A 57,671-nucleotide genomic window follows, 5' to 3' on the forward strand; every position below is an offset into this window, starting at 1 on the left:
GTCTTGGTCAGTCCGCAGGCTCTGGCAAGCGTGATGATGCTTGCCTTCTCATAGTTCATCCTGACAAATACCCCGAATGCCCTGTCAATGATTTCTTCCCGGTTTGTTATCATACACCTTTGTTTTTAATAGGACACGAAGATACGGATTTTATTTCAATCATTTGCAACACAGTGATTTTTAGTGCAAGGTGCAAGCATATATCTATATATATGGCTTGCACCTTGCACTAACCCCAGAATATTTATTATCAACTACTTGTTCATTTCAAAATAAACTTGTATCTTTGCACCTGAAAGTTACGCAGGCAGACAACGGTCAAAGTCGGACAAAAAAGCGATTGAAAATCGTTACTGTTTCGTTACCTTAATGAAGTATTGAATAAGAAGTAGCTAAAATACAGGCGGTTAGAGTTATAGGTTCAAAACCCTGTCTTTCCGCCGGAAGCGGGCTGCAACGATGTTGCGGCCCGCTTTTTTGTTGTTGTCGCCCGGTGATGAAACAGGACTGACCGTTGAACAATAGGTTGTTCCTTCAGTTACGTGTTACTTGCGCAGCCGATGGCTCCCCAATGTGTATTCCTGTTCCGGAATCACGCCGAAGCCGGAGACTGAACGAGTTTCGGGGAGGAAATGAGGACTCTGGTATGCGATTTGCTTCGCATGGCGGAAAACCCTTATCGCATGAACAACATCACCTCTCTGATCGAACATTCGAAGCAGGCCATCCGTTTTTGGTGGCTGCTGCTCGTCGTCGGCATCGCGCTCTTCGCCGCCGGGCTTCTCGTCTTCGCCTTCCCCGCACGGAGCTATCTGGGCATGTCCCTGCTCTTCGGCTGGCTGATGCTCCTCTCGGGCCTCCTCGAGGTCATCCTCTCCTCCACGAACCGACACTTCATCACCGGACGCGGATGGATGCTTGCCGGGGGTATCATCGAGCTGCTTCTCGGCCTTATCCTCATCTTCAACGTCGCCCTCTCGGCCGCCACGCTGCCGGTTTTCCTCGGATTCTGGCTCCTGCTGCGGGCCTTTGGCGCCATCGGCCTCGGCGGCGACATGCGGGCGCTGGGCGTCCCGGGGGCCGGATGGACCCTTGTCAGCGGCATCCTGCTGCTGATATGCTCATTGTGGATTCTCTTCCGTCCGCTCGAGTTCGGGTCGACGGCCGTGGTTGTCTGGGTCGGCGTCTCGCTCTTGTTCGCAGGCATCGCCGCCGTCTCGCTCTCCCTCCAGCTGCGGCAGGCCCACCGTTGTTTCGCACACGATGCCTGTTGACGCTTCGCCGGCGTTCCGGCGGGGCGCCCCGAATATGGAGATACGCAGGCGGGAGACTTTTGTCTCCCGCTTTTTTGTCGTCTTTGTTCAGCCCCCCCCCTCATTCCGCACGGCCCGTCGCCCGAAACAGGCGGGGCCTCCTTGTTGAAAAGGAGGCCCCGCCTGCATCTTGTCTGCCGGCAGCATCGTCAGTAGTTGTCCTGGAAATCCTGCTGGTCGAGACCGTACTTGCGGATGAGGTAGGAGAGTTCCGGATCGAGGTTGCCCCGGAACTTCAGGTTGCTGCGCAGTTCGCAGGCCCGGAGGAAGTGCTGTACGGCCTCCTCCTCGTCGCCCAGACGCGCCGAGATGATCGACAGCAGGTATTGCTCCTCGGCCGTCCAGTCGACATTGGGCTGGGCCATCAGCACGCGGTAGGCGGCCTTGTTGTAGCCGAGCGACATGTAGGCGATGGCCGTGTTGCGGTCGTCGTAATCGCGCAGCGTGTTCAGGGCCTCCTCGTAGCGGCGCTTCTTCAGCAGCTCGAGGGCGTCCATGTAGCGCTGGTCGACTTCGGTCGTGTAGACCGTATCCTGCTTCTGGCCGCGGCGGTGCAGGTTGAAGCGGAAGTCCACGGCACGCATCTGCGGGTAGATGTTCTTGCGCATGTGGGCGTAGGCCTTCGGGTACTTCAGGCGGATGCGGTATTCGCGGGCGTCGGGGGCCGTTTCGCGGTCGGCAATCATCGCCAGCACCGCCTCCTTGTCCGCAATCACCGTGTCGGCGCGTACCAGCCGGGCCAGTTCGTCCCAGTCCTCGGCCAGCCACTCCGTGCGCAGCAGGTTCGGCAGGTCGGGGAGCTTCTCCTCCTCGTCGCCTTCGACGACGACCTCCTTGCCCTCCTCATCCAGCGTGACGTAGGCCTTGACCGACTCGTTGCGCAGCGAGTCGTAGAGCGGGCGGAACTCCTCGACCAGCACGCTGCGCAGCGCTTCGGCGCGCTCGCGGGCCAGGCGGTCGTTGATCCGCCACGTGCCTTCGGGCGAGGAGGTTGCGCGCAGCGAGATGCTGTCGATGATGTAGATCGGGTCGAGCATCAGGTCGCGCGTCAGGTTGCGCACGGCACGCACCTGCGAACGGTTCTCGGCCGTGGTGTCGAGTTTCGCACGTCCCGACGGGAAGGTGAAGTAGAAGCGGGCGTTGGCCTCGGCGTCGCGCAGCACGATGCGGTGCATGTAGCGCGTGCGTTCGTCGAGGAACGAAATCATCGACTTCACGCTGAAACTCAACGTGTCCGAATGGCGCATCTCGTAGCGGTCGCCGCGGCGATTCTCGACGCCTCCCGAGAGGTAGACGAGCAGTTTGTCCGTGTTCTCGTTGGCCTCGACCTGCTGCGAGTAGTAGAAGTCGATGCGGTGGTCCGGTCGGAAGATGACCGTGTCGAGCCGGGCGTTGGGGAAGATCGGGTGGTGCACGATGCGTTTGTAGACGGCGCTGCCCTTGCCGCCCTCCTGCTGTGCCAGCCCGCGCACCTCCGCCGTGGCGAAGACATCCTCGGCGGCGTTCGGAGCAACGTAGTACCGCGACTCCGTCAGGTTGCGGTTGATGACGCTCGTGTCCGTCTCGTGGAGCATGTCATAGACCTTCGGGCGCCGGCGGTTGGTCCAGTCGACGCGCTGCGACGCCAGGGTGCGGACCTGGAGGTTGTCGGCGCGCTTCACCTCCGCGGCGACGCGCTGCGGCGTTTCGGAGAGCGATTGCAGGTAGTTTTCGCGGGCGCGTCCTCCGTCGACGGGATACTCTCCGTCGACGCGCGTGTAGATGTCGCCGCCCGGCAGCACGTCGACCGTGTCGAAGCGGAAGCGCGGCGTCAGGTAGTCGGTCAGGTGGTCGAACTTGTCGTTCGGGTCCGGAATGTAGGTCACGCGCCGTGCGACGCGGTTGTCCGTCGACCGCACGTAGCGGCGCAGATTCCGAATCAGCCCTTCGTGGGCCTTGTCGTAGCGGTCGTACTCGCGGCCCTGCATGCGGCCGTACCGGTCACCCCGGTAGACCAGCGGGTCGAGCGGATGCGCCTCGCCGTGCTGCCCCTCGCGGATCCAGGGGTTGAGCACCAGCTGCCAGTCGCGGGCCAGCAGCGTATCGGGCACCGAGACGATGAATTCGACGTTGATCTTGCCGTTGCGCTCCACGAGGTTGCGGCTGCTGCGCGCGAGAATCTCCACGGCGTCGATGTCCAGCGCCCACATCTGTTCGTTGGTCGTTGTGTCGACGATGACGTTTTCCGTGGGGATGAAGACGCGCGTCGTGCCGTCGATGTTCGTATAGTGAATCTCCCTGGTCGGTTCGGTCTGGTGCCGCTGGGCGTTCTTTGCCGCTTCGATGTCCTGCGAGGCGTGCCGGGGCAGGTTGAGGGGCGTCTTGGGGTCGCTCTCCGCCAGCTTGTGCAGGTTGCCGCAGCCCCCCAGCAGGGCAATGGCGGCCAGGAGCGCGCACCCTCCGATGATATGGTATCGCAGTCTCATGGTTCCGGCTTGTTATTCGTTGACCGAGGCTGCGGGTTTCGTCTCCGCGACATCCACCGCACCGTTGACGTCGACCGTGAAGACACGGCTCCGGCGCCCCGGGTTGGTCAGAATCTGCCGCAGCACGAGCGTGGCGTTGTCCATCCAGCTCTCATAGGGAATGCGCATCTCGTAGCGGACCGACTCCGGCTCCGTCTTGCTGTCGACGTTGATGACGATGTAGGGCTGGCGCTCGACCAGGTGGCGTCCGTTGAGCACCAGCCGGCGCTCCATCATGTGCTGCTGGTAGCGGCCGTTGACGAGGATGTGCGGAAAGAGCTTCATCGACCGGCGGTCCGGCGTGCTCAGCTCGGGAATGATCGTCCAGCTCTGCGAGCGCGTAACGGCGTTGGCCGATACCTGGATGTCCAGTACCAGATGGAGCGTGTTGCCCTCCTTGCTCAACACCTTGCGCGTCACGGCAAGGTCCCCGACGAACTGGGCGCGGAGCGTTGTGGCCCCCATAAGGAATACGAGGATAAGGAGATATTTTTTCATGATGCGTTATTTCTTGGAGTTGAACAGATAGACGAACGAGAAGCCGATTTCGGTGGGAACGGGCAGGTAGCGCACCGCATTCGTGTAGCTCTTTTTCCGCAGGGCGGGGTTGGTCGGCTCCCAGTGGTACTTGATGCGGGCCAGACCCGCGCCGCCCGAGATTTCGAGGTTCCAGTGCGGGCTGAGGTAGAACTGGTAGCCGATGCTCACGCCGCCGGCCATGAACGAGCCCGTGAAGTAGTTGGTTTTGAAGCGCGTCAGGAAGCGGTCGCCGATGATCGGGATGCGGAATCCGCCCACCTCGAAGCCGCCGCCCATGAGGTGCACGCCGAAGAACAGGCGCGTGTATTTCTCGGTTACCCAGTAGCGGTATTCGGGACGGACGAACCAGTGCTGGATTTTGTTGTCCGCGCCGATTGTCCAGGGGTTGAGGTTGAAGGTGGCGCCGATTGTCGAGTGTTTGCTCACGGCGACCTCGGCTCCGGCGTTGATCGTGGTGGTCATCCAGTAGAACAGGTTGGACTTCACAGCAACCTGTTGTGCCGATGCGGCCGTCCAGCAACATACGGCCGCGAGAAATGACAGAAAAACTCTCTTGTTCATATTCGAATCATGTCTGTTGTATGTCCCAATGTACGCGAAAATACGAAAAAGATTGCTCCTTCCCGTTTTTTTAGGCGATTTTCGACGCAAAATTCGTCAGAATTTGCCGAATGTCCGGTATCATATATGTTACTCATGTGTATTCCAAAAAAAATTACAAAATTGAAACATAGTTGATTACGCATGTGTCCGCGACGGTCCGGCCGGCATAATCCATTGAAAGGGAGTTGGGTACAAATGTGTAGTGACCGAAACGCTCCCGGCCTTTGTTTTTTCGGGAATCATCCGCCCCGGGGCGGCAATGCGGGGGAGGGCGGGGCGCCGGGGATGTGCCCGTGGGGGCTGTCCGGCTGCGGGCGCATGCGCCGCAGCGGAACCCGCAAAAAAACGAAGGGGGCCTTGCGACCCCCTTCCCCATCAAAAATTAACCCTTAAAAATTATCCCCTTTTCGGAAGATTTCCGTGAGATAGTGGTGGAGATAGAACAGATCCGCATCCCCTTGTACCACTTCTCTCAACATCAGCTCTTCGTCCTCGGAGATGCCGTTGTTTGAAAACTCCGTTTTGTCAATTTCCTCCATAGGCAGTGTTCCGATTGGTTGTTCGCATATAAAACGGACACGGCCGGGGAATATTGTGCCGGAATCAGCAAAGCACCATATTTTTTTCCTTGATCATCTTGCGCAGGTTGATCAGTGCGTAGCGCATGCGGCCCAGGGCCGTATTGATGCTCACGTCGGTCTGCTCGGCGATATCCTTGAAACTCAATCCCGAGAAGTAGCGCATCATGACGACTTCGCGCTGTTCCGCCGGGAGCTGTTCGACCAGGGCGCGGATGTCGCGTTCGACCTGGTCACCGACCATCGCGTCCTCCACGGTGCGTTCGGCGAAGCGCAGCGTTCCCAGCACGTCGTATCCCGCATCCGTCTCCGTGACGGTCTTGTTCTGCCGCTGTGCACGGAAGAAGTCGATCACCTGGTTGTGGGCGATGCGCAGAATCCACGAGAGAAATTTGCCGTTGTCGGTATAGCGTCCTTCGTCGATGACGCGGACAACCTTGATGAAAGTCTCCTGGAAGATATCGTCGGCGATGTCGCGGTCCTTGACCATCATGTGGATGTAGTCGCGGACGCGGCGGCTGTGACGTTCGATGAGTTTCGATATGGCACTCCGGTCGCCTGAAAGGTAGTGATTAAGCAACGTCTGGTCGCTCAATACCTGTGCGTTCATACTCTTTTTCTCCTTTTGGTTAAGAGTAGAATTCTGTTCCGATAGGCAATCCGTTTAGAGTTTATCGTTCTGTTTCCGTGTGTGTTGACCCCTTGCCAGTTTTCCTGTTTCCGGGTTTTCAGGTTGGCAAGATAGCTTTTTTTCTCCGAAAATCCAAATTTTTCCCCTGTTCTTCGTCTGCCGTCGGGTTCTGCCGTGCGTTTTGCAAATACCGTGCCGCGAAATCCGACCGTCCCGGCTGTTTGTCTTCCCGCCCCGTCCCGGCCGGCGCTATTTGAGCGGTTCGACGTGGATGGCGATCATCGTGCCTTGGCCGAAGCGGTCGCGCAGCCGGCGCTCGATGTCGACGGTCAGGGCGTGCGAGTGGGCGACGCTCATCGAGCCGTCGACCCGCACGTGCACCTCGATGGCGATCGACGCCCCGATGCGGCGCGTGCGCAGGTTGTGCGGCGCGCGGATTTCGGGATTGGCCGTGACGATCGCGAGAATCTCCCGTTCCGTATCTTCGGGCAGCGATTTTTCGAGCAGTTCGCCCAGCCCCGTGCGGATCAGGTCCAGTGCGATCTTGAAGATGAACAGCGCGACGACCAGCGCCGCGATCGGGTCGGCGATGCGCCACTTCTCGCCGAGGAAATAGGCGCAGCCGATGCCGACGAGGGTGCCCAGCGACGAGAGGGCGTCGCTGCGGTGGTGCCAGGCGTTGGCCACGACGCTCGGGCTGTCGATTCGTCGGCCGACACGCACCGTGTAGCGGTAGAGCACCTCCTTGGCGATGATCGAGACGACGGCCGCCACCAGGGCGACGGCTCCCGGACGGGGCAGCGTGCCGCCCCCGGCCACCGTGCGGATCGAGCCGATGCTCGAGGCGAGAATCCCGGCGCCGACGACCGTCAGCGCGAGGCTGATGATGATCGTGGCGAGCGTCTCGTATTTGCCGTGGCCGTAGTCGTGTCCGTCGTCCTGGGGCTTGGCCGAGATGCGGGCGAAGGCGATGACGACGACGTCGGTCGCCAGGTCGGAGAACGAGTGTACGGCGTCGGCCACCATGGCGCCGCTTCGCCCCACCATGCCGGCGACGAGCTTGGCCGCCGAGAGGAGGAGGTTGACGATGAATCCGACGAAGGTGACGCGGTAGATCTCTTTTTTGCGGGTTTGTGTATCGACTGCCATCTCTGTACGCTGTGAATGTGGTTGTGGTGCGATGTGCGGTCCTGCGGGGCATCCTCCGGACGGCGGGGCTCCGGCGCCGCTCCGGTGTGCCGCGGGTCGCAGGCCTCCGATGAAAAGAGTTCCCGAACGGGGGTCCGGGAACTCTGCGTTTGTCCGCGCGGCGGCGGGGATCAGTAGCTGCGGGCGAAGAGCACGCGGCGGTGCGACGGCTTGCCCGAGTAGATGCAGGTGCCCTCCTCGTCGACGACGTCGAGCGGAATGCAGCGGATCGTCGCCTTCGTGGCCTCCTTGATGGCCACCTCGGTCTCGACCGTGCCGTCCCAGTGTGCCGAGATGAAGCCGCCCTTCTCGTCCAGCACGCGCTGGAACTCCTCCCATGTGTCGACCTTCGTGATCATCGAGTCGCGGTAGGCGAGCGCCTTGCGGTAGATGTTCTCCTGAATCTCGCCCATGAGCTTCTCCACGAGCTCCGCGAGGCCCTCCTGCGGGACGGTCTCCTTCTCGAGCGTGTCGCGGCGCACCAGCTCGACCGTGCCGTTCTCCATGTCGCGGCCGCCCATGGCCAGACGCACCGGCACACCCTTGAGTTCGTACTCCGAGAACTTGAAGCCCGGACGGACGTTGTCGCGGTCGTCGATCTTCACGCTGATGCCGCGCTTGCGCAGCTCGGCAGCGATGGCGTCGAAGCGCCCGCAGATGGCCGCCAGCTGCTCGGCGGTCTTGTAGATGGGGACCATGACGACCTGAATCGGCGCCAGCTTCGGCGGCAGGACCAGTCCGTTGTTGTCCGAGTGGGCCATGATGAGGGCGCCCATCAGACGTGTCGAGACACCCCACGACGTGGCCCATACATACTCCAGCTTGCCCTCCTTGTTGACGTACTGCACGTCGAAGGCCTTGGCGAAGTTCTGCCCGAGGAAGTGCGACGTACCGCTCTGCAGGGCCTTGCCGTCCTGCATCAGCGCCTCGATCGTGAGCGTGTCCTCGGCGCCGGCGAAGCGCTCGTTCGGGGACTTGTGTCCGACGATGACCGGCAGCGACATCCACTCGCGGGCGAAGCGCTCGTAGACGTTGATCATCTTCGTAGCCTCCTCGACGGCCTCCTCACGCGTGGCGTGGGCCGTGTGTCCCTCCTGCCAGAGGAATTCGGCCGTGCGCAGGAACAGGCGCGTGCGCATCTCCCAGCGCACGACGTTGGCCCACTGGTTGCAGAGGATCGGCAGGTCGCGGTAGGACTGGATCCAGTTCTTGTAGGTGTTCCAGATGATCGTCTCCGACGTCGGGCGCACGATGAGCTCCTCCTCGAGCTTGGCGTCGGGGTCCACGACAACGCCCTTGCCTTCGGGGTCGTTCTTCAGGCGGTAGTGCGTCACCACGGCGCACTCCTTGGCAAAGCCCTCGACGTGGTGCGCCTCCTTCGAGAAGAACGATTTGGGGATGAACAGCGGGAAGTAGGCGTTCTGGTGCCCGGTCTCCTTGAACATCTTGTCCAGCGCGTCGTGCATCTTCTCCCAGATGGCGTAGCCGTAGGGTTTGATGACCATACATCCGCGGACGGCCGAATTCTCGGCCAGGCCCGCCTTCACCACGAGGTCGTTGTACCACTGCGAGTAGTTCTCGTCCGACTTCGTCAGGTCCTTGAGTTCCTTTGCCATAGTCAAATATTTTTTGTTTTGTTTTTTCGCTTCGTTTTCAGACGGCAAATATACGAAGTTTCCTTGTAACCGGAAACATTGTGCGCGGGAAAATATGCGGATCGGCCGCCGGGCGTGACGTGTCGGCGGCATGTTCGTGTGGCCGGAGCCGTTTGTGCGGGCTGCGGGGCTGTTCGGGCCGCGGCGGATCAGCCGATGAGTTTCAGCAGGCGGTTTGCGGGCGCGTCGGGAAAGAGGGTGCAGAAGTGGTCGCGCAGCCGGAAGAACGACTCTTCGGGCGTGCGGTCGGCGGTCAGCGGCCCGTAGAGCGTCTCGGGCGCCGTGTAGCGGGCCACGCCCCAGCCGTAGGGATTGTCGTGGCGGTCGAGGTTGTACTCGAAGTCAGCGATGACGAGCCGCATCTCCATCTGCAGGCGCGTCAGCACCGGGTCGAGCGAGATTTTTTCATCCTCCGGGACCTCGGCGGCGAGGTCCCGGGCCGTGCGCCGTCCGCGCCCCTTGGCGAATCCGAGCATGCGGCGCAGCTCCTGGATGGTGGCCGATCCTTCGACCTGAATGGTCTGCATGACCACGTCGTCGAGCGCCGCCGTATCCTCGTCCGGCGCCAGCGGCCGCGAGCGCCGGTAGTTGGCCCAGTCCGCGAGCCACTCGCGGCTGACGAAGCCCGCCTTGCGGTTGAAGAACTTGCCGTAGGCGCAGTGTCCCTCGCGGATGACGGGGCCTTTCCACTCCCAGGCCCCCTCCTCGTCGGTGAACCAGTATTCGGGGGCGATCATCTCCTCGATCGAGAAGCCGGGGATGCCGCACCGGAAGAAGGGCAGGAAGCCCAGCTCCAGACAGCGCTGCTCCACATCGGCTGCACTTTCCAGACGTTGTTTCATGTTCATGGCAGCTTGTATCATTTCATTGACGGTTCATCGGGCCGCTCCGTCCCCTTCGGGAGGCGGCGGCCCGCATCATAACGCAATTAACCCGATTCTCCGTATGCCTTACATGCACGCGATTTCCCTATATGGTTTTCGGGAATTTCATCCCCGTTTTGTTCCGGCTGGCCGGTTTGCACGGGAAGGTTACTTCAGCTCCTTGCCGCAGGAGAAGGCCTTGCCGGCCGTGTCGCCCAGCTCGACATATTCGAGACGGATCGGGTCGTAGGTGATCGGGCGCAGCTTGCGCGGGTCGATCCGGCCGTCGGTGAGGATGCTCTCGTCGGCAGAGACGTTGACGATGCGGCCGACCAGATGGCAGCTCCCGGGGTCGTAGGAGAGCAGTTCGCACTCGAGCGCCATCGGCAGTTCGTCGATCAGCGGGGCGTTGACGTGTGCCGAGCGCGTGGCGTGGAATCCGGCCCGGGCGAACTTGTCGGGGACCCTGTTGCCCGAAACGATGCCCGCATAGTCGCAGGCCGTGACCTGCCCGACGGTGGCCATGCTGACGGTGAAGGCCCGCGTCGAGAGGATGTTTTTCGTGGTTTTGTGTTCCGCGGCAAGGCAGATGCCGATTGTCTCGTCGGTGAACATCCCGCCCCACGCGGCATTCATGACATTGGGCACGCCCGCTTCGTCGTAGGCCGCCACGATCAGCACCGGCATCGGGTAGAGCCAGCTTTTCGCTCCGAAATCCTTTCTCATGTGGATACTAATAAATAAAGTGCGTGAATTTTTACGAAAATTACAAGAAATCGGGAACTCTTCAAAATTCCCGTCCCGATTTTTGTCTGCGCGGCTGGGCGGCGTGCGGCGGCTGTCCCTCCCTTCGGGTGCCGGTGCGGCTCTCGGTGTCGGCGATGCCTCCCGTGCGGCGGTTTGCGGTGTGACCGGTCCGGCGGGGACCTGGATAATGAAAAGGGAGCCCCGGCGGAGGCTCCCGAAGTGCGGATAAAGGGACTCGAACCCCCACGCCGTAAGGCATCAGATCCTAAGTCTGACGTGGCTACCAATTACACCATATCCGCGTTGACTGTCACAAAGGTAGACAAAAAAAACGAAATCGCAACCGCACTTTGGCTGCAGTACGGCTTTTTTCGCTATTTTTGCACATAATATCGTGCGATCATGCCCCGTCAGATAACCCTTGTGCTCACTCCCCGTCAGGCTGCCGAAGCCGAAACCTACACCTCGCTGGCTGCGCGGCAGGCCGGTGTGGCACGTGCCGACGTGGCGCTGGTCCGGGTGGTCAAACGTTCGATCGACGCCCGGCAGCGACAGGTCAGGGTGAACCTCACGCTCGAGCTCTACATCGACCGCGAGCCGCAGCCCGCACCCGTGCATTTCGACTATCCCGAGGTCGGCGGCCGCACCGAGGTCATCATCGTCGGTTCGGGACCCGCGGGACTGTTTGCCGCGCTGCGGCTCATCGAACTGGGGTTGAAGCCCGTCATCCTCGAGCGGGGGCGCGACGTCTCGGCCCGCAAGCGCGACATCGCGCAGATCAACCGCAACGGCGCGGTCGACCCCGATTCCAACTACGCCTTCGGCGAGGGCGGCGCCGGGACCTTCTCCGACGGCAAGCTCTTCACGCGCAGCAAGAAGCGCGGCGACTACAACAAGGCGCTGCAGACGCTCGTCTTCCACGGCGCATCGCCCGAAATCCTCTACGAGGCACATCCCCACATCGGCACCGACAAGCTGCCGCGCATCATGCAGCGCATCCGGCAGACGATCCTCGACGCCGGGGGCGAGTTCCTCTTCGAACGGCGCGTGACCGACCTGCTGCTGCACGACGGCCGCATCCGGGGCGTCTGCTGCGGCGACGAACGGATCGAGGGGGCCGCCGTGGTGCTGGCGACGGGCCACTCGGCGCGCGACATCTACGAACTGCTGCACCGCCGCGGCGTGCGTCTCGAGGCAAAGCCCTTTGCCATGGGCGTGCGCATCGAGCATCCGCAGGCGCTCATCGACTCGATCCAGTACCACTGCCCCGAGCGGGGCGAATACCTCCCCGCAGCCTCCTATTCGCTCGTGAGCCAGGAGGGCGGCCGCGGTGTCTACTCCTTCTGCATGTGTCCGGGAGGCTTCATCGTCCCGGCCATGACCGACGCCGCGCAGTCGGTCGTCAACGGCATGTCGCCCAGCGGCCGCACCTCGCCTTTCGCCAACTCGGGGCTCGTCACGGAGGTGCGCCTGGCGGACTTCGCCCACCTCGAACCCCAATGGGGCGTGCTGGCGGGGCTGAAGTTCCAGCAGGAGTTCGAGGAGCTGGCCCGCCGCATGGGCGGCGAGCACCAGATCGCCCCGGCGCAGCGTGTCACGGACTTCGTGGCCGGGCGCGCCTCGACGTCGCTGCCCCGCACGTCGTACATCCCCGGCATCACCCCCTCGCGGCTCGACAGCTGGATGCCCCGCTTCATCGCGCAGGGGCTCCGCGCCGGGCTCGGAACCTTCGGGCGCCGCATGCGGGGCTTCGTGACGCCCGAGGCCGTCGTCGTGGGGGTCGAGTCGCGCACGTCGACCCCCGTGCGCATCCCGCGCGATCCGCTGTCGCTCATGCACCCCGAAGTCGTGGGGCTCTTCCCGGCGGGCGAGGGGGCCGGTTATGCCGGCGGCATCATCTCCGCGGCACTCGACGGCGAACGCATCGCCGGGGCGGTGCGCAACCATGTATTGAAATGAACGATCTACCGATGGATACACCCCACATGCAGCCGCCGCAGCCGGCGGTCTCGATCATCATCCCGGTCTACAACCTCGAGCAGTACCTCGACGCCACGCTGGAGTCGGTCGAGCGGCAGACCTTCGCCGACTTCGAGGCGATTGTCGTGGACGACGGCTCGAAGGACGGCACCCGTGCCGTCGCCTGCCGCCATGCCGAACGCGACCCGCGCATCATCGTCGTACACAAGGAGAACGGCGGCGTGGCCCGCGCCCGCGAGACGGCGCTCGGGCGGGCCCGCGGACGCTACATCACCTTCCTCGACGGCGACGACCTCTTCGAGCCGGAGATGCTGCAGCGCCTTGTCGAGGCGATCGAACGCTCGGCGTGCGACATCGTCTGCTGCGACTACAAGCGCATCAGCTCCTCCTACGAGGCCCCCGTCCGCTCGGGCCGCACGGGCGAGATGTCCGGCATGGAGTTCCTCGAGGCGCTGCTCTGCAACGAGGTGTGGGGCGGCCTCTGGGGCAAGCTCTACCGGCGTGCGCTCTTCGGGGAGGGGATTCGTCACTATCCGTTGCGGCTGTGGCAGGATGCCGCGGTGAACATCCAGATTTTCTGCCACAACCCGCGCGTGTGCTTCATCGACTACGTGGGCTACGGCTACGTGCAGCGCGCCGGGTCGTCGAACCACAGCCGCCTCGACTTCGACTACTGCCGCCTCTACTGCGAGACGCTCGCGGCCGAGCTGCGGCGCCATGACGCCGAGCTGGCGGGCCGTGCCGACTACTTCGCCACGCTCAACACGCTGCGCGTCTACCTGACCTACCTCTGCAAGAGCCGCAGCCCGTGGGTCGGTGACAGCGCGCTGGCCTGCGACCTGCGGCGCGACGTCGCCCGTTTCCGGCAGGAGGTGCGCCGCCACTACTCCGCCGTGCGGCTCGCACTGCTCACGCTCGACCGCCGGCGTGCGCTGCGGCCGCTCGTCGTGCTGATCGTCACGCTCCTGCGCTGGCGCAAGAGCCTCGAACGTCGTTTGTCCCGATAAAAAACAGCCGAAGCGATGAAAAAGTACCTGATGTTCGTCTCGCTGCCCTATGCCTATCCGATCATGCGGCCCCTGCAGCGCGAAATCCGCCGCCGCGGCGACGACGTGGCGTGGTTCATCGAGGAGGGGTGCCCCGACCAGCTCGCGGAGGGCGAGCGGCGCCTTGCCACGATCGCCGAGGTCCTGGAGTACAACCCGATAGCGGTCTTCGCCCCCGGAAACCACATCCCCGACTTCTTTCCCGGGGTGAAGGTGCAGCTCTTCCACGGCTATCCCATCAACAAACGCAACGACCGCCGCGACGACCACTTCACCGTGCGGGGCTGGTTCGACATCTACTGCACGCAGGGCCCTTCGAGCACCGGGCCGTTCCGCGAGCAGGAGCGCCGTTACGGCTACTTCCGCGTCTACGAGACAGGCTGGACGAAGGCCGACGACTACTTTTCGCCCGCGATGCAGTCGCCGCCGCACAACGCGCGGCCCGTCGTGCTCTACTCGACGACCTTCACGCGCTCGCTCACCTCGACGCCCTACCTGGCCGACGAGATCGAACGGCTGGTCTCGGAGCGCGACTGGGAGTGGATTTTCATGTTCCATCCGAAACTCGACGACCGTGCGGTGCTCGACCGCTATGCCCGGATCGCGGCGGAGCACGACAACGCCACCTTCCTCGGCACGACCTTCGACTTCGGGGCATTGCGGCGCGCTGACGTGCTGCTGTGCGACAGTTCGTCGATCATTCTGGAGTTCATGTTTCTGGACCGTCCTGTCGTGACGTTCCGCAATTCCCACCCGGGGCCTTACCTGATTGACGTCCAGCGGCCCGAGGAGGTCGGGCCGGCCCTCGAACGGGCGCTGTCGCGGCCCGAGGAGCTCATGCGGGCGATCCGCGCCCACACGATGGAGCACGAGCCGCACCGCGACGGCCGCTGCTCGGCCCGCGTGCTCGATGCCGTCGACGACTTCCTCGCCCGCGGGCGCGCCGGGCTGAAGCGGCGGCCGCTGAACCTGGTCCGGCGGATCAAGCTGCGCCGCCGGATGGGCTATCCCCTCCTGAAAGGGCTTTTCTGATACTTATTAATATATTATATATAGGCCGCCCGGTTTATATATAGGTCGCCCGGTCGCCGCACCGTCTTCCTCCTTTCGGCGCCCCCGGCATGCGGTCCGGTATCCGGGCGGCCGGGAGCCGTATGGCCTCCCGGAGGAGTGCTTGCGGCATCGTGAGGATGCGCCGGAAGGACAGGGCGGAGGTGTGGCCGTAAGTTATTGTAAATCAAGTGGTGTGCGAGCGTCTTATAGTGGTATATTAAAAAAATATCAAAATTTTTGCAAAATTTTTAATAAAAATTTGCGCGGTTCGATTATTCCGCTTACCTTTGCAGTGAAGTTTTAAGGTTCATTTAGGTTAGTAGTTTTAGGTTGGTGAGGAAACTGTGGATGACGGACGATCAGTCCCGATTCCGGGTTTCCTTTTTTTGTGCCCTTTTCGCGGCATTTTCGCCGGCAGCGGTGCGGGGCGGTTCCCTCGGAGACCTCTCCCTGCCGGTTCCCGGTCCGATGCTTTCCCGTTTGCCGTCGTCCCGTTCCCCTGTCCGCTGTTTTCCCCGTTTGCCGCCATTCCGTTTCTGGCCCTTTTGTCGGCCGTTTGCAGGAAGAACCCGCGAATGGCCCGCTTCCGTTATGGCCTGCCCTTTTTTGAGCGGCCCGTCCGCCGCGGCTGTCGGATGTCTGTCATGCCGGCTGCGCCGCTTGTTCGTTGCCGCGTTGCAATGCAGCTCACCTTGTCGCGAATCCGGGAACCGCAGGCGGCCCTTTCCCTCCTCCCCGTCTCCATTTTGCGCATTGTCTGCTACCGCAGACCCGCCCCGCAGTGCCGTTCAGCAGGGGTGTGAGGCTTCCAATGTTACCAAATTGTTAAATATATTTAATATATTCATAAAATATTTGCATAATTCAAATTTGGCCCGTATCTTTGCAGTGAAGTTTTAAGGTTCATTTAGGTTAGTAGTTTTAGGTTGGTTGAGGAAATCGGCAGGTTGCAGCGGAGTTTGCCGCTGCTAAGACTCGGGACGGTGCTCGTCCGCTGAGTCGAATACCTCCGATTGAACCTCTTTTCGAAGGGGGTGGTTCCCCGTCGAAAGAAAAGGTCCAAGTCGTGATGACTCGGACCTTTTTTTGTCTCCGCCCGTGGCGGTTCGGCGGCCGGGACTATCGGCGCAGCTCCTGCAGCTCCTCGTTCGAAAAGTGCACCTCGATGCTTCCCGCGGCGTAACAGCCGATCTCGTAGGGGTTGTACAGGAAGGTGATGCCGTCGGGTGTAACGAGGAAATTCTCCGTGACGGCGATGTAGTCCGGAAAGAGCCCGGCCGCGGAGAGCCCGGCATCGTCCGTCACCTGGTAGCGTTCGAGGAGCTTCGTCCGGATGCGTGCGTCGAGCGCCTGCAGCTGCTCCGTCGTGAAGAGGTCCGCCGTGCAGAGTTCGTAGCCGTCGCGCAGCGAATAGTTGTGGTATTCCGTGTCGTAGGAGCCGTGTGCGCCGCCCAGGTAGCTCGACCGCACGATGACGTAGGTAACGAGCGTGTCGACCACGGCGCCCCGGGATTCGACCGATATCTCGCACGCGCGGGCGGCGGGAAGGTCGGGCAGGCAGTTCGCCGCGATCTCGTGCAGGGCGCTGTCGGCCGCCTCGGCGGGCGTACCGGAGAACGCCTCCAGTTCGAAGAAATAGCCGATGTTGGCCCGTTCGACGGTCTGCAGGGCTTCGGCTTTGGCGGCGTTGCGGATCGAGGCGAAGCGGTATTCCACGCGGCATGCGGCCGTGCCGTGCTGCAGGAGCGTGTCGATGCACGTCTCTCCGAAGTCGGGTTGTACGGGGCGTTTCGAGCAGCCGGCGGTTGCGGCGGCAAGGGTTGCGAGCAGGATGATGCGGATGCCTGTTTTCATGGTGACAGCGTGTTTTGTCCGTCGTAAAGATAGGCAAAAAGCCCCTGCAGCGACAAAAAATGAAAAAAAAATTGCAGTTTTTGTCAGAAAATTTTGGAGTTTTGAAAGAAGGCGCTATCTTTGCACCACGAAAAAACCAAAACGGTGGATTCATCTAAGGGTTAGGATACATGCCTCTCACGCATGACATAGGGGTTCGAATCCCCTATCCACTACAAGAAAACGACTGCTTCGGCAGTCGTTTTTTTGTTTTCTCTCTCTGTGCGGGCCTGCCTCCCTTTCGCAGCATGCCGCACATCCGGTCCGAAAGATATTGCCCGGAGTGTTCGCAACCCCTTTTTCTGCGTTTTCTGCCGGTTTTTCCAAAAAGGTTCGTGATGAAAAATCGGGAGTTGGTGATTGTCCTGTCCCGGATTCGTTGAATTAATTTGCCGCCCTTGCTTCCGGGCGCTATTTTTGCACGGTAAACGGTAACATGAATGTTTCAATAATAGGTTTACTATGAGAAAAATATTGACTATGGCGGCAATGCTTGCCGCTGCGACCGGTATTTTTGCCGGCTGTAACAAGAGTGACGACGGGGCCGGGAAGCCCGGCGTCCCGACGATCGAGCTCGCCGGTGCGAGCATCGACCAGCCCCAGGAGATGGTGCAGGACATGACCGTGCAGGTCAACGTGACGGCTCCGGGCAAGATCGAGGAGCTGACGATCTCGATCGACTCGCCCTTCCTGACGGACGAGATGCTGGCGATGGTGGGTCTCTCCAGAAGTTTCAGCCTGGCCAATCCGGCATCGGCCGATGTCGCCGAGGGCCTTGCCTCGCTGGGACTGCCCGTAGGGGACGCAGTGCTCGGTCAGACGGCGCTGTCGATCGACATTTCGCGTTTCGTGCCCCTTATCATGGTCTATGACCAGACATCGGACCACAAGTTCGGCGTGACGGTGACCGACCGTGCCGGGCAGAGCGTGACCAAGACGCTGACGCTTCACCTGACCGAAAGCGCCAAGGCTGCGCCCGTGATTACGCTCGTCGACGGCGATATCGACGCCGTACAGGAGATCGAGGAGACGATGTCCGTGGTGGTGTCGGTCGTGGCGCAGGCCAAGATCGCCGGTTTCACGGTGCAGATCGACTCGCCGGCACTGTCGCCCGTGATTCTCGGCGCCATCGGCCTTTCGGAGACGCTCGATCTGGTGAATCCCGGTTCGACGGCCGAGACGCTTCAGAGCCTCGGCTTCCCCGTCGGGGACCAGGTGCAGGGCCAGGGCTCGGTATCGTTCGACATCTCGGCCCTTGTGCCCATGATCGCGATGATCTATAACGAGGATTCGGACCACAAGTTCGTGCTCACGGTGACCGACACCAAGGAGCAGACCACGTCCAAGACCCTTACCTTCCATCTGACGGCCAAGCCGACGCTCGCCTATAACGACGACGCCGACCTGTGGGCCAATACGGCGACGGTGACGGCCGAGCACCTGCCCGACGGCGCGACGGTGCAGTACCGCGTGAAGGATGCCGCCGAGTGGCAGAATGCGGAGCACGTCGAGGGTGACGTCTATCGTCTTGCCCCCGTCTGGAACGCCTCGACGAACGAGGCCGGGCTGAATACCTACACCATTGCGGAGGGTACGGGCGTCTTCGCTGCCTCGGACTACGAGGTGCGCGTGGCCAAGGACGGAGCTGCGCTCGTTGCTGCGGAGTTCAAGACCGCCGATGGCGACGCGGTTCCCAACGGCGACATGTCGGGCTGGTCGAAGAAGCAGATGACCACCGACAATGTGACCTTCTACCCGATCACCTATCCCAATGCCGAGGGTGACAACTTCTGGGACAGCGGCAACAACATGTTCCTCGAGCAGTACGAAGAGTCGGGTGAGCCCAAGATCTACACGCCGCTCTGCTACGAGGAGGAGGGCGCTGCCGTGCTCATGCCCCGTCTGGTGCTGGGTGCGATCTTTGCCCCGGGCAACATGTATACGGGACAGTTCGTTTACGAAGGCTTCAGCGGCACGGCCTGCTTCGGCCAGCCCTACGAGTGGACGGCGCGTCCGCGGGCGCTGAAGGTGCGCTGCAAGGCGACCGTCGGCACGATCGACAAGGTCGGTTCCTTCGATCCCGACGGTGCGTCGTACAAGGATCAGCAGGACCGTTCGTACATCTTCGTGGCGGTGGTCGACTGGACGGCACAGCATGGCGTCAGCTCGGGTATGACGGCCCCGACGGGCATGTGGAATCCTGCCGAGACCTCGTCCGTCGACGAGGGTGCGATCCTCGGCTACGGCCAGCAGGTCATCAGCGAGAGCACGGGCGACTGGGTCGAGTACGTCATCCCGGTGTTGTGGTATGACAAGGAGGCGGCCAACCCCTCGTCGTCAACCTGCTCGCTCGTCATCTCGTGCGCCACGAGCATGCGCGGCGACTACCTGACGGGCAGCTCGCAGAACGAGATGCGTGTCGACGACTTCGAGTGGGTCTATTAAAATTACGGAAGGGCATCCCGAAGCCGGGCCGGTGGTCCCGGTGCCGGGATTGCCCGTTCCGGTCACAAAGCGACGGCCGCTCCTTTCGGGGCGGCCGTCGTCGTGTTTGTCAACCGTGTCGGGCAGGGTTACTTGTCGAATTTGCCCTTGAACCTGTCCAGCTGGCGTTTCAGGGCGTCGATGGCTTCGTCGACCGACTCCTCGAAGGCCTTGGACTGGTGGCAGGCCACCAGGTCCTCGCCCGGCATGTGGAGGGTGATCGTGGCTATCTTGTTTCCTTTTTCGTGGTCTTTATCGAGTTTGAGGATGACCTCGGCGCCCGTGGAACGCTCGGCAAAGCGGTCCAGTTTCGCCATCTTGGCCTCTACGAATTCGACCAGCCGCTTGTCGGCGTCGAATTTCACGGATTGAATCTGTACGTTCATAGCTTTACGTTTTATAAAGTTATCTACTTCCCTCCCTTTTCGCGGGGATGGGCTTTCCGGTATGTCTCCCGGAGGCGGGCGATGCTGTTGTGCGTATAGACCTGTGTGGCCTTGAGCGAGGAGTGTCCCATGAGCTCCTGAATCTCGCGCATGTCGGCGCCTCCGTTCATCAGGTGTGTGGCAAAGGTGTGTCGCAGCACGTGGGGGCTCTTTTTGCCCTGTACCCCGGCGTCGCGCAACTCCCGCCGCACCGTGCGGTAGACGCTGCTTCGGGATACGCGTGTGCCTTTCAACGTTAAAAATAGTGCTTTTTCCGAAGAATTGCAAATATTTTGCCTTTCAATTAGGCGGAGGTAATGCAAAATCTTTTCGCGCACGAACTCCAGTACGGGGACCTGCCGCTGCTTGCCGCCCTTGCCGCGGATGCGCAGCGACGTGTGGTCGGCCGAGAAGTCGTCGCGGTCGATGCCCACAAGCTCCGCAAGGCGCAGCCCGCAGGTGTAGAAGAGCAGGATGATGAGCGTGTCGCGCTCGGTGACGAACTCCTCGGATTCGGTCCCGCATTCGCGGACGATGCCGCCCATGCGGCTCTCGGAGACGAATGCCGGAAGGCGCTGCGGGCTCTTGAGTGAACGGATTGGCCGCATGATGTCGTGCTCGACGGCCCCCGTGCGGAGCAGCCAGCGGAAGAACGAGCGCAGCGACGACACTTCGCGGTTCATCGACGCGGCACCGATGGCGGCCGTGTCGGTGCGGTAGAGAATCCAGTCGCGCACCTGTTCGGTGGTAATCTCCTTCACGTCGGCCCGGTCGGGGTCCTCGTAGCCCAGCCAGCGGAGGAATCCCGCGATGTCGCGCCGGTAGTTGCGCACCGTCAGCGGCGAATAGCGCCGTTCGGCTTCGAGGTAGCGTATGAAATCCGTCAGCATACCGCAAAGATAACCGAAAAAACGGTACCTTTGTACGAAAAACGGCGCTGCGGGGCACTGCGGCGTCCGAAAAACGGAAACCGACCATGAAAGAGATCTGGAAACCCGGCACGGTGCTCTATCCGCTGCCGGCCGTGCTGGTGAGCTGCGGCGCAACGCCCGGGGAGTACAACCTGCTGACCGTGGCGTGGACCGGTACGGTCTGCACCGATCCGCCGATGTGCTACGTTTCGATCCGGCCCGAGCGCCACTCCTATGAGATCATCCGCCGCACGGGCGAATTTGTCATCAACCTGACGACCGAGCGGCTGGCGCGCGCCACCGACTGGTGCGGCGTCCGCTCGGGACGCGACCACGACAAGTTCCGCGAGGCGGGCCTGACGCCCCTGCCTGCGGCGAAGGTCGCCGCGCCGCTGGTTGACGAGGCCCCGGTCAATATCGAATGCCGCGTGCGGCAGGTCCTGCCGCTGGGGTCGCACGACATGTTCCTGGCCGAGGTGGTCAACGTGCAGGTCGATGCTGCCTACATCGATCCCGCGACGGGAAAGTTCTGTCTGGAGCGGGCCTGCCCGATCGTCTATTCGCACGGCGAGTATTATGCGCTGGGCCGGGCGCTGGGCCATTTCGGCTGGTCCGTGCGGCGCCGGCCCGAAACCCGCCGGACGGACGGGGCAAAGGCCTCCTCCGCACCGCGGAAAGACTCTGCGGCCCGACCCCTTGCCGTGCGGCCGCGCAGCCGGAGTACCGGCGGGAAAAAATAGGGCGCATGTGCCGCCGGCCCTTGTCCGGGCGGCGGTTCTGAAGCGGTGCAGGATTGCGGCGACGGTTCCGGTATGGTGGATGCGGCGGGCGGTTCCGAAGCGGTGCGGCAGATTCGGGCGGCGGCTCCGGGCGATGGTTGCGGGCCGCCGTGTGCGGCGGCGGGTACCGGCGGCGGGGTCAGAACTTGCCGAGAATGACCTGCTGCCGGTATTCCGACGGGGTTACGCCCTTGAGCTGCTTGAAGGTGCGCGAGATGTTCTTGATGTCGGAGAATCCCAGCTCCGAAGCCGCCTCCGAGACGCTCATCCCCTCGCTCAACAGCTGGGTCATCTTTTCGATGCGGACCTGGATGATGTAGTCGTAGATCGACGTGCCCATGCTCTTCTTGAAGCGCGACTCCAGCAGGCGGCGCGAGAGCGGCACGAGGGTGACCAGCTCGTCGACCGCGATCTTCTGGCTGATGTTTTCGTGGATGTATTTGAGTACCTCGGCGATGTGGGGGTCGTTGTTGGCGTAGATGTCCGTCGACTGGCGCGTCACGATGTGCGTGGGGTAGACCATGATGTCTTCGCGTTCGGCCTTCGGGTCGTGGAGGATGCGGTCGATCAGCCGGGCCACGTCGTAGCCGCCCTGCTCGATGTTCTGGTTGAGCGACGAGAGGTTCGGTGCCGAGAGCCGGCAGATCGTCTCGTCGTTGTCGACGCCCAGCACGGCGATGTCGTCCGGAATGCGGAATCCCGCGCCCTCGGCCTGGTGGCACGCCTCGGTGATGTGGTAGGCCTGGTTGTCGTCGCACGCCATGATCGCCACGGGCTTGGGCAGCGACTGCAGCCACGTGGTCAGCTGCATCGGGTCGTAGTGCCACAGGTCGGTCTGCGAGGTGTTGCGCAGCGCCGAGAAGGTGAATTCGGCATTGTCGGCGCGGCGGATCGTGTCGCGGAACCCCTGGTAGCGTTCGTCCGACCAGACGATCCCGCGCGTGCCGTAGAAGGCGAAGTGGCGGAATCCCTTTTTGAGGAAGTATTCCGCCCCCATCTCCCCGGCGCGGTAGTGGGGGCCCGTGATGTTGGGGATCGTCGTGAAGCGGGTCTTGAAATCCTGGGCGATGGCGATGATGCCGTTGCGGGCGAAGAGCTCGACACGGTCCGTCGAGTAGAACTGTCCGATGACGGCGTCGGCGCGCATCCGCCGCGCCCATTCGACGACGGCCTCGATGCCGAACTTGTCGCGGATCGACAGGGGCAGCCGGCAGAGGCTCCACGCCTGTCCGGTGTCGTGCGCGTAGCGGGCGATGCCCAGCAGCAGCCCCCGGGCGTAGGCTTCGGAAAAGTCCGTCAGGAAGATGATACGTGCCATGCCGATACGCTTTTTTCGGTATAAAGATAGCTTTTTTTGCCAAAACATCGCCGGGCGGAGTCTCTTTTTTTCTCCCGTGCGGGGCGGCGGGAGATGTAATCTGTGCGCAAAGTGAGGATGCAAAAGCGCAAATCACCGCCATTTGGCGGCGCTTCTTTCGTATATTTGTATACCTGAAACTTTAACCTGAACGAACATGATGCGAACCTTGACACTGGCCCTGGCGGTGTTCGCGTGCGCGGCCTGCACGCAACCCTCCGAACCGATCGGCTATGTCGATCCCTTCATCGGAACCGGATTCCACGGTCATACCTATCCCGGCGCCACGACGCCCTTCGGCATGGTGCAGCTCAGCCCCGACACGCGCTCGGGCGACTGGGACGCCTGCGCCGGCTACCACTACGACGATACGACGATCGACGGCTTCTCCCATACGCACCTGAGCGGTACGGGCTGCGCCGATCTGGCCGACATCCTTTTCTATCCCACGCTGCGCACGGAGGTGGTGCGCGACGGGGAGTTCATCCATGAACCCTATGCCTTTACGCACCGCCGTGAGCGGGCTTCGTGCGGCTACTACGCCGTCGAACTCTCCGACGACGGGCTGGAGGTCGAGCTGACGGCGACGCCCCGCACGGGCGTGCACCGCTACACGTTCCGCGGCGAGGGGCCGCGGCGCGTGGTCATCGACCTGATGCACACGATCACCGAGGAGCGGATCGACCTGCGCGAACTGCGGCAGACGGCTGCCGACGAGATCGAGGGCATGCGCCGCACGCAGGGCTGGGTGGCCGACCAGTACGTCTACTTCTCGGCCCGCTTCTCGGAGCCCTTCACCGATGTCGAGCTGCTCGGCGACCGGCAGGCCGTCCTCACCTTCGCCCCGGAGGTCGGAACGCTCACCGTGGCGGTGGGCCTTTCGGCCGTCAGCGCGGAGAATGCCCGTGAGAACCGCCTGGCGGAGGTTCCCGAACTCGATTTCGACGCCGTGCACGCACGCGCCGAGGCGCTGTGGCGTGACGCCCTCTCGGACATCGTCGTCGAGGGCGGCACGCGCGACGAGCGCACGGTCTTCTATACGGCGCAGTACCATGCGAAACTCACGCCCAACCTGATGAGCGACGTCAACGGCGACTACCGCCGCAGCGACGGCACCATCGGCCGTCTGCCCGCCGGCCGGGCCTACTATTCGACCCTCTCGCTGTGGGACACCTTCCGGGCGTGGAACCCCCTGCAGACGCTTGTCGACACGACGCTCGTGAGCGACATGGTCCGCTCGATGCTCGACATGTACGATGCGACGGGCGAGCTGCCGATCTGGCCCCTTTCGTCGGGCGAGACGCGCACGATGATCGGATACCACGCCGCGGCGGTCATCGCCGACGCCTGGATGAAGGGAATCCGGGACTTCGATGCGGAGCGGGCGCTCGACGCCATGGTGCGCTCGTCGAACTGCAACCGCAAGGGCTCGGAGTACTACGTCACCGAGGGGTACATCCCCTCGAACATTCTCCGCGAATCGGTCTCCTGCGCCCTCGAATACGCCTATGACGACTGGACCATCGCCCGCATGGCCGAGGCGCTGGGCCGCGAGGACCTGGCTGCGGAGTACTACGGCCGGGCGCTCAACTACGTCAACGTCTTCGACGGCTCGACCCGCTTCTTCCGCGGGCGGCAGCGCGACGGCAGCTGGTCGGAGCCCTTCGAGGAGTTCGTCGCCGGGCGCGACTACACCGAGGCCACGCCGTGGCAGTACCGCTTCTTCGCGCCGCACGACGTGAACGGCCTCGAACAGCTCTTCGGCGGCCGCGAGGCCTTCGTCCGGGAGCTCGACCGCCTCTTCACGCTCGAATCGCCGCACGAGGATGTCGGTCTGGTCGACATCACGGGCCTCATGGGCCAGTATGCCCACGGAAACGAGCCGAGCCACCACATGGCCTACCTCTACAGCTACGTCGGCATGCCGTGGAAGACGCAGGCTCTGACGCGCCGCCTGCTCGACGAGATGTACGCTCCGACGCCCGAGGGCATCATCGGCAACGAGGACTGCGGGCAGATGTCGGCCTGGTACATCTTCTCGTCGCTGGGCTTCTATCCCGTCTGCCCCGGCTCGAACCAGTTTGTCCTGACGGCGCCGCTCTTCGAGCGGGCCACCGTGCGCCTGGCCAACGGGCGGACGCTCACCGTCACGGCCGACACGCCGCGCCGCAACCGCTATGTCGGTGCGGTGACGCTCAACGGCGAGCCGGTCGATGCGAACTTCATTACCTATGAACAGCTCATGGCGGGCGGCGAGCTGCACTTTAAGATGCTGCCCGAGGCGGACCTCACGCGCGGCACCTCGGCCGAGGCGCAGCCCTACTCGCTCACGCGCGGCGAGGCGGTCTCGATCCCCTACACGACGCAGTCCGTAAGCCTCTTCACCGAGCCGGTCGACGTCGCGCTGGCGACGACGACGCCCGGGGCCGAAATCCGCTACACGCTCGACGGCTCGGAGCCCGATTCGCTCTCGGCCCTCTACGAGTCGCCGATCCGCGTGGAGCGCACGCTGACGCTCCGCGCCCGGGGCTTCAAGGCGGGTGCCGCCCCGAGCCGCACGATGACCCTGCAGGCCGAGAAGGCCGAGTTCCTGCCGGCGGCAGCCGCCGCGGCGGGTGAGCAGGGGGTAGCCTACACCTATTACGAGGGGACCTTCGCGCGCGTGGCCGACATCGAGCGCTCGCACCCCGTCTCGCGCGGCGTGATGCCGTCACCGTCGATCGCCGAAGCGCCGCAGGAGGACCACTTCGCCTACATCTTCGAGGGGCTCGTGCGCATCCCGCAGCGGGGTGTCTGGGAGTTCTCGACGCGCAGCGACGACGGCAGCGTGCTGCTGATCGACGGCCACAAGGTCGTCGACAACGACACGTCGCATGCCGCCGTCACGGCCACGGGCCGCGTGGCCCTCGACGAGGGGCTGCACGCCTTCCGCCTGCTCTACTTCGAGGATTACGAGGGGCAGGAGCTCTCCTGGGGCTGGAAGGCGCCCGGCGCGACGGAGTTTGCCCCGATTCCCGCGGAAAATCTCTTTGTAAAATAACGCTCTACGAAGCCCGGGGCCGTTCCCTGCCGGTGGACGGTCCGGATTTTTGGTGTGTGTGGTGCTCCGCAGCGATGCGGCAGCGGCGGGGTCGGTTCCCGGGCGACGCGGAAAAAAACTGCTACGGTATGAAAAAACTCTTCTTTTTACTGATGCTCGCGGGAGCCGTCTCCTGCGGCAAGGCTCCGCAGGAGCTGACCGTCATGACGATGAACATGCGTTACGACAACCCCGAGGACGGGGAGAACAACTGGCGTTTCCGCCGCGAGCGGGTCGGCGAACTGGTCCGCACGCAGCAGGTCGACCTGCTCGGCACGCAGGAGGTGCTCTCGAACCAGTACGACGACCTGCAGGCCCTGCTGCCCGGATACACCTCCGTGGGCGTGGGCCGCGAGGACGGCGCCCGCGCGGGCGAGTTCAATGCGATCTTCTTCCGCACGGAGCGCTTCGAACTGCTCGACTCGGGCACCTTCTGGTTGAGCGAGACGCCCGAGGTGGCTGGCTCGAAAGGGTGGGACGGCGCCTGCGAACGCATTGCCACGTGGGTCGTCCTGCGTGACGGAACGAACGGGCAGGAGCTGCTCTACATGAACACGCACCTCGACCATGTGGGCGAGACGGCGCGCCGTGAGGGCGTGACGCTGCTGCTTGAGCGCATCGCGTCGCTGCGCGGTGACCGTCCGGTGATTCTCACGGGCGACTTCAACGCCGAGCCGACCTCGACGGTCATTGCCCACGTGCTCGACGACGGCACGCTCCGCAGCGCCTGGAACGCCGCGCCGGTCCGTTACGGCGAGGGGTGGAGCTTTGCCGACTTCGGGCAGATTCCCGTCGGGGAGCGCCCGCTGATCGACTACATCTTCTTCGGCGGCGGCCTCGAGGCCGAAACCTGCACGATCCTGCCCGACACGCTCGGCGGCGGCTACGTCTCCGACCATGCCCCCGTCAAGGCGCTGCTGCGCTATGCGGAATAATACGAAACCGAACGACTAACCGAGTTATGCCATGAAACTGATGCTGAAAACCGGATTGCTGCTTGCATTCCTGTCACTGTGCGGCGCGGTCGCCGCGCAGCCTCCCGTGCTGATCCATTCGCACAACGACTACACGCGCACGATGCCCTTCTACCAGGCCTATGCGCAGCAGGTCTCGTCGATCGAGGCCGATGTCTTCCTCCGCGACGGGGTGCTCCTCGTGGGCCACGACGTCGAGGACCTTGTCTCCGATATGACCTTCGAGGCTCTTTACGTCGAGCCGCTCGTGACGCTCTTCGCCCGCAACGGCGGCCGCGCGTGGAAGGATTCCGACCAGCGGCTGCAGCTGATGGTCGAGCTGAAGTCCGAGACCGAACCGACCTTGCAGGCCGTCGTTGCGCTGCTGCAGCGCTGGCCCGAGGTCTTCGACCCGGCGGTGAACCCCGAGGCGGTGCGCGTTACGGTGACGGGCCGCGTGCCCGAACCGGCCGATTTCGACCGATACCCCGCCTTCGTCCGCTTCGACGGGGCGTGGGATGCGGACTACACGCCCGCGCAGCTCGAGCGCATTGCCCTCGTGAGCGCCAATTTCCGTGACTTCTCGAACTGGAACGGCAAGGGTTCGATCATCCCCGCGGAGCTGGCGCGTGTCGAGGAGGTGATCGACCGGGCCCATGCGTGGGAGAAGCCCGTGCGCTTCTGGGGCGCTCCCGAGGGCACGACCGTCTACTACACCTTCTACAACCTGGGTATCGACTACATCAATACGGACCATCCGGAGACGTGTGCCGCCTTCTTCAGCGACTTCGGCAACAAGAACTTCTGCATCGGCGAGCACCGCGACGCGGCGTCGGGCGTGACGGGCACGAAGCGCCTGGACAAGGCGACGCGCGACTTCAGCGGCTTCCAGAACGACAAACTCCAGCTCTCGAAAGGGGTTGACATCTACACGCCGACCTACCGCAACGACGGCGGCGAAGGGGTGATCCGCAACGTGATCTTCCTGATCGGCGACGGCATGGGCCTTCCGCAGATCGTCGCCGGCGCCTACGCCAACAAGGGGCTGACGACGCTCCAGATGAAGCACATCGGCCTGCAGCGCAACAATGCGCTCGATGCCTTCACGACCGACTCGGCGGCGGGCGGCAGCGCCCTGGCCACGGGCGAGCGCCACAACAACCGCCACATCGCCATGAGCGCCGACGGCAAGCCCTATCCGTCGCTCTCGGACTTCTTCGGTGACGAAGGCTGCGCCGTGGGCGTGCTGACGCTCGGCAACGCCGTGGATGCCACGCCGACGGCCTTCTACGGCCACTCGGTCGAGCGCGACAACTCGGACGAGCTGACGCGCTGCCTGCTCGATGCGAAGATCGACCTGCTCTGCGGCAGCGGCATCCGCCAGTTCACCGAGCGCGGCGACGGCGTGGACCTCGTGAAGGAGCTCTCCGGCAAATACCGCTTCGTGCGCTCGATCGACGAGATCAACGACCGCAAGGGCAAGGTGATCTGCATTGACGAGCGGATGGACGACGCGGCCGAGGAGGCAAACCTCTCGCTGCTGGCCGACGCCACGCGCGAGGCGATCGCCAAGCTCCGCGAGCGCGGCGGCGAGGGCTTCTTCCTCATGGTCGAGGGGGCCAAGATCGACTATGCGGGCCACTCGCGCTGCCTGCCCGGCTCGATCATCGAGATGCTGAGCTTCGACCAGGCCGTGGCCGAGGCGCTGCGCTTCGCCGACTCGAACGGCGAGACGCTCGTCATCGTGACGGCCGACCACGAGACGGGCGGCCTGACGGTGCTCGACGGCGACGAGCGCACGGGCCGTGTCATGGGGTGCTACGTCTCGGACGACCACTCGCCCGCGATGCTTCCCGTCTTCGCCTACGGACCCGGCGCCGACCGTTTCTGCGGCGCCTACCTCAATACGGAGATCGCGCGCCGCATCAAGGCGCTCTATAACGAACGGAAGAAGTGACGGTCATGATACGCAGCGTGATCACGGCGCTCGCGGCCCTCGGCATCGCCTGCGCGGCCTCCGCGCAGGGGCTGATGTCGGGTCCCTACGAGCTTCCGTACAAGAATACCTACGTCAAGGAGGTCTTCGTGGCCGAAAACGAGTTCCGCAACGCCACGCCGGAGCGGATCGAGCCGCGTTCGTTCGACGAGGCGCGCCGGATTCTTCCCGCCCCCTTCTGGGAGGGGCACGAGCGCGAGATCGAGATGTACTGGCATGCCTGGCGCATCGCCGTGGGCAACATCCGCCAGCCGGCCGAGGGGTCGGGATTCGTCTCGCCCTACCTCGACATTGCCTACAACGGCAACATCTTCATGTGGGACGCCTCGTTCATGATGATGTTCGCCCGCTACGGCTACCGCTTCTTCCCCTTCCAGCGGACGCTCGACAACTTCTACGCCAAGCAGCATCCCGACGGCTTCATCTGCCGCGAGATACGGGCCGACGGTTCGGACTGTTTCGAACGCTACGACCCCACGTCGACGGGGCCCGACCTGCTGCCGTGGGTCGAGCTGGCCTACTACCGCCAGTACGGCGATCTGGAGCGCCTGCACCGGGTCTTCCCGGCGCTGTGCGCCTATGCCAAGTGGTGGAAACTCAACCGCACGTGGCCCAACGGCACCTACTGGTCGAGCGGCTGGGGCACGGGCATGGACAACATGCCGCGCGTGAAGGAGGAGTACAACCAGATCTTCTCGAACGGCCACATGGAGTGGCTCGACACGAACCTGCAACAGATGCTCGTCAACGAGTCGCTGCTCCAGATCGGCTTCTACATCGAGCGCTGGCAGGAGATCGAGGAGGTCGAGGACGAAAACCGCTTTCTGCGCCGCCACATCAACGAGTGCATGTGGGATGACGGGGAGGGCTTCCTCTTCGACCGCCAGGCCGACGGGTCGCTCGGCACGGCAAAGGGGGTCTACGCCTACTGGGCGTTGCAGACCGACGTGCTCGACCGCGAGCGGCTGGACCGGCTGGTCGCCCACCTGTGCGATACGGCGGAGTTCGACCGCCCGCACCGCGTACCGTCGCTGGCGGCCGACCACCGCAAGTACAACGCCCTGGGCCGCTACTGGCAGGGGGGCGTGTGGCCCGGCACGAACTACATGATTATCGACGGACTCTGGCGCAACGGCTACCGTGCCGAGGCGCAGCAGATCGCCGAGAACCACTACGCCGCGGTCTTCGAGGTGTGGAAGAAGACCGGGACCTTCTGGGAGTACTACGCCCCGGAGCGGATCGAGCCCGGCTTCATGGCCCGCAAGGATTTTGTCGGCTGGACCGGCCTGCCGCCCATTGCGGTCTTCATCGAGTACATCCTCGGCATCCAGTCCGACTATTCGGAGAACCGCATCGAGTGGCACGTCTCCAGGACGGAGGCGCACGGCATCGAGCGCTATCCGTTCGGCCCCGAGGGGGTTGTGACACTGAAGGCCGCCGCTCGGCGCTCGGCGGACGCCGTACCCGAGGTGAGCGTCGAGACCGATGTGCCGTTCGACCTGACGGTGACGTGGGGCGACGGCCGGAGCAGTACGGTGCACGTCGCACAGAGCGGACGTGTGAAGTTGAACTAAAACGGAATGACCGATATGAAAAGATGGATTCTGGCGGCCTGCGCCCTCGCTTTCGGGGGGCTGGGCCTGATCCGGGCGCAGCAGCCCGTGCTGCGCTTCGGCGATGACGGGACTTTCAAGATCGCACAGTTTACGGACATGCACCTCGATCCTTCGAAGCCCCGGCGGCTGGCCGAGGCCGAGAAGACCTTTGCGCGGCTCGACCGCGTGCTGGCGCTCGAGCGGCCCGATCTGGTCGTCTTCACGGGCGACGTGGTGACGGGACCTCCCGCCGAAGGGATGTGGCGGCGCCTGCTCGACACGATGACGGCGCGCCGCGTGCCCTTCTGCGTGGTGCTGGGCAACCACGACCACGAACAGGACCTCACGCGGGCGCAGATCGCGCGTCTGGTGACCTCCTGCCGCGGGAGCCTCAATACGCTCAACGATGCCGGCGAGCTGGCCGACCGCGAGCTGGTGGTGCTCGGGCGCGATTCGCAGCAGCCCGCGCTCGTGCTCTACTGCCTCGATTCGCACGACTACTCGACCGTCGAAGGGGTCGACGGCTACGGCTGGTTCACGCCCGCGCAGGTGGCGTGGCTGCGTGACTGCTGCACGGCCCGCACGGCCGCGAACGGCGGGCAGGCGGTGCCGTCGCTGGCCTTCTTCCACATCGTGCTGCACGAGTACCTTGCGGCGTGGCGCAATCCCGACGCGACCCACATCGGCCGGGCGGCCGAGGAGGAGTGCCCCGGGGCGCTCAACACGGGCATGTTCGCCGCGATGGTCGAGACGGGCAGCGTCATGGGTACGTTCGTCGGGCACGACCACGACATCGACTACATGGTGGCCGACAAGGGCGTCTGCCTCGGATACGGCCGCTACTCGGGCGACAATACGACCTACAACGACCTGCGTCCCGGCGTGCGTCTGCTGGTGCTGACGGAGGGCGAGCGGGGCTTCGAAACCTGGATTCGCGAGGACGACGGCCGCATGGTCGACCACGCACGCTTCCAGCATGGTGAAATCACGGAAATAGCGGTGGAACGATGAGAATAGGAGTGGATTTGGGCGGAACGAACGTGCGGGTCGGCCAGGTTGTCGACGGCCGGATCGTGCGTTTGCTCTCCGAGCCCTGCAAGTCGGACCGTCCCGAAGAGGAGGTCCTCGAACATATCGCGTCGCTCGTCGGCGCGCTCATGACGCCCGAGGTCGAGTGCATCGGCATCGGCGTCCCCTCGGTCGTCGATGCCGCGCGCGGCATCGTCTACGACGTCGTGGGCATCCCCTCGTGGCGGGAGGTGCACCTCAAGGAGCGCTTCGAGGAGCGTTTCGGTGTGCCCGTCTCGGTGAACAACGACTGCAACTGCTTCGCGCTGGGCGTCTGCCACTTCGGTGAGGCGCACGGCTACCGCGACGTGGTCTGCATCGCCCTCGGTACGGGCGTGGGCGCCGGCGTGGTGATCGACGGCAAACTCTACTGCGGCCACAATACGGGCGCCGGCGAGATCGGCGGCATCCCCTATCTGGACCGCGACTACGAATACTATTGCAGCAGCCGCTTCTTCGTCGGGCGCGGCACGACCGGAAAACAGGCCTTCGAACGGGCCGCGGCGGGCGATCCCCGCGCGCTGGCGCTGTGGCGCGAATTCGGCGTGCACGTGGGCAACCTGGTCATGCTGGCCCTCTATGCCTACGACCCGCAGGCGATCGTCTTCGGCGGCAGCATCGCCCATGCCTTCGACTTCTTCAGCGAAGCCATGTACGAGCAGATCAAGCACTTCCCCTATGCGAAGACGGCCCAGAGCCTGCATATCTGCTGCTCGCGCATCGAACATGTCGGACTTTTGGGGGCTTCGGCCTGTGAATAGCCTATGGAACGGTTCCGGATACTGTTGGCCGCGTGTCTCCTCGCGTTGGGGAGCGGATGCGGCCGGACCGTCCCGTCGGACGGGATTGTCGACATTGTTCCCGTTCCGGTGCGCGTGACGCCCGCGCAGGGCGTGTTCCGCCTCGGGGCTTCGACGCGCGTCTGCATCGACTCTCCGGACGAGCGCATGCGCTGCGTCGCCGGGGCGCTCGACGACGTGCTGCAACCGATTTTCGGCCGCGGGCTCGAGTGCCTTCTTCCCGCTGCCGGTGAAAAAGGAGCGGTGAATTTCCAGCTCGACGCCTCGATGGAGCCCGACGCCTACCGCCTGACGGTGACGTCAGAACGTGTGGATATTCGTTCGGGAGCTCCCGAAGGGGCCTTCTACGCCGTGCAGACGCTGCGGCAGCTCCTGCCGGCTGCGGCGTTCGGCGGCGGCCGCGTGCGGGCCGTCGAATTGCCCGCCGTGGAGATCGAGGACCGGCCCGCGATGGCCTACCGCGGGCTGATGCTCGATGTGGCGCGCCACTTTTTCACGGTCGACGAGGTCAAGCAGACGATAGACCTCATGGCCATGCACAAGATGAATGTCTTTCACTGGCACCTGACCGACGACCAGGGCTGGCGGCTCGAAATCCGCAAATATCCCGAACTGACACGCATCGGCTCGGTGCGCCTGCGCACGCTCATCGGCAAGGACCCCGGCGGCGAGTACGACGAGACGTGCCGATACGACGAGACGCCCCACGGCGGCTACTACACGCAGGAGGAGGTGCGCGAGGTGGTCGACTACGCCGCGCAGCGCTTCATTACGGTCATTCCCGAGATCGAGTTTCCGGGACATGCCGTGGCGGCGCTGGCCTCCTGTCCGTGGCTGGGCTGCACGGGCGAACAGTACGAGGTGCGCCAGACGTGGGACATCGACGACCGGGTCTTCTGCGTGGGGCGCGACTCGACGTTCCGCTTCATGGAGGAGGTGCTCGGGGAGGTGATCGAACTCTTCCCCTCGACCTATATCCATATCGGCGGCGACGAGTGCCCGACGAAGATGTGGGAGCAGTGCCCGCAGTGCCGGGCACGCATGCGCGCCGAGGGGCTCACGAAACCCCGCCAACTGCAGGGCTATGCGACGAAGCGCATCGAGCGCTTCCTGCAGGCGCACGGCCGGCGCCTGATCGGCTGGGACGAGATTCTCGACGGCGGCGTTTCGCCGACGGCGGCCGTCATGTCGTGGCGCGGCACCGAAGGGGGCATCCGGGCGGCCCGGCAGGGCAATCCGGTCGTCATGGCCCCGACGACGCACTGCTACCTGGACTACTACCAGACGGACGATACCGAGCACGAACCCCTGGCCTGGGGCGGCTTTCTGCCCCTTTCCAAGGTCTATGAACTCGATCCCTATGAAGGGCTCGACTCGCTTGCCCGGCGCTGCGTGCTCGGCGTGCAGGCGAATCTCTGGACCGAATACATCCCCGATTTCGCGCAGGCGCAGTACATGCTGCTGCCGCGCCTGGGTGCCGTGGCCGAGGTGGGCTGGGCTCCCGAGCGGAAGGACTACGCCGATTTCCTGCGGCGCATCTCGCGGATGAGAACCCTCTACGGCGCTTACGGTTACATCTGTTCTCCGCATCCCTTTGCGGATTGACCGGCGGCCGCGGCGCGGCCGGGGAGGAGGCAAAACCTCCCCGGTCCCGTTTTGCGTCAAATGTGCGCAATATGAGGATATAAATACGTAAAATACGCCCAGGCTCACCATTATGTTGGATAATTTTGAATATTGAAAAGTGTAAATGTTGCAAATGCGTTACAGTCGCGGGTATAATAATTAAATAATTTAATAAATAAACCGCAATCCTTCACAACCAGATACATTAATTATTAACCTTAACTTTATGGAAATGAATTTGACTTTTTCGGGGAAGAGACGGAGGATCATCCGTTCTCTTCTGATGGGTCTGCTTTGCTGCATGCTCATTCTTCCGGCCCAGGCTCAGGACCGCGTAACGGTTTCGGGACGCCTGATCGACACCGGTCAGAATCCGCTCATCGGCGCTTCGGTCATCCAGCAGGGCACGACCAACGGTGTGACGACCGACGTGGACGGCCGTTATGAGATCGCCGTGCCGGCGGATGCCGTGCTCGAGTTCTCGTTCATCGGCTACAAGACGCAGGCCGTCTCGGTGATGAACCGCACGCAGATCGACATCACGATGGAGGAGGATGCCATGATGATCGGCGAGGTCGTGGCCATCGGTTACGGCTCGCAGCGCAAGGAGGACCTTTCGATGGCCGTGCAGACGGTCAAGGTCGACGAGGCGGCCCGCAGCCGTGCCTCGGACCTCGGTACGCTGCTCCAGGGCCGCATGCCCGGCGTGACGATCCAGCAGGCCGGCGGCGACCCCATGCGCAAGGCATCGTTCTCGATCCGCGGCCGCGGATCGAAGGGTAACGACGACGATCCGACGTCGGGTGACGGCGTGCTGGTCGTTGTCGACGGTGTGCCCAATGCTCCCTACATGGTTGAGGATATCGAGACCGTGACGGTACTGAAGGATGCCGCATCGGCCGCTATCTACGGTGCTTCGGTAGGTTCGTCGGGTGTCATCCTCATCACGACGCGCCAGGCCGAATCGGGCAAGCTGCGCGTGAATGTCAACGCTTCGATCGGCGTCGAGAAGGCCATGAACCTGCCGACGATGCTCAACGCACAGCAGTACTGCGACGTATGGGCCAAGGCCGTGGAGAACTCCACGAACGGTTCGCTGCCCAACCTGGCCAACCCGGCCGTCTATGCGGGCGCCAACATCACGCGCACGAACTGGCTCGACGAAATCTTCCGCGCCGGCATGACGCAGCACTACGGTATCTCGCTCAGCGGTGGTACGGAGCGCCTCTCGTCGGTACTGTCGGTGACCTATGACAAGAAGGAGGGTACGATCATCAATACCTGGAGCGAGTCGCTGGGCGCCAAGCTCTCGACGGACTTCAAGCCCGTGAAGTGGCTGAAGGTCTCCGAGCGCGTGTCGTTCGAGTATCTCGACGGCCAGGGCAATGTCAACCGCTCGCACACGGGCCCGATCCTCGGCGCCCTCTGGTTCCCCGCTTCGGCTTCGGTCTATGACCGCGACGCCGACGGCAAGATCATCTACGGCGACAACGGCAAACCCAAATGGGGCGGCATCGCCTCGACGGCCGACATGGCTGCCGGCGTCGTGGGCCCGAACATCGTGAACCCCGTCGCCCAGCTCGAGACGATGCACAGCCGCGCCCCGCAGATGCGTTTCTTCTCGACGACCTCGTTCGAGGTGAAGCCCGTCCGCGGCCTGACCCTCAAGTCGGACTTCACGGCCGACCTCGACATCCTCGAGACCGACGCCTTCACGCCGGTGATCGACGTGCCGGGCGGCTCGACGACGACGCTGCGCGAGCAGGAGCAGACCCGCACGTTCCACTACCTGTGGGAGACGACGGCCACCTACGCCGAAGTCTTCGGCAAGCACCACATCTCGGCGATGGCCGGCTTTACGACCGACTACAAGAAGCTGCGCGTATACGACTTCCGCACGCAGAACTATCCGACCGACACGTGGGACAAGTATCAGGACCTCTGGCAGAACTCCGAGTGGTACCGCAACCCGACCGAGAACTACAACGAATATGCGATGGTTTCGTTCCTCGCCCGTCTGGGTTACTCGTTCGACAACCGCTACTTCCTGACGGCCAGCATCCGTCGCGACGCCGCCTCGAAACTGCCTCCCACGAAGAACTACGACTGGTTCCCCGCCGTATCCGCCGCGTGGAAGCTCTCTTCGGAAAAGTTCTTCGCCAATTCGTCGCTGAGCAAGGTCTTCGACCTGGTGAAGCTCCGTGCCGGCTGGGGTATGGTCGGTAACGTGGACCTCTACCCGAACACCTCGTCGGTGGATGTGCCCTGGTCGATCTATCCCGACGGCTCGCTCATCGGCGGCAACACGGTCTACGGCGGCTACTACGACACGATCGCCAACCCCGGCGCCACGTGGGAGACGACCGTACAGACGAGTGCCGGTATCGACCTGACGCTGTTCAACAACTCGCTCGACGTGACGATCGACTACTATGACAAGGAGACGCGCGACCTGGTAGACTACGTGCCGACGCCCCCGCAGATGGGTGTGACCACCTCGCCGATGGGCAACATGGGCCGTGTGACCAACCGCGGTTGGGAGTTCTCGGTGGCCTACCACAACACTGCCGCCCAGGGCAAGCTCGACTACAACGTCTGGGGCAGCTTCTCGACCAACAAGAGCAACGTCGAGGAGTACGGTTCGCAGCCGCTCGTGCGTCACAACAACCCCAACATCAACAGCACGCCGATTCTCTACTCGGGTGTGGGACATCCCTGGTACTCCTATTATATCTACCGTACCGACGGCATCTTCCGTTCGCAGGAGGAGATCGACCGCTACGTAAGCAAGAACGCCGAGACGGGCGAGGTGACGCAGGTGCAGCCCAATGCCAAGGTCGGCGACCTGAAGTTCGTCGATACGAACGGCGACGGCGTTATCACGGACGACGACAAGGTGCTGACGGGCTGCTATACGCCCAAGCAGACCTTCTCGTTCGGAGGCTCGCTCAACTGGAAGGGCTTTGACTTCAGCTTCATGTTCCAGGGCGTCGCCGGCAACTACATCTACAACGGTACGAAGCAGATGGCCATGAACGGACGTCAGGACTACGGCAACCTCATCAGCGACGTCTTCGACACGTGGGACTTCAATCCTTCGTCGAGCAAGTACCCGCGTCTGGGTATCTCGGAGGACGACAACGGCAACTACACGAAGTTCTCGGACATCTTCCTCGAGAAGGGCGACTACCTGCGTCTGAAGAACATCACGCTGGGTTATACGCTCCCGAAGCACATCGCCCGCTACGTGGGTCTGAAGAACGGTTCGCTGCGCGTCTATGTCAGCATCGACAACGTCGCCACGATCACGGGTTATTCGGGTATCGACCCCGAGGTGGGCAACTACGGTCTGGATGCCGGTGTCTATCCGTCGTCGCGTTTCTTCAACTTCGGTGTAAACCTCAACTTCTAAAACCTAACGACCATGAAAAAGATATTATTCAGCATTTGCCTGGCCGTCAGCGCTCTTGCCATGTCGGGGTGCGCCGATTTCCTGGATCGGGAATCCTACGGCAAGGATGAGACGTGGCAGTCGAAAGAGGACGTCATGCAGGCCATCTACGGTCTCTACCATTTCGTGTCGCCCTACTGGAGCGAGGAGATCTGCGGCCGCGGCCACATGTGGCTCGAGTGCGCCAGCGACAATATCCTCATCGGCCGCGACCGTGCGTCGGTGGACGAAATCCGCGAGTTCCGCATGTCGCCCTCGAACAGCAACGACGTGTCGCGTGTCTGGGAGGTGATGTACCAGAACGTGGCCAAGGCCAACAACATTATCAAGCTCGTGCCCGACATGTCGTTCGATCAGGCATTCAAGGATCAGGCGCTCGGTACGGCACTCTTCTTCCGCGGCTTCTCGATGCTGTGGATGGTTCCCTACTACGGTGACGATACGAACGGCGGTATTCCGATCATTACGGAGAAGACGGCTACCGAGGACATCGACTCTCCGCGTCCGTCGCACGTGCTGCAGAACTACGACCAGATCATTGCCGACTTCCGCGAGGCGGGCAACAAGCTGCCGTACCTCTCGGAACTGCCGGCCGACCAGATCGGTCTCCCGCACAAGGCTGCCGCCTGGGCCTATGCCGCCCGTGCCGCCCTCTACGCCTCGATGTACGACGCAAAGTACTACGACATCGTGATCGAGATGTGCGACAAGGTGATGAACATGACCGGCGCCGACAAGCGCGCGCTCTACATCGACCCGAACAACAAACTGAATTCCTACCGCAACCTCTGGACGTCGGACCAGAACCACTCGTGCGAGTACATCTTCTCGCTCGAGGGCAGCACGACGAACGGTGCCCGCTACCACGGCGTGACGTTCCAGAACGCCGGCTGGGGCTACTACAATACGTGGGGCTACTATACGCCGAGCCTCGAGCTCTACAAGGCTTTCGAGGAGGGCGACCAGCGTCGCGACGTGACGATCCTCTACCCGGGCCAGTCGTTCGAGTTCATGGGTTGGTCGTGGGTCTTCGCCGGCTATTCGCCCGACGGTTCGGCCCTGGAGATCTCCTGGAGCGGCAGCAACCACATTTCGGCCGGTATGCTCATGCGCAAGTTCCTCTCGCCGTGGGAGCGTTCGTCGAGCCGTCCCGAGGATGCAAACTACTATGCTGAGGTGACGCAGTTGCGTGACAAGCTCTGGAATTCGCTTAACGTAAGCCTGATGCGCTATGCCGACGTGATGCTGATGAAGGCCGAGGCGCTGATCTGGACTCAGGGTGAGGGCAATGCCGAGGCCAAGGAGCTCATCAACGACATCCGCGACCGTGCCGGTCTGCCGCGCAACAGTCAGGCCACGAAGGCTCAGCTCCAGAACGAGCGCCGTTGCGAGCTGGCCTTCGAGTTCCAGCCCAGCCGTTTCATCGACGTGGTGCGCTGGGGTCTGGGTCCCGAGCTGCTGACCAAGCCGCTGCACAGCGTCATCTCGAAGGGTGTCGACGGCAAGATCGTTACCGAGGAAAGGGAGGTCTACCCGGCCCGCACGTTCAATCCGACCTACAACAAGGTGTTCCCGATTCCGGAGCGCGCCTTCACGGGTACGGTGAACCTGAAGCAGAACAAGGGTTATTAACCGATTGTAAATCAGTCAAGCCATGAAAATAAGCAAATATATTTTGGGCGCCGCCCTCTTTGCCGGGCTTTTCTTCCCGCTGGCGGAGGCCGAGGCGCAGGATGTGAAACTCAAGTGCATGGAGTGGAACATCAAGGCGTTGGAATACCGCGGCAACAGCAACGTCTCGAAGGACATCAGCCTCTTCGTGACGGAGATCAAGAACCAGAAGGCCGACATCGTCTGCTTCAACGAGTTCGAGACGCTGACCGGTGCGATGTACATGAAGGAGAAGGCTACGGAGTTTGCCAAGGAGCTGGGCATGTATCCCTTCTTCATCCACTCCTACGACAAGGATTCGGGCTTCTACGGCAACGTGATCCTCTCGAAGTATCCGATCGTCAACTCGGGCCGCGTGCTGCTGGGCATGTTCACGGGCGCCGACCAGCGTTCGGCCGGCTGGGCCGACATCCTCGTCCCGACGGATGCCAACCCGACGGGTGTGAAGGTCCGCATCGTCTGCACGCACCTCGACGCCTTCGGCGGTGACGAAACCTGCTACGAGCAGGCCAAGGAGGTGATCGCACAGGTGATCGAACCGGCCGTGGCCGAGGGTACGCCGGTGATCCTGATGGGCGACATGAACTGCGGTCCCAGCTCGCCGGCCATTGCCGAGTACGAGAAGACGGGCAAGCGCCTGTGCAACAACAACGGCACGTTCGGCGGCAGCAAGCTCGACTACTTCATCGGCTTCCCGCAGGGCAGCTGGAGCTGTTCGGACTTCCAGGTGCTCAATTCCTCCACGTTCTACGATCTTTCCGACCACTACTCGATCTCGGGTACGGCCGTGCTGAACAAATAGCATCCTGTTGAACCGAAAAAATCACGAAAACGATGAAAACAGTTAAAAGATATCTTCCGGTTTTCCTCTCCTTCGTTGCGGCCGCATCGCTTTTCGCGGGCTGTAACAACGGACTGGACGAGTATCCTTCGGATGCGCCGATTCCCGCTCCGTCGGACAAGTTCACGACGACCGTGCAGTTCGTCTCCTCGCTCGACGGCAACGCCTTCGGGAGCAGCTATACGGCCTTCAACGAATATCTGGCAAACCTCGGCGGCGAGAAGCCGTGGATGACGATCCTCGACCGTGCCGACAACGGCAACCTCTCCGCCGCCATGACGGGTGCGTTCGATGCGACGCGCTGGACGGCCTTTGCCTTCAACAAGATCGAGAACAAGACCTCGTACCAGGGCAGCATGCTCTATTTCAACAGCTGCATCACGGGTGCGACGGGCCGTCCCTCGGGTGAGGGATGCTACGTCACGCAGGTGAAGACGGCGCTGAACGGTATCCGCACGGACAAGGACGAGAACGGCGAGGTAACGGGTACGACCGACGTGTCGTTCGAAGTGGAGTTCCTGACGGCCCGCTTCGAGACCGCCGAGCAGCTTTCGGCCTTCGGCGGCAAGAACGGCGTGCTGCGCTCGTTCTACAACGAGTCGATGCCGGTGCTGATGATCGGTACGGTGAAGAACGACCTTCTTTCGCAGCTCCGCTCGGCTGCCGAGTCGGCTGCCGGAAGCTACGCCTTCAAGGTCTACGAAGTGGCTGCCGGTTCGCAGTATACGATCTTCATGCTGACCGAGGAGCGCTTCTGGGGCCTGATGGACAACGTCGAGAAACAGCCGCTTACCGGAAACGTCAATGTGTACAATATCGGCGTGATGTGGTAGGCACGTGAAGTTGGGTGTGTGAGAGGGCGGCGCTCCTGCGGGGCGCCGCCTGTTTTGTCTCCGTGCGGTTCGCTGCCGATGCGCCCCTGCGCTGCGGATTTCTGCCTGCGTGCGTTGCAGGATGCAATATTCCGTATTCCCGATACAACCCATGCAACACTCCGTTTGAGCGGGGCGCGGCAAAGAAATCTCGGGGAACGCTTGCTATTTCGGCGGAAAAATAGTATGTTTGTACATATTCATTTTCCCGTTTGCGGCGCGATGCTGCGGGTGGTAAGGCGCAGATTTCTGAATGACAGCATGTTGTGTCGTGACGGGTTCTTTCGGAACATACATGCACGAGCGTATGTTTCGGCGGGATGGGATTTTGTCCGGATATACATATGAGTGAGACGAAAGAAAATAAACCGTTGCATGTGTTGGCGGAGGAGGCGATCAAGAAGATGATCCTGCTGCCCGAATACCAGAACGGCAAACTGCTGCCCAACGAGATCGAACTGGCGCAGAGCCTTCACATTTCACGCAATACGCTGCGCCAGGCCATCAACAAGATGGTCTTCGAGGGGCTGCTCTGCCGCCGCAAGGGCTACGGCACCTGGGTAGCGAAGAAGACCATCACGGGCGGCGTGAAGAACTGGTTGAGCTTCTCGCAGGAGATGCAGCGCCTGGGCATCAAGATCAAGAACTACGAGCTGCATGTCTCGATAGAGTATCCCGACGAGAAGGCGCGGCGCTTCTTCGGCCTGGAGGAGGAGTCGTCGGCCGGCACGCTCTGCCTGAAGCTGGAGCGGGTCCGCGGCCATGCCGAGTATCCCTTCGTGGTCTTCATCTCCTATTTCAATCCGCGTTTCCCGATCGGCAGCGACGACAACTTCTCGATGCCGCTTTACGAACTGCTTGAAACCAAGTACAATATCGTCGTGCACACCTCCGTCGAGGAGATTTCGGCGCGGCTGGCCGGCAAGCGCATCGCCACGAAGCTGCGCATCTCGGAGAACGATCCGATTCTCATCCGCCGGCGCTACGTTTACGATATCAAGGGGGTCCCCGTGGAGTACAATGTCGGCTATTACCGCGCCGACAGTTTCACCTATACGATTACGGCCGAGCGGTAGCGGCGGCCGGCCCGTTTGCGGGCTTTTTGCCCTGTTTTAGTCGGAAAAGAATCTCTTTTCCGACTTTTTTTGTGATTTTTTCCAAAAAAGGTGCAAAATATTTTGTATTTACAAAACATATTCTTTTCTTTGCACAAAGATAAATATGTATGAACATATATAACAATATTCGTTTTTGCCATGTATAGAAAATCGGACAGTTTTCTGGCGCCGGTCCGGACGGAAGAGACCCCGGCCGGCGAATACGATCTGTATCCGGCATTCGAGATCGGGGATGAGATCTCCGATCGCATCGAATTGCTGGCCGGGCGGATCGCTGCACACGAGCGCGTCGTCATCGACGGTTACGAGGGCGTGCTGTGGGAGAAGTTCATCGGGGCGCTGACCGCGGCGCTCGAGGCTCTCGGGAAGCGGGTGGCCTGTGTTCCCGTGGCGCAGGCGCTGAAGCCCGAGGCGGAGATCGACGCGCTGATCGCACCGTTCATGGGCGAGGAGGATTCGATCTTCGGCCGCATGACCGACCTGCTGCTGATCGACTTCTTCGACCGGGCGGCCCTCAAGCGTCTTGCTCCCGATGCGGCGGCGGATATCACCCTGCTGTACGGCTGCGGTGCCTCGCTGGCCGGATGGGAGGGGCCGCTCGTCTACGTCGACCTGCCCAAGAACGAGTTGCAGTTCCGCATGGCGGCCGGTACGGCCTTCAACGTCGGCACGACGCGCCGCATGGACGGCCGCGAGTCCTACAAGCGCTGCTACTTCATCGACTGGCCGATTCTCGATGCCTGGAAGGGTTCGCTCATTCCGCGCATCGACTGGATCGTCGACGAGCAGCGTATCGACGTCTGGACCTTCATGAGCGGCGAGGCGCTGCGCGAGGCGCTGCGGCGCATGAGCCGCAGCAGTTTCCGTGTCCGCCCGTGGTTCGCACCGGGCGTCTGGGGCGGCACCTACCTGCGCGACCACATCCGCGGGCTCAACCGCGAGGCGCCCAACATGGCGTGGTCCTACGAGCTGATGGCGCTCGAGAACGGCCTCATGTTCAAACATGATGGTGTACTGTTGGAGGTTTCGTTCAGTATGCTCATGTCCTATGCCTACCGCGACGTGCTCGGACACTGCGCCGAGGATTTCAAGGAGGATTTTCCGATCCGTTTCGACTTCCTCGACACGGTCGAGGGCGGCAACCTCTCGATCCAGTGCCACCCGCGTCCGGAGTACATCCGTTCGCGCTTCGGCAAGCCCTATACGCAGGACGAGACCTACTACATCCTGCGTGCGACGCCCGACGCGCACGTCTACCTCGGATTCCAGCAGGGCGTGCAGAAGGCCCCCTTCGCCGCGGCCCTCGAAGAGAGCCAGCGCACGGGCAAGGCGATCGACATCGAGCGTTACGTGCAGTGCTTCGCGGCACACAAGCACGACCTGTTCCTCATCCCGAACGGCACGATCCACGCCTCGGGTGCGGGCAACCTGGTGCTCGAGATCAGCAGCGCGCCCTATATCTTCACCTTCAAGATGTACGACTGGGTGCGCCTCGACATTGACGGCCGTCCCCGTCCGATCAACATCGAGCACGGCCTGAACAACGTCCGCTTCGAGCGCAACGGCAATGTGGTGACCGACACGCTCATCAGCCGCCCGAGCGTCATGCAGACGACGGACGACTACGTGCAGGAGCACCTGCCGACGCATCCCGACCACTTCTACGACGTGCACCGCTACCGCCTGCATGCGGGCCGCAGCCTGCACATCGAGACGGCGAACCGCTGCCACGTCTGGATGATCGTCGAGGGCGGCAGCGCCGAGGTGGAGACCGCCGACGGACGTTGTGTGCGCTACAACTACCTGGAGACCTTCATCATCCCGGCCGCTGCCGGCTCCTATACGGTCCGCAATACGTCGGGCGGCGAGCTGATGCTCGTCAAGGCCTTCGTGAAGGATACCTACCAACTCTGACGAACCCGCAACCTGAAACCAGACCATGAATAAAAAACATCCCCTGAGTCATCTGCTGCCCGTCCTGTTCGGCTTCTTCGTCATGGGCTTCTGCGACGTGGTGGGCGTGGCCACGAGCTACGTGCAGCAGCACTTCTCGCTCTCGGAGAGCCTCGCGGGGCTCATCCCCTCGATGGTTTTCCTGTGGTTCCTGCTGCTGGCCGTGCCGGTGGCCATCTGGATGAACCGCATCGGCCGCCGCCGCATGGTGATTGCGGGCAACGTCATCACGATTGTCGGCATGCTCGTGCCGCTGGCTGACTACTCGTTTGCCGCCTGCCTGGTGGCCTTCGCGCTGCTCGGCATCGGCAACACGATTCTGCAAGTGTCGCTCAACCCGCTGCTGACGAACGTCGTCGACAGCCGGGCCCTCTCCAGCTCGCTGACCGCCGGGCAGGTCATCAAGGCCGTCTCGTCGTTCAGCGGACCCTTCATCGCGGCCTTCGCCGCCTCGAAGCTCGGAAACTGGGTGTGGATGTTCCCGATCTTCGCCGGCATCTCGCTCCTGTCGGCCCTCTGGCTGATGGCTACGCCCATCGACGAGGGACCGGCCCAGCGCGCATCGTCGGCCGGTGAAGTCTTCGCCGTGCTGCGCGACCGGAAGATCACGATGCTCTTCCTCGGCATCGTCGCCATCGTGGGCATCGACGTGGGGCTCAACACGCTGGCCCCGAAGCTGCTCATCGAACGCTGCGGCATGCCGCTCGAGCAGGCCGGATACGGATCGAGCGTCTACTTCTTCTGCCGCGTCGTCGGTGCGTTCCTCGGCTCGCTGCTGCTGACGCGCCTCTCCGACCGCAAGTACTACATCTCGCACATGCTGCTGGGCCTTGTCGTCCTCTGCGCGCTCTACTTTACCGGCAGCCGCTATGCCGTGCTCGTCGGTCTGGGCGTGGCGGGATTCGCCTTCTCGAGCATCTTCGCGGTGATCTACTCCCAGGCGCTCAAGCACCTGCCCGAGCGGGCCAACGAAATCTCCGGCCTGATGATCATGGGTGTCTTCGGCGGTGCCGTCGTCCCGCCCCTGATGGGCGTCGTCACCGACGCCGTGGGCTCGCAGGCCGGGTCGCTCGCCGTGCTGACGCTCTTCGCGCTCTACCTGCTGGCCTGCACCCCGATGATCCGTTCCGAAAAAACCGACAGCCATGTATCAGCACGATAACCGCACCGTCGTAACGCTCGATGCGGGCGGTACGAACTTCGTCTTCGGAGCCATGCGCGGCTGCGAGTTCATCACCGAACCGCTGCGCATGCCCTCGAACGCCCACGATCTCGACCGCTGCCTGGCCACCCTCGTCGAGGGCTTCGGCGAGATCATCTCGCGGCTCGACACGCCGCCCGTGGCCATCAGCTTCGCCTTCCCGGGCCCGGCCGACTATCCGCACGGGATCATCGGCGGCAACCTGCCCAACTTTCCGTCGTTCCGCGACGGCGTGGCTCTCGGGCCCTTCCTCGAGATGAAGTTCGGCATCCCGGTCTTCATCAACAACGACGGCAACCTCTTCGCCTACGGCGAGGCGATGGTCGGCGCGCTGCCCCGCATCAACGAGGCGCTGGCGGCCGCCGGGTCGCAGAAGCGCTACCGCAACCTGCTGGGTGTCACCTTCGGCACGGGCTTCGGCTGCGGCGTGGTCATCAACGGCGAGCTGCTCATGGGCGACAACGCCGCGGGCGGCGACGTGTGGTGCTTCCGCAACAGCCTCCATCCCGAATACATCGTCGAGGAGAGTGTCAGCATCCGGGCCGTGAAGCGGGTCTACCGCGAACTCTCGGGTGACGACACGGACCTGACGCCCAAGGATATCTGCGACATCGCCAAGGGGGCGCGCCCGGGCGACATGCGGGCCGCCCGCGAGAGCTTCGCCCGCATGGGGCGTGCCGCCGGCGATGCGCTGGCCCAGGCCGCCACGATTGTCGACGGACTGATCGTCCTCGGCGGCGGACTGACGGGTGCGGCCGACCTCTTCGTCCCGGCGATCCTCGAGGAGATGGGCTCCACGCTCAAGATGATGGACGGCACGGCGTTCTGCCGCATGCAGACCGCCGTGGCGAACCTCGACGACGAGGCTTCGTTCAGGCGCTTCGTCGCAGGAGGCGGCACGCCGCTGCGGGTCTACGGCTCGGACAAGGTCGTCATGTACGACTCCTGCAAGCAGATCGGCCTGACCGTCAGCCGGCTCGGCGCGAGCCGCGCCATCTCGGCCGGCGCCTACGTCTATGCGCTCAACCATATCCGATAAGGGAAAACACAACGATTTACGACAGGACTAACCAAACAACAAATAACCATGAAACAAAATCAACTTGATTATCGCAGGGGTCGGGCCTTCCGGCGTTTCGCCGTCATGGTCTGCCTGCTGTTGCTGGGCTTCTCCGGTGTGCGGGCCCAGGACCGCTACGAGGTCACGGGCGTGATCACCGATCGCAACGCCCAGCCCGTCATCGGCGCCTCCATCGTGGAAAAGGGGACGACCCGCGGTACGACCTCTTCGGCCGACGGCAGCTACACGTTCAGCGTCTCGTCGCCCGATGCCGTGCTGGTCTACTCCTTCTTCGGCTGCAAGACCCAGGAGGTCGCCGTGGCCAACCGCACGAAGATCGACATCGTCCTGCAGGAGGATGCCATTGCGCTCGAAGAGGTCGTGGCGATTGGTTACGGTACGATGAAGAAGTCGGACCTGACCGGAGCCGTGGCTTCGGTGAAGTCGGAGCTGCTCGACAACAAGCCCATTGCCTCGTTCGACAACGCGCTGCGCGGCCAGATCGCCGGTGTGCAGGTGCGTCAGAACGACGGACAGCCGGGCGGCGGCGCCTCGATCCGCATCCGCGGTACGAGCTCGATCAACGGTACGAACGAGCCGCTGTACGTCATCGACGGCGTGCCCCTGATCAGCGAGTCGGTGACCGAGGGCCAGGGTCTGGTCATCAACCCGCTCTCGAGTCTCAGCACGAACGATATCGAGTCGATCGAGGTGCTGAAGGATGCCTCGGCAACGGCCATCTACGGTGCGCGCGGTGCCAACGGTGTGATCCTCGTCACGACGAAGCGCGGCCGCGAGCAGACGGGTGAGGTGCGTTTCAGCGCCACGCTCTCGATCCAGACGCCCGAGCAGGCTTACGATCTGCTCGACGGCAAGCAGCTCGCGCAGCTCGGCAAGGAGGCCTATGAGAATGCGGGCATGCCCGTTCCCTCCTACTTCCAGGACCCGGAGTCGGTCGTGACGCGCACGAACTGGATGGATGAGATCCTCCGCACGGCCATAACGCAGAACTATCAGGTCAACTACAGCGGCGGATCGAAGAAGGTCTCCTACAACTTCTCGGCCGGCTACTTCGATCAGGAGGGTATCCTCATCAATACCGATTTCAACCGCTATACCTTCCGCGGGCAGGTTGCCGCCGAGATCAACCGCTACATCCATTTCGGTTCGTCGGTGGGTTACTCGCAGGTGAAAACCACAGGTTATGGTAATTCTACTGCGGCATTGAATCTTATGTCGCTGGCCTATGACATGAACCCGGCCCTGCCGGTCCGCGATGCCGACGGCAACTACACCTACCGCAACAACCTCGACTCCTCGACGGGCGTCTACGGCGGTAACCCCGTGCAGACGGCCTACGAGGCAGACATGGAGAACCGTCAGAACCGCTTTACGGGCAACATCTACACCGATTTCCGCTTCCTGGGCGACGACCGTCTGGTCTTCAAGACGCAGTTCGGTGTGGACGACATCTTCTCGCTCGACCGCATGTACCTGCCCACGACGCTCGTCGTGTCGGTCGACGGCCCCGGCAAGGGCACCGTCGCCTCGTTCGATACGAAGACCTGGGTTTGGGAGAATACGCTTACCTACAAGAACACGTGGGGCCGCCACAGCCTCTCGGCCATGGTCGGACAGACGGCGCAGAAGTTCTCGCAAAACGTCTTCCGCCTCGGCGTCAAGAACTTCGAGGACGACCGCCTCGGTTACCACGATCTGAGCGTTGGCAAGGACATCTGGCTTGACCAGACGACCGACACCGAGTGGTCGATGCTCTCCTACATCAGCCGCATCCACTATTCGTTCGACGACCGCTACCTGTTCACCTTCACGGGCCGTGTCGACGGATCGTCGAAGTTCGGTGCGAACAACAAGTACGGATTCTTCCCGTCGGGCGCCTTCGCATGGCGTGTCTCGGAGGAGAAGTTCATGCGGGACGTGAAGAGCGTCTCGAACCTCAAGCTGCGTTTGAGCTACGGTCTGGTCGGTAACGCCGGCATCCAGCCCTACCAGTCGCAGGGTACGCTCGTGCCGGTGGCTCCTCCCTTCGGATCGGGCGTCGCAAACGGCGGTATGGCGCCGCTGACGCTGCCCAACGCCGACCTCTCGTGGGAGTCGACCTCGCAGTTCGATGCGGGCTTCGACCTGGGTCTGTTCGACAACCGCTTGAGCATCACGGCCGACTACTACTATAAATATACGAGCGACCTGCTCTATGCCGTCGACCTGCCGATGTATTCGGGCTACATGTTCTCGATGCGCAACCTCGGCGACTTGAGCAACCGCGGTTTCGAGTTCTCCGTGACGGCCGTTCCGGTGACCACGCGCGACTTCAACTGGACCTCGACCTTCAACATCGACTCCAACGTGACGACCATCGAGAAGCTCAACATCGCCGAAGGCGAGTCGGCCGGTACGGGTGTGACACGTTTGGTCGTGGGTGACCGTCTGAACAACATCTGGGGCTACAAGACCAACGGCATTGCACAGCTCGACGAGGACCTGACGCAGGTGGCGCAGCTGCCCAACCGCCCGCTGGTGGCCGGTGAGCAGAAGTACCAGGACATCAACAAGGACGGCACCATCGATCAGGATGATGAAGTGGTCCTGGGCAACCTGAACCCGAAGTTCTCGTTCGGCTTCAACAACACCTTCACCTACAAGAACCTCAGCGTAAACCTCTTCCTGGAGGGCAACTACGGCAACGACATCATCAACTACACGCGCAAGGAATTGGAAGCTATGGACGGGCGCTACAACAACATCACGACGGTGCTCGACCGCTGGACGCCCGAGAACCCCGACGCCAAGCTGCCGCGTGCCGACCGCAACAGCAACTCGACCGCCTTTTCGGACCGCTGGGTCGAGGACGGCAGCTACCTGCGCATCCGCGACCTGACGATCGGCTACACGCTGCCCCGCAGGCTGCTGCGCGGCGTGGCCAGCATCAACGTCTTCGTCTCGTTCGAGAACCTCTATACCTTCACCAAGTACACGGGCAATGACCCCTCGATCGGCGGCGGTATCGACAACAACCTCTATCCGACGTCGCGGAAGTACTCGCTGGGCGTTTCGATGACTTTCTAATCACAGACCTTAAAATTACGATCCCATGAAAACCAGATTCATATATGCGGCCTTGAGCCTCACGCTCGCCCTCTCGTCGTGCAGCGGGTTCCTCGACGAGGTGCCCCTGTCGAATGTGACGGACAAGAACTACTACACGACGGAATCGGATGCCGAAGGTGCCGTCAACGCCATCTACGAAACGGTGGGCATCGGTTCGGTCAGCCAGTGGCAGGGTACGGGCAATGCCAACACGCCCTACGGCGGTGTCTTCTACAACGAGTTCTGGCTGACGCAGGACCTCTTTTCGGACAACGCCCTGCACGACAACTACCTCTATGCCAATTTCGACAACTTCAGCCTCCCCGAGACCGACGGAAAGGTCAAGGCGCTGTGGTACACCTTCTACCGCTCGATCAATACGGCCAACATCGCCATCGACAAGATTCCGGCGATCAACATGGACGAGAAGCGGCGCAACCACCTCGTGGGCGAGGCGCGTTTTTGGCGCGGCCTGCTCTACGCCGAGATGGTGAAGATCTGGGGTGACGTGCCCCTGCGGCTGAAGCCCAGCGAGTCGGTCGACGCCCTCTTCGGTGTCGAGCGCACGGACCAACTCGAGGTGCTTAAGACGGCGGTCGAGGACCTGACCTACGCCAAGGACAACCTGATGGACGACTACCGTGCCGGTTACGGACGGGCCAATTCGCTCATGGCGCAGGCCGTGCTGGCCAAGGTCTACCTCATCAAGGCGGCCCGCACGCACAGCAAGGAGGACTACCAGGCCGTGGCCGACTGGGCCTACGAGGTGATCCGCTCGGGCAAGTACGACCTCTATCCCGATTTCCAGGACAACTTCATCATCAGCAAGAAGCACGGCATCGAGTCGGTCGTGTCGATCAACTACGGTGAGCCCGACCTGTGGAAATCGCAGTTCAACGTCTCGCTGCTGCCGGCCGAGATCCGGCAGTACAGCCCCGGCGGTAACGAAGGCCCGTCGAACGCCAACTCGTGGATCGTGCCGACCGAGGAGCTCTACAACTCCTTCGCCGAGGGTGACGTGCGCCGCGACGTGACCATCATGAAGGATTTTACCTACAGCGACGGTTCGACGCTCGTCTTCGCCGAGAGCGCCCGCTATCCCTACTACTTCTGCAAGTACTGGGACCGCGAGGCCGAGCCCATGGGTCAGAACTCCGAGCAGAACTACCCCTACATGCGTTATTCGGAGGTGCTGCTCATGTATGCCGAGGCTCTCAACGAGGTGAACGACGGCCCGACGACCGAGGCTTACGAGGCGATCAACAAGGTGCGCGACCGCGCCTTCAAGGACAACGGCTCGGGTGAGCACGACCTGAAGGGACTCGATTACAAGTCGTTCCGTCAGGCCATTCTCGACGAGCGCCGCTGGGAGCTCGTGCTCGAGGGGTCGCGCTGGTTCGACCTGGTGCGTCTGTCGACCGACTTTGCGGCCGAGATCAAGCGCACGAAGCCCGATTCCTATGTCGAGGAGAAGCACAAGCTCTACCCGATTCCGCAGTACGAGCGGCTGCTCAACGACCGCATTACGCAGAACGAAGGCTATTAACAAAAAACTGAACGACATGAAATCGATTATCAAGGCTATATTTGCTGCGGCCCTTTCGCTTCCGGCGTTTGCCGTGCAGGCCGCGCAGGACAATATCGCTCCGCTGGCGCATGCGACCGTTTCCGATTCGCTCTCGGACGGGTGCGGCGCGGCCTGCCTGAACGACGGCCTGATCCGCTACGACGGTCGCGGCGAGTGGGCCTGCAAGGGCTCCGTCGCCTCGTGGGGCGTGATGTACATGCCGTGGGCGCAGCTGGAGTGGGACGAGGAGGTTACGATCGAGCGCGTGGTGCTCTACGATCGTCCTTCGCTCGACGAGCACCTCGCGGGCGGCACGCTCCGCTTCAGCGACGGCTCGGCGGTCAGCGTTACGGAGATTCCCAATGACGGCTCGCCGTGCAGCGTGAGTTTCGCGCCCCGCAAGGTGAAGTGGCTGCGCTTCGAGGCGACCGACGGCGCCGGCAAGAACATCGGTCTCTCGGAGATCGAGGTCTTCCCGACGCGCGGCGAGGGCTCCGAGTTTGTCGAGTGGGTCGATCCCTGGATCGAGACCACGCGCGGCCGCTGGTTCTACTGCACGCCCGCGGCGCGTCCCTTCGGTATGGTGGCGGCACACGCCTTCACGCGCAACAAAAATCAGGGCGGCGGCGGGTACAACTACAACTTCCCCGAGATACTGGGCTTCACGCAGATCAACGACTGGATGGTGGCAGGTCCGAATGTCATGCCGGCGGCCGGTGAGGTCGATCCCACGCAGGGCATGTCGGGCTGGAAATCGCATTTCGACCACGGAAGCGAGATCATCCAGCCGGGGTACCACCGGCTCTACCTCGACCGCTACCATGCGTGGGTCGAGTATACGTCGACCGACCGCGTGGCCTTCTATCGGGTGAACTACACCGAGGGCGGGCACGGCAAGCTGATCGTCGATGCGGGCAGCCGCCTGGGCAACTGCTCGATGAACCGCGCGACGCTCCTGCGCAAGGATGACCGCACGATCGTCGGCGAGTTCTCGACGACCGACCGCTTCTGGGGCGGCCCGGACAGCGTCAAGCTCTGTTTCGTGCTGGAGTGCAACCGTCCCTTCGCAACGGTTGACGGCTGGAACGAGCAGGGGGTGATGCCCGATGCGGAGGTGATCGCCGGTGACGAGGCGGGCATGGTGCTCGACTTCGACCTGAAGGAGTCCGGTGAGGTGCTCTTCAAGATCGGCATGTCCTACACGAGTGTGGAGAATGCCGAGGCCAACCTGCGGGCGGAGCTCGACGGCTGGGATTTCGACGCCGTGCATGCCGAGTCGCGTGCCGTCTGGAACGGGATGCTGGGCCGCATGGCCGTCGAGGGCGGTACGGAGGCACAGCGGATCAAGTTCTACACCGACCTGTGGCACGTGCTGCTGGGCCGTCACAAGATCAACGACGTGAACGGCTGGTATCCTGACTATGCAGGAGGACATTATGTTAACAATCGGTCTTCCGATCCGATGAAGCTGCGCCGGGTGCCGCTCGATGCGCAAGGTAACCCAACGTTCAATATGTATGGTTTTGATGGCCTTTGGCTTACGCAGTGGAATCTGAATGTGCTGTGGGGCCTTGCCTGGCCCGAGGTGCTGGATGATTTGACGGCCTGTCTGGTGCAGTATGCCGACAACGGCGGCCTGCTGCCGCGCGGTGGTTGCGCCGGTGGCTACTCGTTTATCATGACCGGCTGCCCCGCCTCGCATATGCTTGCAACGACCTATATGAAAGGGATCATGAAGAAGGCTGACCCCCTGCATGCATATGAGGTAATGAAGCGCAATCACATGCCGGGCGGCATGATGAGCCATGAAAGTGCAGATAACCTGAAGTTCTACATGCGTCACGGCTGGTGCCCCGAGAATGCCGGCAAGACGGTCGAGTGGGCCTATCAGGACTGGGCCTTGAGCCGCATGGCGGCCCGGCTGGGCAAGACAGCCGATGCCCGGATGTTCGAGCGCCGTGCGCACGCGTGGACGCCGCTCTTCAACGCGGAGCAGGGGCTGATCTTCCCCAAGAAGCGTGACGGAAGATGGTTGCACCTCGATCCGTTGAACGGCAAGGGCTGGGTTGAGGCCAATGCCTGGCAGGCTACCTGGTCGCTGTCGTTCGACCTGCCGAAGCTCGTCGAGCTGATGGGCGGCGGCGACGCCTTCTGCGAGAAGCTCAACTACGCCTTCGAGCAGGCCCGCGCCTTCGATTTCGTTTATGAGTATGGCAGCGGCGGCTATGTCAGCTACGCCAACCAGCCCGGCTGCTCGAACGCCCACCTGTTCACCTACGGCGGCAAGCCGTGGCTCACGCAGTACTGGGTGCGTCAGGTCAAGGAGCACGCCTACGGCGGCATCACGCCCGACAAGGGTTACGGCGGCCACGACGAGGACCAGGGGCAGATGGGCGGCATCAGCGCCCTGATGGCCATCGGCCTGTTCAGCGTCACGGGAACCGAGTCGGACGTGCCCTACTACGACATCACCTCGCCGATCTTCGACCGGGTGACCATCCGGCTCAACCCCGACTACTACGCCGGCAGCGAGTTCGTCATCACGACGCACGACAATTCGGCCGACAACTGCTACATCCAGCGTGCCGAGCTCAACGGCCGGCCGTGGGACTGCGCGCAGTTCGACCATGAGACCTTTGCCCGCGGCGGCAGTCTCGAACTCTGGCTCGGGGACCAACCCCAAAAGGAGTGGGGCCGTCTCGAATACTTCAAACCCGAAAAATAAAACCACCAAAACAACACCGATATGAAAACGCTGTATGTTTTCCTTGCGGCCGCATGCGCCCTCGTGCTGGGCGGCTGCACCAACGATATGGAGAGCGGCAAGGGGTATCCCGCCCTGGAGATTGGCGACGCGACGCTCGTGTTCAAGATCGACAAGGTGATGCAGAACGATACCGACGTGAAACCCTACTTCACCTTCTTCGACGACGTGACGCTGACGCTCACCTACCGCGACGGCAAGCCCGCGACGCTGACCTTCTCGCAGGAGGGCGCCCCCTTCCGCGTGACGGAGAAGGACTATACGGATGTCGAATGGGTGATCTACTCGGGCAGCACGCCCTATGAGATTCGCGAAAAGGAGAGCGGCGAGGTGATCTGCTACATGACGCGCGACCGGCTCGTCACCTTCCCCTTCCAGCTGGGCGCCCCCTCGAACAAATACGAATACCAGCTCCTGCCCGTTGAGGCGGAGACCGAAAACCGTTAGTTAAATGAACCGAAATATGAAACGCTGTTACAGATACCTGGCAATTGCCGCCCTGGCCCTTGCGGTGGCGGGGTGCATGGAGTTCCTGGCCGTCAACCATCCCGAGACGGCACCGGTGAATACGGGCGTCGACGTCTCGTTCGACGTCAGCGTGGAGATCGACAAGGACATCGACCTCCGGACGACCCCCGTGGTAGCCATTCTGGCGCCCACGGCATGGAAGATGGCCGAGAATGCCGTCGTGACCTACACGACGAGCGATGCCTCGGGCACGATGGAGATGCGGCTGGCGACCGACGCCGATCTGGACCCCTATACGGGCAATCCGTGGGCGACGGCCCTGAAGACCGGCTTCGGCACGAAAGGCAACTACGAGCCCGTGGAGTGGGTGACCTTCATCTCGACGGCCACGCACAACTGGGGTCCCGAGGACAAGTTCACCGGCACGGTCAACATCCACTTCACGACGGGTGAGGAGAACCTGAAGACCAACCTGGCCTACTTCATCGGCAACACGCAGGACGGCGTGCACGGCGACCCGCAGTACTACCTGCTGCACGAGCAGCTGTTCGAGACGACGGGCGGCAGCAACGCCACGATCGACTACACGCTGCCCAAGATGTGTTCGGTCACGCCCGAGGCCTTCACGTGGGAGGATATCGTGGCGCTCCACTACGACGCCACGGTGCAGGTCGACGGCGTGGATTCGCCGCTGAAGGGGACCGACAAGGTCTACCTCATGGCGCGCGCCACCTACGACGGCGGTGCGCAGGAGGCCGTGGTCGACGTCGTGGGTTCGAAGACCCTCATGACGTCGACGGGCAAGGACAAGTGGGTGCTCTACATCTATCCCCACGAGTTCTTCGGCATTCCGGCTGAAAAGAGGATCGAAAACGTCAGCTTCTATATGGTCAACGAGGACAAGAGCATCGAGGTGAAGATGCCCGACGGCGAGGAGTTCTCGTTCCCGGAAAACAACAAGTAGGCCATGAAACGGCTGATCCTTATCGTGCTGTTCGTGTGCTGCGCGTGCCTCGTGCGTGCGCAGCACCTCGAACTGCCGCCTCTCTTCGCTTCAGGGATGGTGCTCCAGCAGCAGTCGGATGTGGAGTTGTGGGGCTGGGCCCGTCCCGGAGCGAAGATTCGTGTGCGGACCAGCTGGTCCCGGGCACGTGCCGAGGCCGTGTCGGACAGCCGGGGCCGCTGGAGTGTCTCCCTGCATACGCCGGAAGCAGGGTATGAACCCCGCACGCTGACGGTCGAGAGCGCCGGCGAGCGGATCGACCTGGAGGACGTGCTCATCGGCGACGTCTGGTTCGTCGGCGGGCAGAGCAACATGCAGATGAACTTCCGAGGCAATCCCGACCAGCCGGTCGAGCATGCGCAGGAGATTCTGCTGCGCAGCAACCGTCGGGGCGTGCGGCTCTTCCGCGTGGAGAACGGCTATGCACTCGCACCGAGCGACACGCTGCGCATCGACGGCGCCTGGGGACCGGCCGATCCCGAACATGTCAGGGAGTTCAGCGTCGTGGGGTATCTCTTCGGCGAGACGCTCAACGACGTGGTCGACATTCCGATCGGGCTGGTGCAGTCGGCCCACGGCGGCTCCACGGCCGAGGCGTGGCTCGACCGCGCGACGCTCGAGCGCTTCGGCGGCTTCGACCTCGACCTCACGCCCGAAAAGATCGACCCCGTGTGGTATGCCGTCCAGCCGATGGTGCTCTACAACCGGATGCTGGCCCCGCTGCTGCCCTTGCGCGTCAAGGGGGTGATCTGGTATCAGGGCGAGGCGAACGTGCAGCGTCCGCAGCAGTACCGCGACCTGTTCACCTGCCTGATCGGGACGTGGCGCCGCTACTTCCGCAATCCCGACATGCCCTTCTACTTCGTGCAGATCGCTCCCTACGAATACGAGGGCGCCAACTCGGCCGAGCTGCGCGAGGCGCAGTTGCAGGTGATGCAGCGCGTGCCGAACACGGGCATGGCCGTGACGCTCGACGTGGGTGAGCGTTACGTGATCCACCCCGCCCGCAAGGAGGTGGTGGGGCAGCGCCTGGCCTACTGGGCGCTCAACCGCGACTACGGCCATCCGGCCTTCGGGTGCCGCGGCCCCGAGTTCCGCTCGATGGAGGTCGTCGAGGGGCGTGCCCGCCTGAAGTTCGACTATGCGCCCAACGGGCTCTCGTTCTTCGGCAGGGAGCCCTCGGGCTTCGAGGTTGCCGGCGAGGACCGCGTCTTCCATCCCGCCGAGGCCCGCATCGTCCCGGCCTTCTGGGGCAACGAGGGGCTGGAGGTGTGGAGCGACGAGGTGCCCGAGCCCGTTGCCGTGCGCTACGGCTACACGAACTACGTCGACGGCTCGCTCTACAATACCGAGGGGCTTCCGGCCTCGTCGTTCCGAACAGATAACTGGTAATCGCATGCGGGGCAGGATCATCTGCGGCTGTGCCGCCTCTTTGGCATTCGGCGCCTGTGCGGTGCCGGCGGCCGATCCGCGTCCGAACGTGCTCTTCATCCTGGCCGACGACCTGGGCTACGGCGACCTGTCGGTCTACAATCCGCAGGGGCGCATCCGCACGCCCCATCTTGACCGCCTGGCCTCCGAGGGGGTGCGCTTCACCAACGCGCACAGCTCGGCGGCGGTCTCCACGCCGACGCGCTACGGCCTCTTGACGGGCTGCTGCCCCTGGCGGGGCCCGCTCAAGCAGGGGGTGATCTGGACGTGGGCCGATCCGCTGCTGACCGGCGAACGGACGCTTCCCGCGATGCTGCGCGAGGCGGGGTACGCCACCGCGCTGGTCGGAAAGTGGCATCTGGGAATCGGCTTCGCCACGACGGACGGGGCGCCGGTGGACCGGGCCGCGAACGGGGCGAATGTCGACTACACGCAGCCGCTGACGGACGGCCCCACGCACCACGGCTTCGACTATTACTACGGCGACGACGTGCCTAATTTTCCGCCCTACGCCTTCATCGAGAACGACCGCTTCCCGGAGATTCCCGACCGCCCCTTCGAGGAGGGGATGCCCGGCGTGCCGGGCGTCATGGCGGCGTCGTGGCGGCCCGAGCGGCTGCTTGCCGTCGAGACCGAAAAGGCCGTGGCCTATATCCGCGAGCACCGCGACGGGCCCTTCTTCCTGATGGTCAGCCTCACGGCGCCCCACACGCCCATCGCCCCGTCGTCCGGATTCGAGGGGCACAGCCGCGCAGGGCGCTACGGCGACTTCGTCGAGGAGATGGACCACCGCATCGGGGAGATGCTCGCGGCGCTGCGCGACGCAGGGATCGAGGAGCGGACCATTGTGGTCTTTTCGTCGGACAACGGCTCGTCGTTCCAGGACGGCGGCACGGCCGGCGGGGAGCGCTACGGCGGCCGGTTCGGGTCGATCCTCGACCTGGGGCACAATCCGAGCGGGCGTTTCCGCGGCATGAAGTCCGATTCGTGGGAGGGCGGGCACCGCATCCCGTTCCTCGTGCGCTGGCCCGGAGTGATTCCCGCGGGAATGGTGTCGGACGCCCTCACGTGCGACCTGGACCTCTATGCGACGCTGGCCGACGTGACGGGCATGACCCTCGCGGCGGGGGAGGCCGTCGACAGTCGGTCGCTCATGCCCCTGCTGCGTGGCGGGGAGCCTTCGCGCACGTCGCTCGTCGCGCAGTCCGGAAACGGAATCCTCTGCTACATCGGCGACGGGTGGAAACTCATCGCCGGTTCGGGCTCGGGCGGCTCGCTCAACCCCTACGGCGCGGCCGATCTCCTGCCCGAGTATGACGCGGCGTCGGGCCGGTGGCGCAACGTGCAGCTCTACAACCTGGAGTCCGATCCCGAGGAGCGTTACGACCGGGCGGCCCTCCATCCGCAGCGGGTCGCGCGGATGATGGAGGCGCTGGCCGGCGAGGTCCGCCGCGGCGGCACCGTCGCCGACTGGGCGCAGGTCGCATGGACGGCCT

41 protein-coding genes, 2 tRNA genes and 1 pseudogene (1 of these 44 running past the window's edge) are annotated in these 57,671 nt (G+C 62.9%); 29 read left to right on the forward strand and 15 right to left on the reverse strand.

The genetic code is table 11. The annotated features are described in order from the left end of the window. Positions 1 to 113, reverse strand: a pseudogene (locus Q1Y33_RS06205) (TetR/AcrR family transcriptional regulator); the annotation flags it as partial. Between the two features lie 570 nt (positions 114 to 683). Here Q1Y33_RS06205 and Q1Y33_RS06210 point away from each other — a divergent pair. Then, a complete protein-coding gene (locus tag Q1Y33_RS06210; protein ID WP_300798877.1) occupies positions 684 to 1,274 on the forward strand; it encodes a DUF308 domain-containing protein in 591 nt (196 codons plus the stop codon). 188 nt (positions 1,275 to 1,462) lie between these two features. Here the strand turns inward: Q1Y33_RS06210 and Q1Y33_RS06215 are convergent, their stop codons facing one another. The 10 genes from Q1Y33_RS06215 to Q1Y33_RS06260 all read right to left on the reverse strand — a co-directional run bounded on the left by Q1Y33_RS06215 (position 1,463) and on the right by Q1Y33_RS06260 (position 10,924). Next, a complete protein-coding gene (locus Q1Y33_RS06215) occupies positions 1,463 to 3,778 on the reverse strand; it encodes a hypothetical protein (protein ID WP_300798878.1) in 2,316 nt (771 codons plus the stop codon). 12 nt (positions 3,779 to 3,790) lie between these two features. Continuing rightward, positions 3,791 to 4,315: a DUF3868 domain-containing protein gene (locus tag Q1Y33_RS06220; RefSeq protein ID WP_300798879.1), complete on the reverse strand. Its 525-nt coding sequence runs from the start codon at positions 4,313 to 4,315 to the stop codon at positions 3,791 to 3,793. Positions 4,316 to 4,321: 6 nt separating this feature from the next. After that, a complete protein-coding gene (locus Q1Y33_RS06225; RefSeq protein WP_300798880.1) occupies positions 4,322 to 4,918 on the reverse strand; it encodes a DUF3575 domain-containing protein in 597 nt (198 codons plus the stop codon). Between the two features lie 431 nt (positions 4,919 to 5,349). Further along, positions 5,350 to 5,499: a hypothetical protein gene (locus Q1Y33_RS06230; RefSeq protein WP_300798881.1), complete on the reverse strand. Its 150-nt coding sequence runs from the start codon at positions 5,497 to 5,499 to the stop codon at positions 5,350 to 5,352. Between the two features lie 64 nt (positions 5,500 to 5,563). Next, positions 5,564 to 6,148: a sigma-70 family RNA polymerase sigma factor gene (locus Q1Y33_RS06235; RefSeq protein WP_300798882.1), complete on the reverse strand. Its 585-nt coding sequence runs from the start codon at positions 6,146 to 6,148 to the stop codon at positions 5,564 to 5,566. Between the two features lie 270 nt (positions 6,149 to 6,418). Beyond that, positions 6,419 to 7,318: a cation diffusion facilitator family transporter gene (locus Q1Y33_RS06240; protein ID WP_300798883.1), complete on the reverse strand. Its 900-nt coding sequence runs from the start codon at positions 7,316 to 7,318 to the stop codon at positions 6,419 to 6,421. Positions 7,319 to 7,488: 170 nt separating this feature from the next. Beyond that, a complete protein-coding gene (proS, locus tag Q1Y33_RS06245) occupies positions 7,489 to 8,973 on the reverse strand; it encodes a proline--tRNA ligase (RefSeq protein ID WP_300798884.1) in 1,485 nt (494 codons plus the stop codon). A 188-nt stretch (positions 8,974 to 9,161) separates the two neighbouring features. Further along, positions 9,162 to 9,860, reverse strand: coding sequence for a hypothetical protein (locus Q1Y33_RS06250; RefSeq protein WP_300798885.1), 699 nt, complete (start codon positions 9,858 to 9,860; stop codon positions 9,162 to 9,164). A 183-nt stretch (positions 9,861 to 10,043) separates the two neighbouring features. Further along, a complete protein-coding gene (locus tag Q1Y33_RS06255; protein WP_300798886.1) occupies positions 10,044 to 10,601 on the reverse strand; it encodes a flavin reductase family protein in 558 nt (185 codons plus the stop codon). Between the two features lie 241 nt (positions 10,602 to 10,842). Then, positions 10,843 to 10,924: transfer RNA gene (locus Q1Y33_RS06260), tRNA-Leu, on the reverse strand. Between the two features lie 100 nt (positions 10,925 to 11,024). On the opposite strand from Q1Y33_RS06260, the gene Q1Y33_RS06265 reads away from it, so the two are divergent. The 3 genes from Q1Y33_RS06265 to Q1Y33_RS06275 are packed head-to-tail and all read left to right on the forward strand — an operon-like array spanning position 11,025 to position 14,680. Then, positions 11,025 to 12,581 (forward strand): FAD-dependent protein, encoded by a 1,557-nt coding sequence (locus tag Q1Y33_RS06265; protein ID WP_300798887.1) that lies wholly within the window; start codon positions 11,025 to 11,027, stop codon positions 12,579 to 12,581. After that, the gene (locus Q1Y33_RS06270) at positions 12,578 to 13,609 is read left to right on the forward strand and encodes a glycosyltransferase (RefSeq protein WP_300798888.1); all 1,032 of its coding nucleotides are present in this window, start codon (positions 12,578 to 12,580) and stop codon (positions 13,607 to 13,609) included. The genes Q1Y33_RS06265 and Q1Y33_RS06270 overlap by 4 nt, the downstream gene beginning before the upstream one ends. 15 nt (positions 13,610 to 13,624) lie before the next feature. Further along, entirely contained in the window at positions 13,625 to 14,680 is a 1,056-nt protein-coding gene (locus tag Q1Y33_RS06275; protein WP_300798889.1) for a CDP-glycerol glycerophosphotransferase family protein, read from the forward strand. A 1,140-nt stretch (positions 14,681 to 15,820) separates the two neighbouring features. Here the strand turns inward: Q1Y33_RS06275 and Q1Y33_RS06280 are convergent. Continuing rightward, a complete protein-coding gene (locus tag Q1Y33_RS06280; protein ID WP_300798890.1) occupies positions 15,821 to 16,555 on the reverse strand; it encodes an RsiV family protein in 735 nt (244 codons plus the stop codon). A gap of 143 nt (positions 16,556 to 16,698) precedes the next feature. On the opposite strand from Q1Y33_RS06280, the gene Q1Y33_RS06285 reads away from it, so the two are divergent. After that, positions 16,699 to 16,770 (forward strand) — tRNA-Glu (locus tag Q1Y33_RS06285). A gap of 304 nt (positions 16,771 to 17,074) precedes the next feature. Next, positions 17,075 to 19,039 carry a PCMD domain-containing protein gene (locus Q1Y33_RS06290; RefSeq protein ID WP_300798891.1) on the forward strand — a complete coding sequence of 655 codons (1,965 nt, stop codon included), beginning with the start codon at positions 17,075 to 17,077 and terminating at the stop codon, positions 19,037 to 19,039. Positions 19,040 to 19,167: 128 nt separating this feature from the next. On the opposite strand, the gene raiA is transcribed toward Q1Y33_RS06290, so the two are convergent. Beyond that, a complete protein-coding gene (gene raiA, locus Q1Y33_RS06295) occupies positions 19,168 to 19,464 on the reverse strand; it encodes a ribosome-associated translation inhibitor RaiA (protein ID WP_300798892.1) in 297 nt (98 codons plus the stop codon). Positions 19,465 to 19,487: 23 nt separating this feature from the next. Further along, positions 19,488 to 20,393, reverse strand: a complete 906-nt coding sequence (locus tag Q1Y33_RS06300) for a tyrosine-type recombinase/integrase (protein ID WP_300798893.1) — start codon at positions 20,391 to 20,393, stop codon at positions 19,488 to 19,490. 86 nt (positions 20,394 to 20,479) lie between these two features. Between Q1Y33_RS06300 and Q1Y33_RS06305 the strand changes: the two genes are divergently transcribed. Then, the gene (locus Q1Y33_RS06305) at positions 20,480 to 21,154 is read left to right on the forward strand and encodes a flavin reductase family protein (RefSeq protein WP_300798894.1); all 675 of its coding nucleotides are present in this window, start codon (positions 20,480 to 20,482) and stop codon (positions 21,152 to 21,154) included. A 178-nt stretch (positions 21,155 to 21,332) separates the two neighbouring features. Here Q1Y33_RS06305 and Q1Y33_RS06310 read toward each other — a convergent pair whose 3' ends face one another. Beyond that, entirely contained in the window at positions 21,333 to 22,511 is a 1,179-nt protein-coding gene (locus Q1Y33_RS06310) for a DNA-binding transcriptional regulator (RefSeq protein ID WP_300798895.1), read from the reverse strand. Positions 22,512 to 22,707: 196 nt separating this feature from the next. On the opposite strand from Q1Y33_RS06310, the gene Q1Y33_RS06315 reads away from it, so the two are divergent. From Q1Y33_RS06315 to Q1Y33_RS06420, 22 genes are all read left to right on the forward strand, one after another. Further along, positions 22,708 to 25,590, forward strand: a complete 2,883-nt coding sequence (locus Q1Y33_RS06315) for a GH92 family glycosyl hydrolase (RefSeq protein WP_300798896.1) — start codon at positions 22,708 to 22,710, stop codon at positions 25,588 to 25,590. A 128-nt stretch (positions 25,591 to 25,718) separates the two neighbouring features. After that, positions 25,719 to 26,564 carry an endonuclease/exonuclease/phosphatase family protein gene (locus Q1Y33_RS06320; protein WP_300798897.1) on the forward strand — a complete coding sequence of 282 codons (846 nt, stop codon included), beginning with the start codon at positions 25,719 to 25,721 and terminating at the stop codon, positions 26,562 to 26,564. 31 nt (positions 26,565 to 26,595) lie between these two features. Then, positions 26,596 to 28,539, forward strand: a complete 1,944-nt coding sequence (locus tag Q1Y33_RS06325; protein WP_300798898.1) for an alkaline phosphatase — start codon at positions 26,596 to 26,598, stop codon at positions 28,537 to 28,539. 74 nt (positions 28,540 to 28,613) lie between these two features. Then, positions 28,614 to 30,152, forward strand: a complete 1,539-nt coding sequence (locus Q1Y33_RS06330) for a trehalase family glycosidase (protein WP_300798920.1) — start codon at positions 28,614 to 28,616, stop codon at positions 30,150 to 30,152. A 15-nt stretch (positions 30,153 to 30,167) separates the two neighbouring features. Beyond that, positions 30,168 to 31,184 (forward strand): metallophosphoesterase family protein, encoded by a 1,017-nt coding sequence (locus tag Q1Y33_RS06335; RefSeq protein WP_300798899.1) that lies wholly within the window; start codon positions 30,168 to 30,170, stop codon positions 31,182 to 31,184. Next, positions 31,181 to 32,002: an ROK family protein gene (locus Q1Y33_RS06340; protein WP_300798900.1), complete on the forward strand. Its 822-nt coding sequence runs from the start codon at positions 31,181 to 31,183 to the stop codon at positions 32,000 to 32,002. The genes Q1Y33_RS06335 and Q1Y33_RS06340 overlap by 4 nt, the downstream gene beginning before the upstream one ends. A gap of 3 nt (positions 32,003 to 32,005) precedes the next feature. Beyond that, entirely contained in the window at positions 32,006 to 33,646 is a 1,641-nt protein-coding gene (locus Q1Y33_RS06345) for a beta-N-acetylhexosaminidase (protein WP_300798901.1), read from the forward strand. A 304-nt stretch (positions 33,647 to 33,950) separates the two neighbouring features. Then, positions 33,951 to 37,079 carry a TonB-dependent receptor gene (locus Q1Y33_RS06350; RefSeq protein ID WP_300798902.1) on the forward strand — a complete coding sequence of 1,043 codons (3,129 nt, stop codon included), beginning with the start codon at positions 33,951 to 33,953 and terminating at the stop codon, positions 37,077 to 37,079. 12 nt (positions 37,080 to 37,091) lie between these two features. Further along, positions 37,092 to 38,750: a RagB/SusD family nutrient uptake outer membrane protein gene (locus Q1Y33_RS06355; RefSeq protein ID WP_300798903.1), complete on the forward strand. Its 1,659-nt coding sequence runs from the start codon at positions 37,092 to 37,094 to the stop codon at positions 38,748 to 38,750. 22 nt (positions 38,751 to 38,772) lie between these two features. Continuing rightward, a complete protein-coding gene (locus Q1Y33_RS06360; RefSeq protein WP_300798904.1) occupies positions 38,773 to 39,591 on the forward strand; it encodes an endonuclease/exonuclease/phosphatase family protein in 819 nt (272 codons plus the stop codon). A gap of 32 nt (positions 39,592 to 39,623) precedes the next feature. Continuing rightward, the gene (locus Q1Y33_RS06365; RefSeq protein ID WP_300798905.1) at positions 39,624 to 40,463 is read left to right on the forward strand and encodes a hypothetical protein; all 840 of its coding nucleotides are present in this window, start codon (positions 39,624 to 39,626) and stop codon (positions 40,461 to 40,463) included. Positions 40,464 to 40,846: 383 nt separating this feature from the next. Then, the gene (locus tag Q1Y33_RS06370) at positions 40,847 to 41,578 is read left to right on the forward strand and encodes a GntR family transcriptional regulator (RefSeq protein ID WP_300798906.1); all 732 of its coding nucleotides are present in this window, start codon (positions 40,847 to 40,849) and stop codon (positions 41,576 to 41,578) included. Positions 41,579 to 41,758: 180 nt separating this feature from the next. After that, a complete protein-coding gene (locus Q1Y33_RS06375) occupies positions 41,759 to 43,534 on the forward strand; it encodes an ROK family protein (protein WP_300798907.1) in 1,776 nt (591 codons plus the stop codon). Between the two features lie 25 nt (positions 43,535 to 43,559). Beyond that, complete coding sequence (locus Q1Y33_RS06380; RefSeq protein ID WP_300798908.1) at positions 43,560 to 44,735, forward strand: MFS transporter; 1,176 nt, start codon at positions 43,560 to 43,562, stop codon at positions 44,733 to 44,735. Beyond that, positions 44,719 to 45,813 carry an ROK family protein gene (locus Q1Y33_RS06385; RefSeq protein ID WP_300798909.1) on the forward strand — a complete coding sequence of 365 codons (1,095 nt, stop codon included), beginning with the start codon at positions 44,719 to 44,721 and terminating at the stop codon, positions 45,811 to 45,813. The genes Q1Y33_RS06380 and Q1Y33_RS06385 overlap by 17 nt, the downstream gene beginning before the upstream one ends. A 48-nt stretch (positions 45,814 to 45,861) precedes the next feature. After that, the gene (locus Q1Y33_RS06390; RefSeq protein ID WP_300798910.1) at positions 45,862 to 48,921 is read left to right on the forward strand and encodes a TonB-dependent receptor; all 3,060 of its coding nucleotides are present in this window, start codon (positions 45,862 to 45,864) and stop codon (positions 48,919 to 48,921) included. A 25-nt stretch (positions 48,922 to 48,946) separates the two neighbouring features. Continuing rightward, the gene (locus Q1Y33_RS06395) at positions 48,947 to 50,488 is read left to right on the forward strand and encodes a RagB/SusD family nutrient uptake outer membrane protein (RefSeq protein WP_300798911.1); all 1,542 of its coding nucleotides are present in this window, start codon (positions 48,947 to 48,949) and stop codon (positions 50,486 to 50,488) included. 16 nt (positions 50,489 to 50,504) lie between these two features. Next, complete coding sequence (locus Q1Y33_RS06400) at positions 50,505 to 53,234, forward strand: GH92 family glycosyl hydrolase (RefSeq protein WP_300798912.1); 2,730 nt, start codon at positions 50,505 to 50,507, stop codon at positions 53,232 to 53,234. A 21-nt stretch (positions 53,235 to 53,255) separates the two neighbouring features. Then, the gene (locus Q1Y33_RS06405; protein WP_300798913.1) at positions 53,256 to 53,720 is read left to right on the forward strand and encodes a hypothetical protein; all 465 of its coding nucleotides are present in this window, start codon (positions 53,256 to 53,258) and stop codon (positions 53,718 to 53,720) included. A gap of 16 nt (positions 53,721 to 53,736) precedes the next feature. Further along, the gene (locus Q1Y33_RS06410) at positions 53,737 to 54,705 is read left to right on the forward strand and encodes a DUF4961 domain-containing protein (protein WP_300798914.1); all 969 of its coding nucleotides are present in this window, start codon (positions 53,737 to 53,739) and stop codon (positions 54,703 to 54,705) included. A gap of 3 nt (positions 54,706 to 54,708) precedes the next feature. Further along, a complete protein-coding gene (locus tag Q1Y33_RS06415; protein ID WP_300798915.1) occupies positions 54,709 to 56,136 on the forward strand; it encodes a sialate O-acetylesterase in 1,428 nt (475 codons plus the stop codon). A gap of 4 nt (positions 56,137 to 56,140) precedes the next feature. After that, on the forward strand, positions 56,141 to 57,671 hold the 5' portion of the coding sequence (locus tag Q1Y33_RS06420) for an arylsulfatase (RefSeq protein ID WP_300798916.1). 20 nt of this gene lie beyond the right edge of the window; 1,531 of the gene's 1,551 nt are visible here — the first part of the coding sequence; its start codon is at positions 56,141 to 56,143; the stop codon falls past the right edge of the window.

This window comes from uncultured Alistipes sp. (assembly GCF_949296715.1).
In the GTDB taxonomy this organism is placed as follows: domain Bacteria; phylum Bacteroidota; class Bacteroidia; order Bacteroidales; family Rikenellaceae; genus Alistipes.

What these genes read in the sequence shown, in the direction of transcription:
- Q1Y33_RS06210 (WP_300798877.1), top strand. Translation starts at nt 684, where the DNA reads ATGAACAACATCACCTCTCTGATCGAACATTCGAAGCAGGCCATCCGT.
- Q1Y33_RS06215 (WP_300798878.1), bottom strand. Translation starts at nt 3,778, where the DNA reads ATGAGACTGCGATACCATATCATCGGAGGGTGCGCGCTCCTGGCCGCC.
- Q1Y33_RS06220 (WP_300798879.1), bottom strand. Translation starts at nt 4,315, where the DNA reads ATGAAAAAATATCTCCTTATCCTCGTATTCCTTATGGGGGCCACAACG.
- Q1Y33_RS06225 (WP_300798880.1), bottom strand. Translation starts at nt 4,918, where the DNA reads ATGAACAAGAGAGTTTTTCTGTCATTTCTCGCGGCCGTATGTTGCTGG.
- Q1Y33_RS06230 (WP_300798881.1), bottom strand. Translation starts at nt 5,499, where the DNA reads ATGGAGGAAATTGACAAAACGGAGTTTTCAAACAACGGCATCTCCGAG.
- Q1Y33_RS06235 (WP_300798882.1), bottom strand. Translation starts at nt 6,148, where the DNA reads ATGAACGCACAGGTATTGAGCGACCAGACGTTGCTTAATCACTACCTT.
- Q1Y33_RS06240 (WP_300798883.1), bottom strand. Translation starts at nt 7,318, where the DNA reads ATGGCAGTCGATACACAAACCCGCAAAAAAGAGATCTACCGCGTCACC.
- proS (WP_300798884.1), bottom strand. Translation starts at nt 8,973, where the DNA reads ATGGCAAAGGAACTCAAGGACCTGACGAAGTCGGACGAGAACTACTCG.
- Q1Y33_RS06250 (WP_300798885.1), bottom strand. Translation starts at nt 9,860, where the DNA reads ATGAACATGAAACAACGTCTGGAAAGTGCAGCCGATGTGGAGCAGCGC.
- Q1Y33_RS06255 (WP_300798886.1), bottom strand. Translation starts at nt 10,601, where the DNA reads ATGAGAAAGGATTTCGGAGCGAAAAGCTGGCTCTACCCGATGCCGGTG.
- Q1Y33_RS06265 (WP_300798887.1), top strand. Translation starts at nt 11,025, where the DNA reads ATGCCCCGTCAGATAACCCTTGTGCTCACTCCCCGTCAGGCTGCCGAA.
- Q1Y33_RS06270 (WP_300798888.1), top strand. Translation starts at nt 12,578, where the DNA reads ATGAACGATCTACCGATGGATACACCCCACATGCAGCCGCCGCAGCCG.
- Q1Y33_RS06275 (WP_300798889.1), top strand. Translation starts at nt 13,625, where the DNA reads ATGAAAAAGTACCTGATGTTCGTCTCGCTGCCCTATGCCTATCCGATC.
- Q1Y33_RS06280 (WP_300798890.1), bottom strand. Translation starts at nt 16,555, where the DNA reads ATGAAAACAGGCATCCGCATCATCCTGCTCGCAACCCTTGCCGCCGCA.
- Q1Y33_RS06290 (WP_300798891.1), top strand. Translation starts at nt 17,075, where the DNA reads ATGGCGGCAATGCTTGCCGCTGCGACCGGTATTTTTGCCGGCTGTAAC.
- raiA (WP_300798892.1), bottom strand. Translation starts at nt 19,464, where the DNA reads ATGAACGTACAGATTCAATCCGTGAAATTCGACGCCGACAAGCGGCTG.
- Q1Y33_RS06300 (WP_300798893.1), bottom strand. Translation starts at nt 20,393, where the DNA reads ATGCTGACGGATTTCATACGCTACCTCGAAGCCGAACGGCGCTATTCG.
- Q1Y33_RS06305 (WP_300798894.1), top strand. Translation starts at nt 20,480, where the DNA reads ATGAAAGAGATCTGGAAACCCGGCACGGTGCTCTATCCGCTGCCGGCC.
- Q1Y33_RS06310 (WP_300798895.1), bottom strand. Translation starts at nt 22,511, where the DNA reads ATGGCACGTATCATCTTCCTGACGGACTTTTCCGAAGCCTACGCCCGG.
- Q1Y33_RS06315 (WP_300798896.1), top strand. Translation starts at nt 22,708, where the DNA reads ATGATGCGAACCTTGACACTGGCCCTGGCGGTGTTCGCGTGCGCGGCC.
- Q1Y33_RS06320 (WP_300798897.1), top strand. Translation starts at nt 25,719, where the DNA reads ATGAAAAAACTCTTCTTTTTACTGATGCTCGCGGGAGCCGTCTCCTGC.
- Q1Y33_RS06325 (WP_300798898.1), top strand. Translation starts at nt 26,596, where the DNA reads ATGAAACTGATGCTGAAAACCGGATTGCTGCTTGCATTCCTGTCACTG.
- Q1Y33_RS06330 (WP_300798920.1), top strand. Translation starts at nt 28,614, where the DNA reads ATGTCGGGTCCCTACGAGCTTCCGTACAAGAATACCTACGTCAAGGAG.
- Q1Y33_RS06335 (WP_300798899.1), top strand. Translation starts at nt 30,168, where the DNA reads ATGAAAAGATGGATTCTGGCGGCCTGCGCCCTCGCTTTCGGGGGGCTG.
- Q1Y33_RS06340 (WP_300798900.1), top strand. Translation starts at nt 31,181, where the DNA reads ATGAGAATAGGAGTGGATTTGGGCGGAACGAACGTGCGGGTCGGCCAG.
- Q1Y33_RS06345 (WP_300798901.1), top strand. Translation starts at nt 32,006, where the DNA reads ATGGAACGGTTCCGGATACTGTTGGCCGCGTGTCTCCTCGCGTTGGGG.
- Q1Y33_RS06350 (WP_300798902.1), top strand. Translation starts at nt 33,951, where the DNA reads ATGGGTCTGCTTTGCTGCATGCTCATTCTTCCGGCCCAGGCTCAGGAC.
- Q1Y33_RS06355 (WP_300798903.1), top strand. Translation starts at nt 37,092, where the DNA reads ATGAAAAAGATATTATTCAGCATTTGCCTGGCCGTCAGCGCTCTTGCC.
- Q1Y33_RS06360 (WP_300798904.1), top strand. Translation starts at nt 38,773, where the DNA reads ATGAAAATAAGCAAATATATTTTGGGCGCCGCCCTCTTTGCCGGGCTT.
- Q1Y33_RS06365 (WP_300798905.1), top strand. Translation starts at nt 39,624, where the DNA reads ATGAAAACAGTTAAAAGATATCTTCCGGTTTTCCTCTCCTTCGTTGCG.
- Q1Y33_RS06370 (WP_300798906.1), top strand. Translation starts at nt 40,847, where the DNA reads ATGAGTGAGACGAAAGAAAATAAACCGTTGCATGTGTTGGCGGAGGAG.
- Q1Y33_RS06375 (WP_300798907.1), top strand. Translation starts at nt 41,759, where the DNA reads ATGTATAGAAAATCGGACAGTTTTCTGGCGCCGGTCCGGACGGAAGAG.
- Q1Y33_RS06380 (WP_300798908.1), top strand. Translation starts at nt 43,560, where the DNA reads ATGAATAAAAAACATCCCCTGAGTCATCTGCTGCCCGTCCTGTTCGGC.
- Q1Y33_RS06385 (WP_300798909.1), top strand. Translation starts at nt 44,719, where the DNA reads ATGTATCAGCACGATAACCGCACCGTCGTAACGCTCGATGCGGGCGGT.
- Q1Y33_RS06390 (WP_300798910.1), top strand. Translation starts at nt 45,862, where the DNA reads ATGAAACAAAATCAACTTGATTATCGCAGGGGTCGGGCCTTCCGGCGT.
- Q1Y33_RS06395 (WP_300798911.1), top strand. Translation starts at nt 48,947, where the DNA reads ATGAAAACCAGATTCATATATGCGGCCTTGAGCCTCACGCTCGCCCTC.
- Q1Y33_RS06400 (WP_300798912.1), top strand. Translation starts at nt 50,505, where the DNA reads ATGAAATCGATTATCAAGGCTATATTTGCTGCGGCCCTTTCGCTTCCG.
- Q1Y33_RS06405 (WP_300798913.1), top strand. Translation starts at nt 53,256, where the DNA reads ATGAAAACGCTGTATGTTTTCCTTGCGGCCGCATGCGCCCTCGTGCTG.
- Q1Y33_RS06410 (WP_300798914.1), top strand. Translation starts at nt 53,737, where the DNA reads ATGAAACGCTGTTACAGATACCTGGCAATTGCCGCCCTGGCCCTTGCG.
- Q1Y33_RS06415 (WP_300798915.1), top strand. Translation starts at nt 54,709, where the DNA reads ATGAAACGGCTGATCCTTATCGTGCTGTTCGTGTGCTGCGCGTGCCTC.